This is a genomic window from Halorubrum marinum (genome assembly GCF_048381195.1).
GTDB lineage: Archaea > Halobacteriota > Halobacteria > Halobacteriales > Haloferacaceae > Halorubrum.
The window spans coordinates 222238-276246 of record NZ_JBLWMM010000006.1 but is presented as its reverse complement, the minus strand read 5'-3'; the positions used below and the strand labels follow the sequence as shown (position 1 = coordinate 276246).

Sequence of the window (54009 nt, the reverse complement as noted above, 5' to 3'; positions counted from 1 at the left end):
CGTCCGGGTCGAGATCGAGCGCGACGTCGGCGACGGCGACGCAGTCGGCGGGCGTTCCCTCGACCGCGTAGCCCTGATCGGTCTCGGCGTACTCGACCGTGGTCTCCCACCACGAGCGGGCGCCGCCGACGCCGGACTGGTTGCTGGCGGGCGCGACGACCGTCACGTCGTGCTCGCGCGAGAGCGCGTCCGCGAGCGCCCGGATCCCGACGGCGTCGATCCCGTCGTCGTTGGTGAGGAGGATCTGTTTCGTCATGGCTGCTACTGCGAGCGGGCGGGCCAAAACGTCGCCGGTCGCGGGGAGGAAACGAGCGGACGATGAGAGAAGCGACGGTGGGCGGGAACCAACGGGCGTCGGCTGCGTGGTACTCCGAGTGGTCGGCGCGGTCGGCGGACCGAGAGGGCGTCGCGCGAGGGCTCAGTCGGCCGCGACGTGGGGCGTGGCGTTCGCCAGCTCCAGCACCTCGTCGAAGAAGCCGAGCGAGTCGTGCGGGCCGGGGTTCGCCTCGGGGTGATACTGACGGGTGATGACGTCCAGTTCCTCGCTGTCGAGTCCTTCGACGGTGTCGTCGTTGACGTTTATCTGGGTGACTTCCAGCGGACCGGTGTCGTCGACGGTGTAGCCGTGGTTCTGCGTCGTCATGACGACCTTCCTGTTGCGGAGGTCCTTGACGGGTTGGTTGACGCCGCGATGGCCGAACGCCATCTTCTTCGTCGAGCCGCCGAGCGCGCTCGTGATCACCTGCTGGCCGAGACAGATACCGGCCATCGGCAGCTCGCCCGCGAAGGCGTCGACGACTTCCTGGGCGGCGACGAAGTTCTCCGGGTCACCGGGGCCGTTCGAGACGAAGAGCACGTCGGGGTCAATCGCGGCCACGTCTTCGGGCGTCGCGTCGTACGGGAGGACGTGCACGTCCGCGCCGCGTTCCGTGAGCGAGGAGATGATCGAGCCCTTCGCGCCGCAGTCGAGCAGCGCGACGTCGACGAGGCCGTCGCCCTCGTAGACCGTCGTCTCCGTCACCGAGACCTGCGCGCCGATGTCGGTGTGCTCGCTCATCGGCTTGCAGGCCTCCATCTCGGCGACCGCGTCCTCGGGCGTCGCGTCCGGACCGGCCGCGATCCCGCAGGCCATCGCGCCCTCCTCGCGGACGGCCGTGACGATCTCGCGGGTGTCGACGTGGTCGACCGCGGGCACGTCTTCGCTCTCGAGCCACTCGGCGACGTCGTCGGTCAGCTCGCGGGCGATCGCCGCGCGCGGCTGGACCGAGTCGGACTCGAACCGCTCGATTCGGACGCCGTAGTTCCCGATAAGGGGGTAGGAGAACGTGAGGATCTGTTCGGCGTAGGAGGGGTCGGTGAGCGACTCCTCGTAGCCGGTGTACGCGGTCGTAAACACCAGTTCGCCGCGGGTGCGCCCCGGCGAACGAGCGCGTGCTTCGAACACGCGTCCGTCAGCCAGCGCGATATAGGCGTCCGACATTACGAGAAACGTACGCGTATTGGCTAATAAATGCGTCGTTCGTAGCTGCGTTACGATATTCGTAACGAGTAAGTTACCGGAGGGAGAGGGTCGACTATGGACGACCTCGATCGCCGGATCCTCTCGATCCTGCGCCGGGACGCGCGAACCCCGTACACGGAGATCGCCGATCGGGTAGGTACCTCCGAGGGCACCGTGCGCAACCGCGTCGATCGCATGACTGAAGAGGGGATCATCGAGCGATTCACCGTGACGACCCGCACCGGTAACGTGAAGGCGATGATCGAGATATCGGTGGAGATGAACGTCAACACCGCCGCCGTCGGCGAGCGGATGGTGGAGTGGGAGGAGGTCGACTTCGTCTGGCAGGTCTCGGGCGAGGACGACATCGTGCTCGTCGTCGACGCCGTCGACACGGGCGCGGTCAACGAACTCATCTCCCAAGCGCGAGAGATGGACGAGGTCAAATCGACGAAGACGCGACTCATCCTCGACGAACGGTTAGGGTAGGTGAAGACGTTGAGCGGCGATGAACGGATAAGCGAGGCGCTCAGCTACGGTGGCGTCTCTACTCGGAGAATGTCGTATTATACTCCTTCAGTAATCGAACGAGCGGTTCCACCTCGGAGAACTTCGGTCCCGTAGAGACGGTCTCGGCCTCCTTGTCCCACGTGATGTATCCGGCATCGGCTAATTTGGGTAAGTGGCTATGGTACAGCGGTATTCGGGCGTTCTCGTGGGGTATCTCTCGTTCGAGGGTAGCAATACTGGTCTCGGTGGGTGCCCCTATCAGCGTCATGAGAACAACGCGCCTTGAGCGGCTTTTGAGAGCGTCCATCATCGAGTCGATCGCGTCCGAAGAAACGGCGCGTACCTCGATAGCATCGCTACGCGCCCCTCGAGTCGGTAGCTCATTCCAGAGGTCTAACGTGTACGCGACCCACTGGCCGTACATCTCGACGAGGGCTTTCTCCGTGTCCCTGATTGGTTCATCGCGGGTGGCGGTGCTCGCAAAACAGAGCGTTCCATAGAGGTCGTCGGCAACCGAGACCGTCGTCCCGAGGTAACTTCCCAACTCGAAGGCGTCATGTGCTGGATCATCCTCCCACCCCTCAGCGAGGGCATCGCTGACGGCCATCGTCCCCTCCGGATCGGCGATGGTTTTCCGACAATAGGTCTGTGAGAGCGGGACGGTCGCTCCCGGTTTCAGCATCTCGTGGGAGCCGTGGACGATCTCGAAGCGTTCCGTCTCCTCTTCGAGGTCGATGTGGGACAAAAACGCGTACTCCAGGTCGAAATCGGCGGTTTCGTGTTCGAACAGTTGTTCGAGGCTGGTTCTCGGATCGATATTGGGGGCTAACAACGTTCGCCACAGGCGCTGAAAATAGGCCAACTCTTCGCCCGCGTCCGCGGTACAGATACTGTGTGTCATGGAATGGGCCCCGTGGCCGTGGCAGGTGGCGTGCTCTCTCTGATAACTTGGGTGAAGAGATATGCACCGACGTGTCATATAATTACGGGTGAGAAGAAATGACATTTAACTGACAGTTAAACAGTCCGCTCTACGAGTGCTCTGTCTGGTAAATACCGCAGATAAATCGGTGGCCCGCGTCGGCTCTGAGCCGACGCCGTCGATGCGAGTTACGCGAGCTCGTCGATCTGTTCGACGACGGCGTCCGCGAACTCGCTCGTCGCGAGCTTCTCGCCGCCCTCGATCTGCCGGTGAAGGTCGTACGTGACCTTGCCCGAGGAAATCGTCTCTTCGACCGCCTCGCGCACGAGGTCCGCGGCGTCGGACCAGCCGAGGTAGTCGAGCATCTCGCGGCCCGAGAGGATCATCGCGGTGGGGTTCACCTTGTCCTGGCCGGCGTACTTGGGTGCGGAGCCGTGGACGGGTTCGGCGAGACAGCGACCGTGGCCGCGGTTGATGCCGGGCGCGATGCCGAGGCCGCCGATCTGCGCGCCAGCGGCGTCGGACATGTAGTCGCCGTTGAGGTTCATCGTCGCGATGACGGAGTAGTCGTCCGTGCGAGTCAGCAGCTGCTGGAGCATGTTGTCCGCGATGCGGTCCTTGACGACGAGGGTGCCCTCGGGCTGCTCGCCGTCGTGCTCGTCCCAGAGCTGGTCCTCGGTGATGACGTCCTCGCCGTACTCCTCCTCGGCGACCTCGTAGCCCCAGTCACGGAACGCGCCCTCGGTGAACTTCATGATGTTCCCCTTGTGGACGAGCGTGACCGAGTCGCGATCGTTGGCGAGCGCGTAGTCGACCGCCTCGCGGATGAGACGCTTCGAGCCGAACTCGGAGATGGGCTTGACGCCGATGCCGACGGGGCCGTCGTGGATGACGTCGGCGACGTCCATGTCCTGCTCCAGGAAGTCGCGTACCTGCTCGGACTCGTCGGTTCCGGCCTCCCACTCGATTCCGGCGTAGACGTCCTCGGTGTTCTCCCGGAAGGTGATCATGTCCATCTCCTCGGGATTCTTGACGGGCGAGGGGACGCCGTCGATGTAGTAGGTCGGGCGGACGTTCGCGTACAGGTCGAGCGTCTTTCGCAGCGCGACGTTCAGCGAGCGGAAGCCGGCACCGACGGGGGTCGTCAGCGGGCCCTTGATCGCGACGCGGTGGTCGCGGATGGCCGAGACCGTGTCCTCGGGGAGGTTCTCGCCGTACTTGTCTCGGGCGCTGCCGCCGGCGTAGACGCGCATCCACGCGATGGAGCGGCCGGTCGCCTCGGCGGCCGCGTCGAGTACCTGCTGTGCCGCCGGTCCGACGTCGGTCCCGATTCCGTCGCCGTGGATGATCGGGATAATCGGGTTATCGGGAACGTTCAGCTCGCCGGTCTCCTCGTCGGCGAGCGTGATCGCCTCGCCGTCGTCGGGGACATCGACTTTATCGTAGCTCATGAACGTTCGTGCGTTGTTGGACCCACCTAAAGTGCCTGCCGTTTTGTCGCTAGGCCGTGTTCTCGGCAAAATCGAACGACGTGAGCGGGTCAGCGGTTGAGAAGCTCGGGCCGGCGGGACGGGTTGAGCGGTCGAGGCGCGTGAGCTGACACGACCGGATCGGGAGGCGCGGACGACGAAACCGCGGTACTCAGACGGGTAGCACCTCCACGTCGAACAGCGATCGCCACCGGTAGCGCCGACCGCCCCAAACGAACGTCCGGCGCGCGAGCGCGTACGCGATGAGGGCGGGCGAGACGAGCACCGAAGGCGCGGCGAGCAGAAACGTCGCGCGCCGGATCCCGAACCGGGCGTACACTGCCCCTGAGATCGCCGTGACTAGCACCGCGCCGATCACCGGAGCGAACAGCACGAGCGCGGTGAACCCGACTGAGAGGGCGACGTTGAGTGCGGCCGCGGCGGGCGCGTGGCGGCGGACGATCGCGAAGAAGCGGACGAACCGCTCCAGCGACCCGCGCAGCGACCCGCCGGCCGGGACGGTCCGCGTCCGGTCCGCGGCCGTCACCTCGACGTGTTCGGAGAGCGTTCCGTCGTCGCTGACGGTGCGACCGAGGTCGGCGAGAAACGCGCCCTCACCGTCCCGGAAGTCGTCCCGCTCAAAAACGACCGCGCCGCCCCACGCGATCCCGCCGACGGCGACCGCCGCGGTTCCGCCGAGCGCGTACGCGGGCTCAAGCAGCCGCGAGAGGGGATCGAGGCCGATAAACACCGGAACCTCAGTGGTCGGACCCTGCCGCTCGTAGTCGGTGTCGAGCGTCGCGAGCCAGTCGTCCGGGTGATGAAAGTCGTCGTCCGTCCAGACGATCCGATCGTTCTCCGCCGCCGCCATTCCCGCCGCGATCGCGTTCGCTTTCCCGGAGCAGCCCTCGGGCTCGCCGGCGAGAAGTATCCGAACCCCGTCGGGCGTCTCACCGCGTCGGTCCGCGACCGGATCGGCCGCCGTATCGCAGATCACGAGCAGCTCGTCGCCGCCCTGCAGCTGCGTCGCCACCTGGTCGCAGGCGTCGGTCCAGCGGACCGTCGGGAGGAGGACGGAGGTCGGCGCGGTCATACCGTCGCCGACGCACGCGATCCACTTAGGGGCCACCGGTCGTCGGCGAGCCCGGCTTCTTCCCCGACACTCACCCCGCCGCTTTCCGGACCCTTATGAGCGGGCCGCGGAACTCTCGCGTATGTCCGATCGGTCAACTGAGCGATCCACGCAACGGTCCACGCAGCGATCCACGCAGCGATCGCCGCGGATGCGCGTCATCGTCCACGGAGGAGCCGGCGGCGTCCCCGACGAACCGGAGCCGAGACAGGCGGTCCTCGATCAGGCGGCCGACCGCGGCGCGGCGAGCGAGACGCCCCTCGATGCGGTCGAGGCCGCCCTCGGTATCCTCGAATCGAGTCCCCGGTTCAACGCCGGTGTCGGCGGCGCGGTCCAGTCCGACGGCGTCGTCCGAACCGACGCCGGAGTGATGACCTCGGACCGCGAGATCGGCGCGGCCTGCTCGATGCCCGGGGTCGAACACGCCGCGAGCGTCGCGCGCGTCGTTCACTCCGAGACGCCGCACGTCTTCGTCTCCGGCGACCACGCCGTCGACCTCGCCGCGGAGTTCGGCGTCGAGACGGGCGTCGACCTGCTCACGGACGAGACGCGCGACCGATACGAGGCGGAGGACCCGCCGCGGGGCGGCCCCCGCGAGCACCTCGACTGGCTCGCGACGCGGTTCGGCTCCGGCGGCGATCGGGCCGGTGGGGGCTCCGAGAAAGGGGGCGAACCGGGCCGCGCCCCCGACCACGACACGGTCGGCGCGGTCGCCACCGACGGCGAGACGTTCGCGGCCGCGACGTCGACTGGCGGGCGCTCGTTCGCGCTCGCGGGCCGCGTCGGCGACGTGCCGCAGGTCGGCTCGGGCTTCTTCTGTACCGAGTCCGGCGGCGCGAGCGCGACGGGAGCAGGCGAGGATATCGCGCGCGTCACCCTCTCGCGGCTGGCCGTGGGACATCTCGAAGACGGAGTCGGTGCGCAGGCGGCGGCCGAGCGAGCGATCGACGAGTTCGAGGACCTGACGGGGTCGGGCGCGGGCGTCGTCGTTCTCGGCGACGAGGAAGCCGGGAGCGCGTTCAACACGGACGGGATGCAGACGAGTATCGCCCGTCGGTAGTCGCTGACGCGGCGACCGCTTTCGAGGCCTCGACTCGTCACGGAGCGGTCGATTCGGCCCTCTCCCTGGCGAACAGGTCGAGGACGACTTTCGCGCCGCCGAGGACGACGGGACCGACGAAGAGGCCGATCGCTCCGAACAGGACGACTCCCCCGAAAATGCCTAAGACGATGATCGCCACGTTGATCGTTCCGCTTCGACCGATGAGAGCCGGTCGGAGATACACGTCCGAGACGCTGACTAAGAGGCCGTAACCCACGAACAGTCCGCCTGCCAGGGGCCGCCCCGTCGCGAAGAGGTACCCCGAAACGGGAACCCACACGCCGAACGCGCCGACCAGCGGGAGCAGGGAGAGGATGAACGTCGCCACGATCAGAAAGACGACTCCGGGCATCCCGACGAGCACTAACCCGACTCCGAGCAGTATCGCTTGAATGCCCGCGACAGCGACGTTACCGACGACGGACGCCCACATGAGGGTATCGAGCTCTTCGAGCAGGTCTCGCTGTACCCGTTCGTCGACCGGAACGACCGTTCGCACCCACGCGATCAACCGCTCGCCCTCACGCAACAGCGCGAAGAGGACGAACACCGTTATCGTGAGCCCGATCAGCACGTCCGGGAGGCCGCTGACGGCGGTGAGTGTGGAGACGGCGACGCCCTGTAACCCCTCCCCGATCGGCTCCTGATACGTCGCGTACAGCAGTTCGATATCGATCACGAACCCGACGGTTTCGAGCCGATCCTGAATCATCTCCGGGCTGAAATCGCCCTCCCGGAGCGTGGTGAGGAGCTGTAGCCCCTGTTGAACTGCGATAGCGAGGATGTACGCGAGCGGGATGAAAATCACGAGTACCGAGGCGACGACGAGGGCGATCGCCGCCGTCATCGAGCTCACCCGTTCCTCGAGTTTCTGTTGTGCAGGCGCGAGGATGTACGCGAGCACCATCGCGAACAGAACGTACTGTAGATACGTGAAGATCAAGAGCGCGGCGAGAAGCGTGGCCACCGCCGCGAAGATGGTCAGTGCGTTGTCTTCCGACAGCCACCTCTCTCCGGACATAGCTCACGTACCGGACTCGTCCATATCGTTATACTGCGCTTTTCACACGCCCGATCCGGGGCGGGGCCACGGAGAACCGCGTCAGCCGCGGCGCCGAGCGCGCGGAGCGTGTCACTACCGCGGAACCGCGTGAACGGGAGGAACCGCTGGTCGATCACCGCTCGCGCCCGTAGCGGGACGCTCGGTGGGGCGTACCACCCGTGGGAGACCGGTTAAGCATCGTCGATCGCCGATAAACGTGCCCGTTACGGCCACGCCGGCGCCCGCGGAGCCGAGGATACAAATCCGCCCGCCGCGTTGCCCGCGTATGGTCACGTTCCTCGCCGGCGGCACGGGCACGCCGAAGCTCCTCGACGGCGCGACCCGCCTGTGGGACCCCGAGGCGATGACGGTGGTCGCCAACACGGGCGACGACGTCGAACTCGGCGGCCACCTCGTCTGCCCCGACGTCGACACCGTGTTGTTCGCGGGCGGCGGCGTCCTCGACCGGGAGACGTGGTGGGGGATCGCCGACGACACCACGGCGACGCACGCGGAGCTCCGGCGGCTCGCGGAGACGGTCGATCTCGGTACCGCGCCCCGCTACCTCGGCGCCGACGCGCAGACCGCGGGCCGCGAGATCGCCCGTTGGCGCCGCTTCTCGGGCGTCGGCGAGTTCATGGAGATCGGCGACCGCGACCGCGCCGTCCACGTCACTCGCACGAGCCTCCTCGACGAGGGGCGCACGCTCACCGAGGCGATCCGGACGCTCGCGGACGCGTTCGACCTCGACGTCGATCTCCTACCGATGTCTGACGACCCCGTCGCCACCCTGATCTACACCGAGGAGGGCGAGACGGTCCACTTCCAGGAGTACTGGGTCGCGCGCCGCGGCGAGCCGGGGGTCGCGGACGTGGAGTTCCGCGGCGCGGCCGACGCCACGCCGACCGACGCGGTCCGCGACGCCCTCGACGAACCGGTCGTGATCGGCCCCTCGAACCCCGTCACGAGCATCGGGCCGATGGTGGCTATCCCCGGAATCGAAGCTGCGCTCAGCGAGACGCCCGTCGTGGCCGTCTCGCCGTTCGTCGGCGACGAGGTCTTCTCCGGACCGGCCGCCGACCTCATGGCGGGCGTCGGCCGCGACCCCTCGACTGCGGGGGTCGTCGCGGCGTACCCGTTCGCGGACGCGTTCGTCCTCGACGACGCCGACGACACCGACGTCGCCGCCGTCGCGGACGAACACGACAGGGAGTCAGTCCCGCACGTGGAGCGAACCGACACGCGGATCGACGACGCCGACGACGCCGAGCGCGTCGCCCGCGCCTGCGAGCGGGCGCTTTCGGTCGTGAGCGGGGAGGGCCTTCGATGATCGAAGGCGACAGTCCCTTCCTCGTCGCCGCCAGCCTCAGCGGGGCGGCCGACGCCGAGTGGGCCCGAGCGGCGGCACCCCACGTCGAGAACGCGATCGTGGGGGGGATCGCGCTCGACCGGGCGAGCCGAGCGGCCGCGCGCGACCTCGTCGCCCGCGACCGCGACGAGTTCCTCCCCGACGACCCGCTCGCGTGGATCGACCGACAGCTGACCGCGCTCGGCGACGCGCCTCTCCGCCCCGGCGTCAACGTTCGGAGCGCGACCGTCGGGCCGGTTCGGGGGGCCGCCGCGATGTGTGCCGACCACGACGCGATCTGTGAGATCAACGCGCACTGCCGACAGCCGGAGCTACGTGCGGTGGGCTGCGGTGAATCGCTCCTCCGCGACCCAGACCGGCTCACCGAGTACGTCGCCGCCGCGACCGACGCGGGCGCGGCGACGAGCGTGAAGGTGCGCGCGGGGGTTCCCGGCGTCGACCTCGTCGCCGTCGCGGACGCGGTCGCCGAGGCGGGCGCGGACTGGCTCCACGTCGACGCGATGGACTCCGAGTCGGTCATCCGAGAGATCGCCGCGGTAGACGGGGGAGCCCCTCGCGCCGACCTCACCGTGATCGCGAACAACGAGGTTCGGGGCCGCGAGTCGGTCGCCGAGTACGCCGCCTACGGTGCCGACGCGGTCAGCGTCGGGCGGCCGAGCGAGAACCCCGCAGTCCTCTCCCGGATCGCCGAGGCGGTGTGCGCGTGGCGCGACGGGACGTTGGAAGGGGTCGAGGGGATGAGCCAGCGGGAGGTGTCCCCGTGACTGACGCCAAGAGTTCGGGAATCGCCGACCGCGACCCCGTCGACGACGCGACTCTCGCACTGCTGCTCGAGGTCGCCGGGACGCCCAAGCCCGGAAACGTCGACCGCCACCGAGACCTCGGCGACCTGCACTTCGAGTCGTTCCTCGGCGGTGCGATCGGGGCTCGCGCGGGCCTCGAACTGGCCGCGATCGCCGGGGACGCCGGGGACGCCGGGGACGCCAGCACCGGAGGCGGCGACGACTCACCTTCGCTCGGTCGCGCCTTCGAGCGCGGCGTCGCCGGGATGGCCGACCGCGCGGGGACGAACACCCAGTTCGGCTGCCTCCTGTCGCTCGTTCCCCTGCTTCGGGCGACCGCCGAAGGCGACCTCACCCCGCCTGGGCTCGACCGGGTGACCCGCGCGACGACCGTCGACGACGCGATCGCGTTCTACCGCGCGTTCGAGCACGTCGACGTCGCGGTCGCGGACCCGCCCGCAGACGCCGACGAGCTCGACGTGCGCCAGGGAGTCGACGCGGCACCGGCCCTCAGGGCCCGCGAGACGACCTTGCGGGACGTGATGGCGCTCTCGGCCGGCGTTGGCGACTCGGGTCCCGACGGCCCGGAACGGGTCCCCGATCGCAACGCTCAGGAGTGGGTCGAGGGGTTCCCGCGAACGTTCCGCGCGGCCGAGTGGATGCTACGCGACGAGGGACCGCTGACGGACCGAGCCGCCCGGGCGTTTCTCGGGCTGCTTGCAGCCGAGCCCGACACCCTCGTCGCGGCGAACCACGGCCCCGAAACGGCCCGCGAGACCAGCGAGCGGGCGGCCGCGCTGCTCGGTGGGGCGCACGCGGTAGATTCCGGTCCCGACGGAGTCGCCGACCCCAGCGATATCGACGCCGCCGCGGTCCACGACGCCGACCTCGACGCCGCCGAGGAGCTGGCGGCCGCGCTCGTCGAGGAGGGGATCAACCCCGGAACGACCGCCGACCTCGTCTGCGCGGCGCTCTACGTCGCGCTCCGGCGAGGAGCGGAGGTGTCGTCGTGAGCGAGCGGGACGACGAGGGCCCAGACGCGGTCACGCCCCCCGGCTGGCCGGTCGCTCTCCGGGGAGTCACCGAGTCGGTCGTGACGACGCTCGGGCCGAACGACCGTTGGAACGCCGCGGCGCTCGGGCTCCACGCGCCGGACGACCCGGACGGTCCCGTCACCGCGCGGACGTACGGACGCACGCGAACGTGGCGGAACTTCACCGAGCGGAGCGGTGGCGTCGTCCAGTTCACGACAGATCCGCGGACGTTCGTCGACGCCGCGCTCACGGTGTGGGAGGTCGACGACGCGGTGCTCCCGACGGCCGACGCCTGGGTCGAGGTCGAGGTCGAACAGGTCGCGAGCGAGACCGAGGGCGACACCGCGATCCGGACGTGGGCGCTCACGCCGGTCGACAGCGGCGTTCGACGGCGAACGGTCCCGACGATCAACCGCGGGTTCGGCGCGGTGATCGACGCCACCGTGGCCGCCTCGCGGCTCGACGTTCCGGGGTTCGACGCGGAGACGCTCCTCGGCCGCCTCCGGTACTTCGGCGACGTCGTCGAGCGCTGCGGCGGCCCCGCGGAGCGAGAGGCGTTCGCCCGGATCGACGAGGCGACCGGATGGCGGACGATCGAGGCGGACGAGGGCAGCGAGTGAAACCGGCTCGCGGCCGCTCGCGGCGGAACGAACCCTTTTAGTTCGGCCCGACGGTATCGCTCGGTATGGCCATCAAGCCCAAGTACATCAAGCAGCTCGGGAACGTCCTGCTGGAGGAGTACCCCGGCTCGTTCAACACCGATTTCGAGACGAACAAGGACAGCGTCACCGCGCTGACGACCGTCGAGTCGAAGGGCGTCCGCAACCGGATCGCCGGATACGTCACCCAGAAGAAGGCGCAGGCGGCCAAGGCCGCGTAATCGGCACCGAATTCTCGATCGTCTCTCCACATTCGACGAGCCGCGGCGTCGGCCGAGTCCAAACCGTCGACTCCACCGAATCCTTATCACCGAAGCCGCGGCCACCTCGCCGGGATGGACGCGTTGGTCCGCCCGGTGCTCGATCCGACGTTCGCAGCGGCCGCGCTCGCGTTTCTCAGTGGCGGAGTGGCGCTCGGCGCGCTGAGCGGACTCGTTCCGGGCCTCCACGCGAACAACTTCGCGCTGCTGCTTGCCGGGCTCGCCCCGTCGATTCCGGCGGATCCGTTACTCGTCGGCGTGGCGATGCTCGGCGCCGGCGTCGTCCACTCGTTTCTCGACATCGTACCCGCGCTCGCGCTCGGAGTGCCGGACGCCGCGACGGCGGTCGCCGCGCTTCCCGGGCACCGGCTCGTCGTCGCCGGCCGCGGCCGAGAAGCGATGCGGCTCTCGGCCGTCGGGTCCGGGATCGCGGTCGCACTGGCGGTCCCCCTCGCCGTGCCGATCACGTGGGCGATGGTTCGCGGGTATCCGACGGTCCGAGCGCACCTCCCGCTGCTGCTCGCGGGCGTCGTCGTCTTTCTCGTAGTTACAGAGTCGTCGAAGCGAGCCGCGGTCGGGGGGCTCGTCGCGTTCCTCGCGAGCGCCGCACTAGGCGTCCTCACGCTTGACGTCGACCCCGCCGCCCCCCTCGACGCTGGCGGAATTCTCGCACCGCTTTTCGCCGGACTGTTCGGCGCGCCGGTGCTCGTCGACGCCCTCGGCGGCGAGGGAGTGCCGCCGCAGTCGGACGCGCGGATCACGATGGGGAGCCGCGATCTCGGCGTGAGCGCGGGCGCCGGGTCGCTAGCGGGCGCGGTCGTCGGCTACGTGCCCGGCGTCTCGGCCGCCATCGCCGCGGTCGTCGCGCTGCCCGCAGTGCCACGGTCTGAGGCCGATCGGGGATTCATCGTCGCCACGAGCGGTGCGAACACGGCGAACACGATCTTCGCGCTGTTCGCGCTCGTGGCGCTCGGCACGCCGCGGACCGGCGTCACGGTCGCGCTCGACCGCGCCGAGGTCCCGTTCGCGCTCCCGATCCTGCTCGTCGCGGCCGCGACCGCTGCCGCCTGTGGGTTCGGACTCGTTCTGCTCGTCGGCGACGCGTACCTCCGTGTGATCGGAAGCGCCGATTACACGCGGCTCTCGATCAGCGTGTTGGCGCTGCTCGCGGGGTTGTCGTTCGCGTTCGCCGGGAGCTTCGGCGTCGGCGTCTTCGTCGTCGCGGGCCTGCTCGGGCTCGTCCCGCCGCGACTCGGTGCGCGGCGCGTGCACCTGATGGGCGTGTTGATCGGGCCGCTGATCCTCGGATGAGAATTGAAGACGGGTTGTGCGGCGATCGTGGGGACGAGATCCCTGTGAGAACGGAAGACACAGCGAACGAGCGCAAAGAACAACGGTTAAAAGTCGCGCGGTGGTGATTTAGTGTATGAGCGAGAGTAAAACGCAGGGCACTCGACAGTGTGTCTCCTGTGGTATCCAAGTGGCCGGGATGAACGCCGCGCGCTTCGCCTGTCCGGACTGTGGTGCAACGATTCACCGCTGCTCGAAGTGCCGGAAGCAGAGCAACCTCTACGAGTGCTCGGAGTGCGGTTTCCGGGGGCCCTGAGATGGGAGACGTCGCCGCGAAGATCAAGGTCATGCCGAACAGCCCCGAGATCGACCTCGACGAGCTCCAAGACAAGCTCGAGGAGTCGCTCCCGCAGGGCGCGAAGATCCGCGGCTTCGAGCGCGACGACGTCGCGTTCGGGCTCGTCGCCCTCCTCCCGACCGTCATCGTCCCCGACGGTGCCGGCGGCACCGAGGCCGTCGAAGAGGCGTTCGCCGCCGTCGACGACGTCGAGTCGGTCGCCGTCGAGAACGTCGGTCGCCTGTAACGCGATCGAACCGCTTTCTCTCGGAGTTCACACCTCGTCAGCGACGCGACTCGTCAGTCCGGTCCATCGCTGCGGCTGTCGTACCCGGGTGTGAACGCTCGGAAACGACCGAAAAAAGCGCCTTCGTCGATGGTGCGTCGTTTATCAGAACGGAACCGGCTCCGGGAGCGGGAGCATCGGAACGATGAACATCGCCGCGATCGTCGTCAGGCCGATCATGACCGGGAACGCGACGAGCGCCGGGTTCGTGGTCCCGAGGACGGCGGAGACGTCCGAGATCGTCTCACCCAGTGACGGCGTGTCGCTTCGCGAGAGGATAAGGAGTTCGAGACTGAACAGAATCACCGTCGCGGCCGCGGACACCATACAGAACGGGCAGATCGCACCGATGACTCCGATCTGCAGGTAGACGAAGTACGCCGAGAAGGCGACCCCGGTCGCCGTGACGGGCGTCAGGATCTTGATGACGAGGGGGTGCCGGGTGTCGAACCACCAGAGCGCCAGCGCGATGGTCGTCAGGTAGTAGAACGCGCCGAGCGTCGCCAGCGGGAAGCCGAAGACGTACGCCCACTGACTCGTAATGACTTGGATGCTCCCCGCGACCTCCGCACCGGCCGGGACTGCGGGGATCGCGAACATGTGGATGGCGGTCAACATCGTGCTCACCAGCCAGCCCATCACGGCCACGCCGGTGAACGCGGCGAAGAGCGTGGCGGTGCGCGGCGCGTACTCCCAGTCGTAGTCGAATCGATTCGGGGCCTCGGTTGGTACTGCCATATGCATTTGTGTGAACTGCACAATTTTAAGTATTGTGCTTTAATCCCACGACTGCTGACTACTATCGGTCGCCGTCGATTAGGGTACCGACGAGAGCGAACGGGGATGAAAATCAGAGGCAGGCTGTCGAGGGCAAACTCGAAGTGGGGGTGGCGAGTCGAACGCCGACGGCGCTGACTGCGGTGTCAGCGCTACGAGGATCAGGGCGTGTGCTCGTCGACCCACGCGGTGAGCTCGTCGCCCGGAATGAATCCGTCTGCGCGGCGCGCGACGGGTTCGCCGTCGACGAACAGCACGAACAGCGGGACGCTACGGACGTCGAATCGCTCGACGAGCGGCGGGTCGTCTCGGGGATTTATCAGGGCGACGTCGACGTCGAGCGATCGGGCGACGTTGCCGAGGACGGGCTCCATGCTCGCGCAGATCCCACAGCCGTTGGTGTAGAACTCGACGAGGGCGGCGTCGGCGTCGGTTATAAACGCGTCGAGCGCGGCCTCGTCGTCGAGCGCGTGTGGGCGGCCGCTGGCGTCAGAGGGCCCCTCTGAGGAGCCGTTGTCGATCTCAGTATTGGAACTCATACACAACATTGTCTCCGCGGCGGTATAAATCCTCGCCTCGGACGTTTCGAGTCGCGCGGGCCTCAGGAAGATGAGGAGAAACGCTCCGCCAGCGCAGACGGGAGGCGAGCGTACACGGCGGCGTTTCGCGTGAGCGCGGCGGTCGTCGTGTACTCGTCGACGGCGTGGACCGTGTCGGTGCCGAACCCGAACTCCACGGTCGGCACGCCGGCGTGTCTGAACGTCTTCGCGTCGCCGCCGCCGGTGGCGCTGCGACGGTAGATCCGCTCGCCGGAGACGTCGGCGGCGGTCGCCGCGACGGCCTCGACGAGCGGGCTGTCGACCGGTTCGTGGCTGCCGATCGACCAGCTCACGTCCGCGACGGAGACCGCCGGGAAGTCGGCGAGGCAGTCGCGGATGTCGGCGAGCACGTCCGCCGTCTCGACGCCGGCGGTGAACCTGGCGTCGAGCCGCGCGGTCGCCGCGTCCGGAACGGTGTTGATCGCCTCGCCGCCCTCGATGGTGCCGAGGTTCACCGTCGGGCGTTCGAAGAGGTCGCGGGCCGCGTCGGCGCCGAGCGTCGGCTCGTAGTACTCGATCGACTCCTCGACGATCGGTAGGATCGAGCCGTCGAGATCGAGATCGCGGGCGGTGAGCCGCGAGCGAAGCAGCGAGACGGCCTCCCAGAGGCGGTCGATCGCGTTGTCACCGAGCGACGGGCGTGAGCCGTGCGCGGCCCGTCCCTCCGCGCGGAGCGTGAGCCAGATGCTCCCGCGGTCCGCGACGGTGACCGAGTGGCGTCCGCGCGAGCACGTCGTCTCGCCGATCACGCAGGCGTCGGGCGCGAGCCGATCGATCGCGCCGCTCTCGACGACCGTGTCGACCCCGGCGTCGCCGCCGGTCTCCTCGTCGCTCACGACCGCGAACGCGACCGACACGGGAAGCGCGCCGTCGGTCGCGACGAGCGCCTCCGCGGCCGCGAGCATTCCCGCCAGCGGCCCCTTCATGTCCGTCGCGCCGCGGCCGTACAGCCGGTCTCCGTCACGCTCGCCGAGCGGGTCCCGACTCCACGCGTCGGCGTCGAACGGAACCGTGTCGACGTGGCCGTTGTACAGCACGGTGCGATCCGCCGCACCGGGCAGCGTCGCGAGCACGTTCGGCTTCGCGGGATCGGTGACGACGCGCTCGGTTTCGAAGCCGAGATCCGCGAGGAACGCCTCGACGTAGTCGATTATCTCCCGGACGTCGCCCGGCGGATTTCGGGTGTCGAAGCCGATCAGCCGTTCCGCAAGTTCGACGACGCGGTCGGCGGAGAGCCGGTCGTCGACGGCGGCCGAGTCGACGACTCCCGTCGAATCGGTGGTGTCGTGAGTCATGAGTGGTGCATCGAGTGGTGTGGGTATCAATCGGGCGGCGGTGCACGCACCGCGAGTCGACGGTCAGTCGTCGCTCGGGGCGGCCGCGGGAGCGTCGTCCGCGTCGCGACTCCGCCAGACGCCCTGCGCGTACGCGCCGATGAACATCCCGCCGATCGCGTAGAGGATCGGCCAGTTGCCGACGCCGAGACTGGCGTAGGCCGCTCCCGGGCAGATGCCGGAGAGGCCCCAGCCGACGCCGAAGATCGACCCGCCGATCAGGACGTTGCGGTCGAACGACTTGAGCCGACGACCGTACGGGCGTCCCGTCAGCGGAGCCGACTCGCGCAGCTTCGGGAGCGTCCAGAACGCGAGGCCGGCGACGATGGAGCCGCCGAACATCACGAACAGGAGTCCGAAGTCCTCGAACGTCAGGAAGTCGATGACGACCTCCGGCCGGGCCATGTGGCTGAACCCCAGCCCGAAGCCGAAGACGAGTCCCCCGAGGAGGACGAGCGGCATGAAGAGGGGATGACGGCTCACAGCCCCACCCCCAGCGCCGACACGAGGTTAGCGGTCACGATCGCGACGACGAGGAACGTCGCCACGCCGACGAGCGAGGTGCGGGAGACCGATCCGACGCCGCAGATCCCGTGTCCGGACGTGCACCCCTTCCCGATCCGGGTGCCGATCCCGACGAGGACGCCGCCGACGAACAGTCGCCACGCGGACACCTCAGTAGTCCAGCCGCTGCCGGCGATCGACCACGCCTCGCCCTGATAGATCAGCGCGTAGACCGCGGCACCGCCGACGATCCCGACCGTGAACACCACGCGCCAATCGCGCGACGGGCGGTACTGCTCGAATCGAGACTGCCCGGAGACGTACGACAGCGTCGACTCCAGGAACGTGCTCGCACCGGCCGTGATCCCCGTCCCGAGGTATATCAGGACGGTCCCGAGGCCGACCAAGAGCCCCCCGATCGCGTACCGCGAGACACCGTTCGGGAAGAGGGTCTCGACGGTCTGTGGTCCGAGCAGATCGGTGAAGACGGCGTCTATCACCGCGGATCACCCCGCGAAGAGGTGGTGTGGGCGGTCGTCGGTCGGCGGTCGCAGAACACGATCACGGTCGGATCAGTCGTCGCTCGTGAGCGCATCCTGGCTCGCGGCGCAGTTGTTCGGCCCGAGCTCGAGGGTGAACGCCTCGTCGTCGTCGACGGCGTTCTGGCCGAGGTTCGTCGCGATGATGTCCTGGTAGTTTGCCGGACGCGGCGGCATGTCGGCGAGGACGACCTCGACGAACTCGTCCTCGTCGACCGAGAGCGCGTCCATCCGCTCGCGGAGCTCGCCGATCGGTGCGGTGTACGTGCCGTCGGCGGCGGCCTCGGCCGCGTCGCTGAAGTGCGCACCGCCGATGAGCACGTCGTCGTCGAAGGCCAGCACGCGGTTCTGCAGCGAGTCGTAGAGCATCCGGGCGGCCTCGGGTGCGCCCTCGTCGCCCTCCTCGAGGTCGGGGCGGGCGACGCTCTCGATGAAGAGCCCGTCGCCCGTCGCGAGCAGGCTGTCGCCGAGCAGGTAGGAAGTCATCCCGGTCGTGTGACCGGGCGTGAACACCGTCTCGACGGTCGCGTCGCCCACGGCGAACTCGTCGCCGTCCTCGATCAGCGTCACGTCGTCGGCGTAGGTGACGCCGCGGTCGGCGGCGGCCGCGGGGAGCATCGCCTCGACGCCCTCGTCGGCGAGAGTACGAAGACCCGAGATGTGGTCGGCGTGCACGTGCGTGTCGAAGGCGTATGTCAGCTCGACGCCGAGCTCCTCGGCGTCATCGAGGTAGCGGCCGGTGAACGCGCGGAGGGGGTCGACGATCGCGGCCTCGCCGTCGTCGTACAGCAGGTAGCCGAGACAGCCGCTGGAGGGACGCTGGTACTGCAGCAGCGTTCCAGGGCCATCGTATTCGGTGACCTCGTGGGTCTCGTAGATCGACGCCCAACCGTTCATCCCCTCTTCCAGGTGATCGACGTCGTAGCCGCGGTCGGCGAGCGCGCCCGCGACGTACTCGCTGGCCCCGCCCTTCGCACAGAGCACGGTGACGTGTTCGTCGGCGGGAATCTGATCGAGGACGTCCTCGTCGATCTCCTCGTCGAGGAACTCGAAGTACGGCACGTTGATCGACGTGACGTTCTCGCCGTCGATCTTCCACTCCTCGTAATCGCTCGACATCCGGGCGTCGAGTAGGGTCACCGGCTCGCCGTCGTCGATGCGAGCTTTGAGCGTTTCGGGGGCGATCGAGGCAACGTCCGAGTCCGGTGTCGGAAAGTCCATCTCGTCTGCGTCCATGTACATCCATTCCTAACGGGGGGAGGAACTTAAGAGTTCGTATAGTAATTCACTATACACACAATATAGTTTGGCTGCAGAGTACAATTAGAAGTCTATGGGTGCGCGTATAGGCAGTCGATGCGGGCGTACCCCTCGCTTAATAATTCAGTTGTTCAAGTAAACCACAAGCATCGACACACTTATACCTCGGAGCCCAGTATTGTGTGATAACCCCAACACGGGGAACCAACCATGAGTACGGAAACCGCAGCCGAGACCCTGGACGTGAAAGGACAGAACTGCCCGATGCCGGTCGTCAAGACCCGCGGTGCGTTCGACGACATCGCCCCCGGAGAGGTGCTCGAAGTGATCGCCACCGACTCCGGCAGCATGAGCGACATCGCGGGCTGGGCGGAGTCGACCGACGACGCCGAGCTCGTCGACCAGACGGAAGCGACCGAGGGCGGCGAGGACGTGTACAAACACTACCTCCGGAAGACCGAGTGAAATGAGCGCTGACACACCGGCGTCGCCGGAGGGCGACCTCGATCCGGAAGCCGTCGCCGACCTACAGGCGCGCCTCGAAGCGCTCGAGACCGAGGTGTCGGACCTCCGAACCGAGGTCGACGACGACGGTCCCCAGAAGATGGTCATCATCGCGACGAAGGGGACCCTCGATATGGCGTATCCGCCGCTCATCCTCGCGAGCACCGCCGCCGCGTTCGGGTACGACGTCACCGTCTTCCACACGTTCTGGGGCCTCGAGATCCTCCACGAGGAGAACTCGAAGAACCTCCAGCTCAGCTCCGTGGGCAACCCGAACATGCCGGTGCCGAACGCGATCGGTGCGCTTCCCGGCATGGACCGCGTGACGACGCGGATGATGCAGAACAAGATCGCCGAAAACGACGTCGCGTCGATCGAGGAGCTGATCGAGACCTCGATCGCCAGCGGCGTGGACCTGCAGGCGTGCCAGATGACGATCGACCTCCTCGGCTACGACGAGGACGACTTCTACGACGGCGTCACGACCGGCGTCGGGGCGGCCTCCGCGTTCCAGGACATGGTCGACGCGGACATTCAGCTCCTCGTTTAGGTCGGCGAGAACGGCGGTCACACGCGCTTTCCTCCCGTTTCGATCGATGGTACCGAGAGCGGCCGCACCGGGGTGACCGTCCCGTCGAGGTCGGTTTCTTCTACCGGATATCCACCGCGTCGCCGCCGACTGCGCTCTCCGAGAGCGCGTCGATGACCCGCATGTTTTCGATCGCCGACGCCCCGTCGGTCAGAGGACTCCCGTGGGCGGCGACGCGCTCGGCGAAGTGACCGATCTGCAGCCGGTACTGATCCACCGGGTCGAACGTCTCGACGCCGCGTCGGCCGTCGATCTCGTAGGTCAGTTCCACCGGCTCGTCGGCGGGCGCGTCGAACGCCCGCTCGACGGCGATCCATCCGTTCGTGGCGTCGATCCGGTACCGCTGGACCAGCCGGGTGTCGAACCCGGACGCGATCCGCGCCGACCGACCGTCCTCGTACTCCAACACGCCCGCGAGCTCGGTGTCGACGCCGGCACCGCGGGTGTCGTTCATGTGTGCGTACGCCCGGTCTGGAGTCCCGAGCACGGCTCTGACGAGAGATACCGGATAACAGCCGACGTCCATCAGCGACCCGCCGGCGAGCTCGGGGTCGAGCCGTACGTCGTTCGGTCGGTCGTACAGCGGGAACCGAAACGCGGCGGTCACCGTGCGCACGTCGTCCAGCTCCCGGTCGACCAGTTCGAGAACGCGCTCGGTGCGCGGGTGGTACCGGTACATGAACGCCTCCATCAGGGTGACGCCGCGGTCTTCGCAGTGGTCGACGACCTCGCGCGCCTCCGTCGCGTCGCTCGCGAGCGGCTTCTCGCAGAGCACGTCGAGCCCGGCGTCCGCCGCGCGTTTCGTCCACTCGGCGTGGAGCCCGTTCGGGAGCGGGACGTACACGGCGTCGAGCTCGTCGTCCGAGAGGAGCGCCTCGTAGGAGCCGTAGCTCCGCGGGATCGACTGTTCCGCGGCGAACCGCTCCGCGCGGTCGCGGTCGCGGGAGGCCACCGCGCCGACCGCGTGGTCGCTCGCCGCGATCGCCGGGATCACCGCCTTGCGAGCGATTCCCGCGGTTCCGAGCACGCCGAACGTGAGCCGGTCGTCCTGTGGTGACATACACGGCTTCCGACAGTCCGAACGATAAAAAGGGCCGGTGTCACTCCTCGTCCGCAGCCGCCGCCCGCGACCGGCCGATCGCCTTCGAGACGGCGAGCACGTAGCCGAGCCCGTACTGGATCTCGGGGTCGCGGACGCTCCGCGCCAGCCCCAGCGCACCGACGGGTTCGGGGTCGCTCCGGTGGGCGGCGCCGACCCCGTCGAGCATCGTCTTCACGCCGTCGCGGGTGTCCTCGTCGGCCGCGGTGTCGGCGACCTCGCCGAGCGCCGAGCCGGTCCCCGCGAGCGACCGGACCATCTCGTCGTCGAGCGCGGCGGTCGCGAGCGAGCCGACCTGCGCCAACTCCGCCAGCTCGTCCAACGCGCCGCTCCGCTGGAGTTCTATCAACGTCTCCATCGCCTCGCGGAGTTCGCCGCCGTTCGAGCCGACCGCCGCCGCGAGCCCGACCGTCTCGTCGGTCGCGAGCCCGTCTGCGGACTCCGCGAGCGTCGAGGCCGTCCCAGCGAGTTCGACGACCATCTCGTCCGTGAGCGCGCTCTCGCCGAGCGAGACGACGTCGAGCAGTTCGTTGACCGCGTCGAGACGGTCGACGAACGCCGCGACGGCCTCCGGGTTCTCCGCGACGATAGATTCGAGGTCGTCGCGGTCGAGGTCCTCGCGATCGCTGTCGTCGCGGTCGGAGTCGGGCGCGGACTCCTCGGACAGCTCGGACATCTCAGAGCAACCCCCGTGCGGTGAGCCAGTACGACTCGTTGTACGCCAGCTTCGACCAGTGGAGCTTCTCCGATGGCGGCGCGGGCGACGGCGGCTTCTCGTAGTCGAACTCGACGAACGACGCCGAATCCATCCCGGTCTCGATGAAACACAGCGTCTTCCCGTCGTACGTCGCCGTCGCGGGGCGGTCGCGGATCTCGCTGGCGATCCGCTGGCTCACGATCCCCGCCTGATAGTGGGCGACGCTCCCGGCCTTCGGGACCCCGGTCGTCGCGGCGTCGCCGAGCGCGTACACGTCGGCGGCCGCCTCGGCCTCCAGGGTGTGTTTGTCCACGTCGACCCAGCCGCGGTCGCCGAGCCCGGCCTCCTCGACCACGTCGACGCCGCGGTGCGGCGGAATCGCGGCGAGGAGGTCGTACTCGATCTCGGTCCCCTCCATCGAGGAGACCGTCTTCGCGTCGGGGTCGACCGACTCGGCGTTGAAGAACGTCTCCACGTTGATGTCGCGCTCGTCCATGATCGGCTCCGCCCACTCGGCGATGTGCGGGTTCCCGTGGACGCGCTGGATCGGGTACGTGTAGGTGATCTCGACGTCATCTCGGAGCCCGCGCTCGCGGAACCAGTCGTCCGCCATGAAGACGAACTCCAGCGGCGCCGCCGGGCACATGTGCGGCGTGCCGATCACGCTCAACACCAGGTGACCCTCGGTCATCGAGAGCAGCTCGTCGCGCAGCGCCAGCGCGCCCGCCTCGGTGTAGTAGTCGTGGCCGCCCGCCGCGAGCCCCGGGATCTCCTCGTCGGCGAGCGTCGAGCCAGTCGCGACCACGAGGTAGTCGTAGCCGAGCGCGTCGCCGTCGCGGAGCGCCAGTGTCTTGGTCTCGGTGTCGATCTCGGTCACTCGGTCGACGGTGAGATCGATCCGATCGTCGATCAGGTCGCGGAGCGGGCGGCGCCCGTCGGCGGGCTCCCGCTGCCCGAAGGGAACGTACAGCCAGACCGGTTTATACACGTGGTCGGGACCGTCGTTGATCAGCGTGACCTCGACGTCACCGGCGTCGATCTCCGCGCCGAGTCGCTCTGCGAGATTGTTCGCGAGCACCGCGCCGCCGGTGCCGCCGCCGAGTATCGCGACGCGGGTCATCCTACGCGACCTCCACGTAGAAGCCGTACTCGTCGCCGGTCTCGTCGACGGCGAGCAGTTCGTTGTCGGTCTCGTCGACCCACTCGGAGACGTCGGTCACCGACTGGTCGTTGTCGCTTCGGAGCAAGACGACGTCGCCGGAGTCCGCCGACCGGACCTGTCCGATGAGGTCCATGAGCGGTCCGGGACACGCGGCCCCGCGCGAGTCGACGGTGTGGGTGGGTTCGATATCGGGTTCGGTCATGTACGTGCGATAGTTCGTCCCCCGCCGATATAGTATTGTATACAAATTCCAATTATGAGAAAAACTGTCCGAAGGTATATACGTCGTCGCGAAGATGACGAGAGAACAGTTCCGCGGCCGAGCGGGGCGAGTTGCTCAGGAGGCGACGGGTGGGTTCGCCGGTCGGATCGCCGGGCTACGGCTCCGATCGCTCGGGATCGACCAGCGGAGAGTCCTCGTTGACGCACTCCGGGCGTCCACAGACACCGGCGTCGGCACCGGCTCTTGACACCCCCGCCGCGATCGCTTCGATTTCCCACTCCGCGGCGTGCCCGGTGCTCGACTCGTGGTCGTCGAGCGCGGTTCGAGCGTCACGGAGGCGGTCGTAGGTCACCGAAAACGAACACTCCGTACACCGGACCGTGACGCGTGATCGAGTCATAGGTATGTATTGTATCGTTCACACATAATTCGCTCGGTGTCAGTGGATCGGAGCACGACGAGAGCGGAACCGGCCGCGACGGCACGAGACCGCGACGAGAACAGGACCGGCCGTAGCGGAGCGAAGGAGGGGAGAGGCTACGCCGGCTCTTCGTCGTCAGTCCGCCAGCCGCCTTTCAGGGTGATGACCCAGATAACGAGCCCGGCGAGCACGAACACGGCCGCCATATACGGGATGAGCGGGATTTCGACGCCCACGAAGTCCAGTACCGTCCGGAGTTCGTAGATGATCACGCCGAAGATAGCGAGCGCGACGAGGAGCCCGCCGCGGCTGATGTCGAGCGTCATCGGAGCACCTCGACGAGCGGTGCGAGCGCGTCGGACAGCGCGTCGACCGAAAGCATCGAGACGGACGCGAGCAGGTCGATCGCCGGCGTCAGCCACACCGGATACGTGCCGACGCCGGGACCGAGCAGTCCGCCGCGGCCGATGATGGCGGCGATCGGGAGCGCGTACGCGAGCACGACGAGGACGAGCGCGATGCCGACCCACAGCCGGAGGTTATCGAGCACCCGCGGCGCGTCGTCGGGCCCGGACAGCGCCGGCGGGAGCGTCTCCGCGAGCCCGGACACCTTCGGGTTCCCCATCGTCAACACCAGGTTTCCGAGGAACAGGATCGTGGAGACGAACAGCAGCGTGCCGCCGATAGCGATCTGGACGTTCAGCTCCTGGAAGCCGCCGAAGGAGGTCGCGTACTCGAATCCGGCGTACTCCGGCTCGGCGGTCCGCCGCGGAACGCCCAGCAGACCCTGCGCGTGCATCGCGTTGGACATCAGCGCCATACCGATGAACCAGAGAACGACCTGGAACAGCCCGATCGGGCGGCTGTAGATCGGCTTGTTGGATATCTGCGGCCAGATCCAGTACGTCGCCGCCATGAACGTGAGCGCGACGGCGGTGCCCACGGTGAGGTGGAAGTGCCCGGGCACCCAGATCGTGTTGTGGATCATGTAGTTGATGTTCATCCCGGCGTTCACCATCCCGGAGAACCCGCCTGCGGCGAACATCAGCCCGGCGAGCATCATACCGGTGAACTCCGGCTTCCGCCACGGGAGGTCGGTGAGCCAGCCGAGCAGTCCGGTCCCGCCGCGCTGGCGAGCGCCGTACTCCACGCTCGCGACGACGGTGAACGCGGTGAGCAGACTGGGCAACAGCAGGAACATCGTGTTCGTCATCGAGATGAACTTGAACCCCTCCGCGATACCGGGATCGAGGTACTGGTGATGGATCCCGACGGGCGTCGACAGCAGGAGGAACAGCACGAAGACGACCCGCGCGAGCGGGTCACTGAAGAGGCGCCCGCCGGCGATCTTCGGCAACACGGTGTACCACAGCAGGTACGCCGGCATGAGCCAGAAGTAGACGACCGGGTGACCGAAGAACCAGAACAGCGTCCGCGTCAGCGTCGGGTTCACCTGATCGATGAAGCCGAGCGACCACGGGAGCAGGAAGATCAACACGGAGGCAGCGACCGCCGACGACGCGATGTACCACATCGCCATCGTCGTCAGCACCATGAACGTCTGCAGGGGAATCCGCTCGTCGGGGTTGTCGCGCTTCCACGCGAGCCACGTGCGGAACCAGTCGGCTCCCGCGATCCACGAGCCGACGATGAACACGGCGAGCCCGGCGTAAAACAGCGGGTGCGCCTGCAGGGGAGCGTAGAACGTGAACAGGACGTCCGCGCTCATGTCGATGGCGTCGGTGAAGCCGGCGAGGATGGAGACGCCGGTCATCGTCATCCCGATCGCCATCAGCGCGTACCACGTCCACGTGATCTTGATGTTCACGAGCGGACGATCGAGGCTCCGAACCACCGCCCAGGTGAACAGCCCGACGAGGAAGAACGTCGTGAAGCTGAGCGCCAAGAACACGCCGTGTGCGGTCAACGACGTGTAGTACTCGGCGGAGGTGATGAGTCCTCGGAAGAGGTCGGTTCGGTGGAGCGTCTGCACGATCCCGAATACCGCACCGAGGAACAGCGCGAGGAACGCGCTGAGGAGGGCCGCGCGGACGATTCGCGCCTCTTCGGGGAACTTGTCGACGAACGTCGGTTCGGACTCGATGGCGGCGCTCATTCGCCGTCACCTCCCGTTCGCTCCTCGTACTCGGCCTGACTGACGACTTCCAGTTTCCCTTCCATGACGTGGTGGCCGGCGCCGCAGTACTCGTTACAGACGATTCCGTACTCGTTCGGCTCGTCGACCTCGACGGTTATCTCGGCGACTTCGCCGGGGACGACCATCGTGTTCGCGTTCGTGCCGGCGACTTGGAAGCCGTGGATCACGTCCCGCGAGGTGACGTAAAACGTCACGCGGCTGTTCTCGGGGACGACGATCGGATCAGGGTCGAAGCCGAACTGATACGCGACGACGTACGCCTCGTACTCGTTCTCGCCGACCCGTTCGACGCGCGGCTCGGAGAACCGGTCGTCTTCGCCGAGTCCGCCGGCGTCGATCGCCGGTTCCGAATCGCTCACCATCGCAATGCCGGGGCCGACCGCCCCGTAAGTGACGGACCCGATGAGGAGCAGGATCAGCAGAAGCGATGCCGCAAGCCAGAGCTTCTCATACGCGTGAATGTGCATGTGTGTGTTCACCCGATGACGACCAGATCGCGGCCGAGGAACTCGATGTAGTAGACGTACACCCACGAGAGCAACAGAATTGCGAAGTATATCCCGATAAGTGTGAGCGTTCCGATCGGATCGAACTCCTCGTCGCCGCCCGCGTCGTCGACCGACGCGTGTGCGGCCTCATTTTGCCCCATGGGTCGGGTTATCCGTAGGCGAATATATACGATCGACTCGTTCTCACGTTGTGGGAACTTTGCCGTTATCTATGACGGCAGGGCTCTGTATCGGCGTATGGACTTCTCTCTTCAGCAGGCGGTCCTTCTCGTGCTGGGTGGACTCGTTCCCGCGGTGGTGTTCATCGCCAACCGCGCCGATTTCGTCGTCGCGGTGACGCTCGTGAACGTGCTTCTCATCTGGGGGAGCCTCCGAATCGCCACCGGTGGCGGCGTCCCGTTCGTCGCGAGCGGCGGCGAGCCGGAAGAGGCGTAACGGAGCAACGCAAACAGGCGAACTGCGTAGATGGGCCGTTTGCGGGACCGTCTAGCGAACGATGGACAAACCGATGACGAACTGCACGCTCTGTGATCTGCCGACGGGCGAAGACCCTCACACGGCGCCCGACGTCGACGGCGAGTTCTGCTGTCGCGGGTGTCTCGCGGTCGCCCGGTCGCTCGACGACGTCGACGACCTCGACGACCTCGACGAGCGGCGCCCCGACGCGGAGCCGGCCCCCGAGTTCGACGGCGAGACGACGTTCCTCCACGTCGACGGGATGCACTGTGCGACCTGCGAGTCCTTCCTGGAGCTGACCGCCGGAAAACAGGAGGGCGTCGCCGCGGCGGAGGCGAGCTACGCCACCGACACGATCCGCGTCGACTACGACCCGGACGCCGTGAGCGCCGAGGCTCTCCCCGATCGCCTGTCGGTCGCGGGGTACACCGCGAGCGACCGTGCGAACCCGGAACCCGACGGCGACGACGTGGCCGTCGTGCGCTTCCTGATCGGCGGCGGCTTCTTCGGAATGATGGCGATGCTGTGGTACGTCCTGTTCTTGTACCCGACCTACTTCGGTTACGACCCGATCCTCGAGTTGGGCGGCGTCTCCGGCGTGTACCTCTTCACGCAGATCTGGGTGTTCACCTCCGTCGTCCTCTTTTATACGGGGTATCCGATCCTCCGCGGGGCGTACGTGAGCCTCCGAGCGCGACAGCCGAACATGGATCTCTTGGTGTCGCTCGCGGCCGTCAGTTCGTACGCCTACAGCACGCTCGCGATGGCCCTCGGACAGACCGATATGTACTTCGACGTGACGATCGCCGTGATTCTGGTCGTCACCGCCGGCAACCACTACGAGTCGCGTATCAAGCGGCGGGCGACCGGCATGCTCTCGGAGCTGACGACGGCGACCGACCGCGAGGTCCGGACCGAGGCGGGCGAGACGGTCGCCGCCGACGCCGTCGACCCCGGCGACCGCCTCCTCGTGCGCCCCGGCGAGCGGGTCCCGTTCGACGGCGAGGTCGTCGAGGGGACCGCCGCCGTCGACGAGGCGCTCATTACGGGCGAGTCGCTGCCAGCGACGAAACGCGAGGGCGACGCGGTCCGCGGCGGGACCGTCGTCACGGACGCGCCCGTCGTCGTCGAGGTGGGCGAGGACGCCGCGAGCACCCTCGACACCCTCGTTCGGTTGCTGTGGGAGATCCAGAGCTCGCGCTCGGGGATCCAGCGGCTCGTCGACAGGCTCGCGACGATATTCGTGCCACTCGTCGTCGCCGTCGCCGTCCTCGCCGCGGCCGTCACCCTCGTGTTCGGCGGCGCGCCGACGGACGCCGCGCTCGTCGGGCTCACGGTGCTCATCGTCTCGTGTCCGTGCGCGCTCGGACTCGCGACGCCGCTCGCGATCGCGGCCGGGATCCGCGACGCCGCCCGCCGCGGGATCGTGATCGTCTCCGACGCCGTCTTCGAGGACGCCGCCGACATCGACACCGTGGTGCTCGATAAGACGGGAACGCTCACCGACGGCGAGATGCGACTGCTCGACACCGTTACGGACGGGGCGTCTGCCGACGCCGAAGGGGCGTCCGCCGACGCCGTTCGTCGGCGGGCGGCCGCGGTCGAGCGTGCCTCGGTCCACCCGATTGCGAAGGCGATCGTGGAGGGGGTCACTGCCGATCGGGCCACCGGCGGGTCGGAACGTGACGCGACCGCGACGGGCGGCACGGCTGCGACCGACGGCGGGACGGCGGTCGGTCCCTCCGGGGCCGACGTCGAGGACGGCCCGGTCGCCGACGCCGTCTCGACCGCCGACGTGACCGTCACCGACCGGGGCGTCTCGGGGACCGTCGACGGCGACGAGGTCGTCGTCGGCCATCGCTCCCTGTTCGATGGCGATCGTGACGGAAACGGCGACGACAGCGAGGGCGACAAAGACGAATGGACGGTTCCAGAGCGGCTCCGCGAGGCCGGTGCGGCGGCTCGCGACGCGGGAAACGTCCCGGTGTACGTCGGCTGGGACGGCGTCGTTCGGGGGATCCTCGTCGTGGGCGACGAGGTTCGTGAGGGGTGGGAGGACGTGGTGAGCGACCTCGCCGCGGACGGTCGGCGCGTCGTCGTCCTTACCGGCGACTCCCCCGCGGCGGCGCGGCAGTTCGGGGATCACCCGGCGATCGACGAGGTCTTCGCCGAGGTGCCGCCCGAGGCGAAAGCCGAGACGGTTCGTCGGCTCGCCGCGACCGAGCGCGTCGCGATGGTCGGTGACGGGAGCAACGACGCGCCCGCACTCGCGGCGGCGGATCTAGGCGTCTCGATCGCGAGCGGAACCGACCTCGCCGCCGACGCCGCCGACGCTGTGCTGTTGGAGGACCGCCTCCCCGCCATACCCGAGCTGTTCGCGGTCACGCGCGGGACGAACCGGCGACTCAAACAGAATCTCGGGTGGGCGTTCGTCTACAACGCGGTGGCGATTCCGATGGCCGTCGCCGGGGTGCTCAACCCCCTGCTCGCGGCGCTCGCGATGGCGACGAGCAGCGTCCTCGTCGTGTCGAACTCGGCGCGAACGGTGTACTCGGACTCGACAGAGGAGTGAGACGGCCGCCGGGCGATTTCCCTTACGCGGTCGCGCCGACGTACGGCTTGACGGCGCGAACGATGGCGTCGACGTCGTACTCGTCTTCGGTCTTGTCGAAGACGACCTCGTCGTTCGCCCGGACGACGAACACGCCGGCGTCGCCGGTCACCAGCGCGACCTCGTCGAGCTCCTCGCCGAACTGTCGGAGCAGGGCTCCCGACACGTCCTGCGCGCGGTTCAACATGCCACACGGTACGCAGTACTCGACTTCGACTCGTGTCATACGAGCCAGTACTGTGTTGAGCGTATTAAACGCGGGGTGCACCCGCGTCCCACGTCCCGATTCACACTGCTCACTGCTCGCTCCCCGGTTCACACTGCTCACTGCTCGCTCCCCGGTTCACACTGCTCACTTCCCACGTCTTCCTTCACACTGCTCGCTGCTCGCTGCTCTACTCCAGCCGGTCAACGCCGCTGACCTCGAATCGGGCCCCACCGCTGTCCCCTTCACTGATCTGGAGCTCCCACCCGTGCGCGTCGACGATCTGGTCGACGATCGCGAGCCCGAACCCGGTTCCGTCGCGAGACGACGTGAATCCGGCTTCACACACCCGATCGAGCTGGTCGGCCGGGATCCCGGGCCCGTCGTCCTCGACGAAGAAGCCGTCCGTCCCGTCGAGCGTACCCACGCGAACGGTCACGTCGTGGCCTCCGTGTTCGACCGAGTTCCGAAAGAGGTTCTCGAAGACGTGCAACAGTCGGTCGTGATCGGCTCGTATCGCCCCCAGCTCATCCACGCGGAACGTCGCGTCCGCCGTACCCGCGCGTGACCAGCAGTCGTGAGCGCACTCGTCGAGGTCGACGTCGTCGAGCTCGGAGACGCGTTTCCCCTCGCGAGCGAGCACGAGCGTCTCCCCGATTATGTCGTTCATCCGATCGAGCGCGGGCCCGACGACTTGCAGGTGCTCGTCCTCTGGATGTGCCTGCTTGGCGAGGTCGACGCGCCCGTGAACGACGTTGAGTGGGTTCCGGAGATCGTGTGAGACGATGCTCGCAAACTCTTCGAGTCGGTCGCGCTCACGGCGGAGTTCGGCCTGCTTGACTCGACTCCGCTCCGCCGCGACCTCGCGTTCGATCGCTCTCGCCTCGAACAGCCCGATAAGCAGTCCGATTCCGCCGCCGAAGCCGATCGCCCAGCGGATCCAGCCGAACACCTGAAACGCCGTCTCGGTCGGGAGCGTCGCCATAAATCCAAGGTTAATAAGGAGAAACCCCGCCGCGCCCGCGAGCCACCAGCGATTGAGCCGCGGGTACCGCGCGGTCGAGAGGCTTGCGCTTGGGATCCGGTAGACGACGTACGCGATCCCTGACACGACCAGTACTGAAGAGAGGTACCCTACCCAGTGACATCCTCCTCGCCGTAAACGGAGAGGGATCAGAGATCCCTCAGGCAGTCGGGCAGAGCCCGACGACGGCGAGGCTTCCCGTGCCGCAGGTGGGATATTTGCTGGTCTACGACACGACTTGTTCTCTCGTGTGAAACGTCCCGCTCTCGCGGTCGAACAAGTGTGTCGATGGCTGTGCCACACAGCCGTTACTCCTATCCTCGCCGTGAGGACTCGGAGTTATCTTCTGACGCATATTCTCCGCCCCGTTACAATCCGCGTTGGCTACCAACTCACACGACGAGCAGACGTACAAACCACGTTCGACACGGTTCGATTTCGTGTCGCCTCCACATCGTGAACACGTTTTCGAGGTGTTCCACTCGTTCTCTTTCAGCACCTCAACACCCCGCATCTCGCCTTTGTATTCGAGGTACTGGTGGATGCGGTCGAACGCCCACGTGTGCAGCTTCTTATTCCCGGTTTTACCCCAGTCTGACGCTCGCACGTCTTCAGGCCAACTCACCGCGAGCGTTCCGACACCGCGTTTGATACACTCCGTGATGATGGCGTCCGTCAGCGTGTGGTAGAAGTGTGTCTCACGTTCGGAGAGTTTCCGACGCGCCCACATCGACTCCCCTGACGGGCCACTCTCCCCCTCGGTGTCGTACTCAGCACGTGTGAAGTAGTGTTTGTCTTCTTTGAGCGAGTTGCCGGGGTATAACACGTATTCGTCGGGGAATGCGACCGTGGCGATGTTTGTGATTCCGAGGTCGATTCCGGCCACGCCGTCGCCTGCTGAGTCGGTCGTTTCGAGTTCGACTTTGCAGACGAAATGTAATTCCCATTCGTCACCGTTCCAGACGACACGAACATTCTGGACTGCGTTGACTTCCGAGAGGTCAACGTCTGGTCGGGTCTGGTATTCGCAGAGCAGGAAGTCCGAGAAGTATTCTTTGAGGTTCGAGCCTTTCGAGAGTCTGACGCGGTTGTTTTCAGGGTCGTGTTTGAACCCGTCTTCTTTGAACGTCACCGTGCTCTTTGGTCGAGTGTCGCCGTGTTTGCGGTAGCCGGGGGGATTCGCTTCTCTGGACTTGTGCCGCAGATCGAACCATGACTGGAAAGCGTCAGAAAGTTCTTCAATGACTTTCTGACTGGATTGTGCGTTCAAGTCTTTCCAGCACGACTGGTTCTTCATATACGATTTCAGCACACTACCGTCCGGGATTTCGCCGGTTGCATCCCAGATGCGGTCAGCTGTCCATCGTGCGACGTTCCATATCTTGGAGGCAGAGTCTCCGAGCGAATCAAGACCATCACAGACCTGTTGGTGGTTCCTGACGGAACCAACGTAGGTGCGAGTGGTCTTAATCGCCATACATAGTCTATGTAATCAAATCTACTTAATGGTGGGGATAAGCGTTGAATATCCGGCCTGCCATCGACGGTGGGTCGTAGAAGAGTTGTCGGATTCACTCCCGCGCTGAAGCGCGAGATTCTCTCCTCGAAAAAAGATAGCCGTCGGGAGCCGAAACCATTCCGAGCGAAACGATCACTAGTTCGACGACGAGCGAGACAGAAAGTACAGATCCGAGGCCCCAGACGGGCCACAGCGAGCTGACCGCTCCTCTCGACGAGTCATTCATTCGATTGGGACGTATTTCTCGAGGGAGTATATAAACCACAAGCGTCCAGATGTCACGACTGATACCGTCTAAAGACCTCCGTCTGCGTTCAGATCACGAGGGCGTCGAACACCACGGCGAAAAGCAGGAGCCCGAGGTAGGCGTTCGAGGCGTGGAACGCGCGGAACGCGGCCGCCTCCGTCTGCTCGTAGTGGAGCCGAACGACCATCCAGAGGAACACACCGCCGAGTGCGACGCCGACGGCCGCGTACAGCCCGCCGAGCGGCTCGGCGACTACCGCCAGCGCGGCCGCGGCCACGAGCGTCGCCCCGAGGTACCAGACGATGTGGCGGCGGGTCGCCGTCTCCCCGCGAACGACGGGCATCATCGGGAAGCCGCCGCGCTCGTAGTCGTCCTTGTACGCCAGTGCGAGGTTGTAGAAGTGCGCGGGCGTCCAGAGGAAGATGACCAGCGCGAGCAGCAGGCCGCCGGCGCCGATGCTACCGGTGACCGCCGCCCAGCCGATGAGTGCCGGAAGGGCACCGGCGGCACCGCCGATAACCGTGTTCTGGACCGTGTTCGGCTTGAGAATGAGCGTGTAGACGACGCTGTAGAACACGATCGCGATCAGACCGAGCACCGCCGTCAGCGGGTTCACCGTCCAGAAGAGGCCGACCGAGGCGATCGTCAGCAGGCCGCCGAACGCGAGCGCGTGCGAGACGGGCACCAGATCCGTCGCGAGGGGTCGGTCGCTGGTTCGCTGCATCCGCTTGTCCACGTCGCGTTCGAGGACGTGGTTGAACGTTCCCGAGGCGCCGATAGAGAGGGCGCCGCCGGTGAGCGTCGCTGCCACGACGTACGGGGTGAATCCGACCCCACCGGCGAGCGCCATCGCCGCCGCGGCGACGAGACAGAGCAGCCACATCAGCCGCGGCTTCATCAGCCGGAAGTACGCCGCCGCCGTCGTTTTCAGTCGGGGAAGCGTCGCCGTGGGAATCTCCGGCTCCGGTACGGAGTCGACGGGCGGCAGGTCGTCAGTTCCGGGCGTGAAGTCGACAGGAGTGTCGTCGATGTCGCCGGTCTCCGCCTCCAGCCACCAGGCGAGCCCGGCGAGCACCGATCCGAAGATAACGACGCCGAGCAGGAGGTGTACGGAGCCGAGTGCGGCCGGGAGCCCGCCGACCGCGACGAGCGCGCCGACGCCCGCCTGCGCCGGGAAGAGGACAACGGCAAGCGCGAGCGCGAGGCGGACGCGACGGCTCGCGTCGTCCCGCCACGCGAGCGCCGCCGAGAGGGCGACGAGGAGGCCGACGACGACGGCGATCGCGCGGTGTCCGAGCGCGACCCACCCGGCGGTCTCGGTGGGAAGGGCGGTCCCGTCGCCGCAGGCGGGCCAGCCCGTACAGGCCGCCGCCGCCTCGGTGAGCGAGGTGGTGGCGCCGACGACGAGCAGGAGGTAGACGCCCATCGCCGTCGCGGCGAGCACGGCGGGGAATCGGTCGGGTATCGTCACTTGACTGCGTTTGGGAACCGATCCATATAGGTCCCGCGCTTCCGCGGAGATCGCCTGACGACCGCGTTATCGGTCACCGTCGCCGCGTCGCCGTAGAATGCGGTCGACGATATCGCCGCTGGAGAGGAGCTCGTCCTCGAATCGGGGCTCGCGCCCCGAGGCCCGCTCGACGCGACAGTCGATCCCGCGGTCGGCGAGCGCGTCGGCGATGTCGCTCTCGTCGTGGTGCTGGTCGAATCCCAACACGATCACGTCGGGGTCGAGCCGCTCGATCGGAACGAACACGTCGTCCGGGTCACCGAGGTGCGCCTCGTCGACGGCGGCGAGCGCGCCGACCATGTCCCGACGCTGCCGGGCACAGAGTATCGGGGCGGGCTTGTGCGTGACGTTGGAGCGACGCGCGACGATCGCGTGAAGCTCGTCGCCGTACGTCGCTGCGTCTTCGAGGTAGTGGACGTGACCCGGGTGGAGGAGGTCGAAGGTCCCCTGTGCGACGACTCGCGTCGCCTGCGTCATTTGAACCACGAGAGGAAGCCGCCCTCGTTGCGCTTCTCGTCGCTGATTTCGCGGTCGATGTCTTCCTGCGTGAAATCGAAGAAGTGCTCGTCGGGCACGTCGACGTCGAGCACGTCGAGGGTCGTCTGGTTCCCCTCGTTGTCGAACGCCTTCCAGTTGCCCCAGCCGTACGGGGCGCCGACGATGATGTGGACCTGTCCCTGCCCGAACGTCGCGAGGTCGGCCGAGCTCGGTCTGAGCGCGCCGTTCGGATGCGAGTGGACGGAGCCGACGGAGCGCATGTCGTTCGGCTTCATGTGCGTGCGGACGCTCGCGCTGACCGGGTTCGACTCGGTGCCGGGAATGACGAGCACGTCGGTTATCACCTGGCCGTCGCGGTCGAGATCGAGCTTCCGGGCGTCGTCCGCGCGGAGGAACCCCATGTACTCGTCGGGGTGGCTCTCCTCGCTCGCCTCGAGGACGAACTCCAACGTCTCTCGGGCGATCCCGAGGAGTTCGTCCGAGCGGAACAGTCGCATACGTGAGGGAAGTCGCCGTCGCCTCATAGGGGTTCCGGACCAAGCGGCCCGGACCGCGAGTCACCGCCGAGTGGGCGGTCTCGTGAACGCCGCGGGCACGTCACAGCGACGGGTGGAGACGGGTCGACGGCTCGGGAGGAGACCCAAGAGAACAGGCTTAACATCGGCGGTTCCCGAGGTACGTCCATGAGCGAAAAACCCGCCGGGGATTCCGGCACGCGAGGCGATTCGAGCCTCGAACCCGACGCCGCGACGGCGAAGGGGGCGGCCGACGACCGGCCGACCGTCTACGATCTAGCGCCTGACTGCACGCTCGAAGACGCCGAGGTCGATGCGCTGTACCACGCCGAGGTCAACGGCGTCGTCGACTACGGTATCTTCGTCGACGTCTCGGACGCCGTGAGCGGACTCGTCCACGAGTCGAACCTCACCGACGAGTACGCCGTCGGCGACCGGCTCGTCGTGCGGCTGACAGAGGTGAAGGAGAACGGCGACGTCGCGTTCGACCACGAGCCGGTCGACGACTACCGAACAGAGGCGGTCGCACACGAGCCGACCATCTCACGGGTCCGCGGGCTCGCCCCCGGCGACGAGGTGACCGTCGAGGGCGAGGTCGTGCAGGCGAAACAGACGGGCGGTCCGACGATCTTCGCCGTCTCCGACGCCTCGGGCGTCGTCTCCTGTGCGGCGTTCGAGGAGGCGGGCGTCCGGGCGTACCCCGAAGTCGCTGTCGGCGACATGGTCCACGTCAGCGGGGCAGTCGAGACCCGCGAGAACGCCCTCCAGCTGGAGGTCGATTCGCTGAAGCAGCTCTCCGACGAGCGCGCCGCCGACGCCAGAGCGCGGTTCGAGGAAGCGCTCGACGAGCGGGCCGAACCCGCCGACGTCGATCCGCTCATCGAGTGGGGAGCGTTCGAGTCGATCCACGACGATCTCCGCGATCTGGCTCGGCTCCTTCGGCGAACCGTCCTCTCCGGGCGACCGATCCGCGTCCGACACCACGCCGACGGCGACGGCATGTGCGCCGCGATCCCGGTCCAGCTCGCCATGGAGAATTTCATCGCCGAGGTCCACGAGGACCGCGACGCCGCCCAGCACCTGTTCAAGCGGCTCCCGAGCAAGGCCCCGTACTACGAGATGGAAGACGTGACCCGCGACCTCAACTTCGCGCTGGAGGGGCGAGCCCGACACGGTCAGAAGCTCCCGTTCCTGCTCATGCTCGATAACGGGTCGACCGAGGAGGACGTCCCGGCGTACGAGAATCTCACCCACTACGACATCCCGATCGCGGCCGTCGACCACCACCACCCCGATCCCGAGGCCGTCGAGCCGCTACTCGACGCTCACATCAACCCGTATCTCCACGGCGAGGACTACCGAGTCACGACGGGGATGATGTGCGTCGAGCTCGCGCGCCTGATCGATCCGTCGCTCACCGAGGATCTCGAACACGTCCCGGCGGTCGCCGGGCTCGCCGACCGCTCGAAGGCGGAAGCGATGGACGACTACGTCGCACTCGCGGAGGCGGCAGGCTACGACGAGTCCGATCTGCTCGACATCGGCGAGGCGCTCGATTACGCCGCCCACTGGCTGCGCTACTCCGAGGGGAAGACCCTCGTCAACGACGCGCTGAACGTGGGCTGTGACGACCCCGAGCGCCACGCCGAGCTCGTCGAGTTCCTCTCGGAGCGGGCCGACCGCGACGTGGACCGCCAGCTCGCCGCGCTCGACGGGCACGTCGAACACGAGCGACTCGCCTCGGGCGCGCACCTCTACCGGATCGACTTGGACGAGTACGCCCACCGGTTCACCTATCCCGCGCCCGGGAAGACGACCGGGAAGCTCCACGACACCCGCGTCCGGGAGACCGGTGACCCGGTCATCACGATCGGCTACGGACCCGACTTCTGCGTGCTCCGGTCCGACGGCGTCCGACTCGACATCCCGAACATGGTGACCGAGCTGAACGACGAGCTCCCCGAGGCGGGCGTCTCGGGCGGCGGCCACCTCGTGGTCGGATCGATCAAGTTCGTGAAGGGCCGGCGGAGCGCCGTCATCGAGACGCTGGTCGAGAAGATGGCCGAAGCGGAGATCGACGAGGCGCTCTCCTCGACGGCCTCGTTCGACGGCTGACGCGGCTTCCCTCTGCTCGGTCGGCGCCTCTGAGTGCGACCCGTACTTTCGCTTGACGTGGCCGACCGCTACGCGAACGCCACCTCACGGTGAGCGAGGACGCCGCCGCCAGCGACCGCGACGCCGAGCCCGCCGAGCAGCCCCACCGGGAGGTGGACCCCGCCACCGCGCCAGTCGGCGGCGAAAGCGCGGGCGTAGAACGCGGCCACCGACGCGTCTTCGACGGCGAGTAACACCTCTCTGTTTTCGGTCGCCGCGACCCGGTTCCAGTTCAGGCTGCCGACGATCGCCGTGTCGTCGACGACGAGGCCCTTGGCGTGGAGCGTCCCGTACCGGCCGCGCGGCTCCGCGACGGCGACGTCGATCGGCTCACCGGCGAGCGCGTCGGCCAGGTCTCGGTTCGCCTCGCGGTCGTACCACGTCCCCGACACCAACAGGTGGACGTCGACCCCGCGCTCGGCGGCTCGGCGGAGCGCACGCACGATCCGGTCGTCTGAGCCGCCGGTCCGCGGCACCACGGCGAGCACGCGCTCGTCGGCGGCGTCGATCCGCGCGACCAGCCGGTCGGCCGCGTTACCGGGGGCGGTGAGGAGTTCGACGTCCGCCGCGGTCGGCGCTGGCGGGCCGAACCGCGCGGGGTACGACCCGTTCGCGCGACCGGAGTCGTGGAACGCGGCGTCCGCGCGGAACGACTCCCACGAGCGCGCGTCGTGCGCCCGAAAGTCGTCGCGGAACACCGCGGCGAGGTCGTCGGCAGTCGTCGTGACGGTGGGATCCGCGGCCGAGTCTCCCGGCGTGTCATTCCCGGGGGCTTGCGGCTCGGTGACGAGGCCCCAGCCGCGACTCGATCGCCCGCCGGTGCCGGAGGCCTTCCAGTTCTCAGTGAGGACGACCGCGCGGTCGTCGGCGACGGCGTACTTCGCGTGGTGGAACCTGAATCGGTCGGGCTCGCCGTCGAGGACGCGAACCTCGACGCCAGCGGCGACGAGCCGATCGAGAAGCTCGGCGCTCCGAACGGAGAACCCGCCGACCGGCGAGCCTTCGATGAGCACGCGGACGGTGACGCCGCGGTCGACGGCGTCGGCGAGCAGATCGGCGACCCGCGACGATTCGAGGGTGTACCCGGCGAGCAACAGGCGGTCGTCAGCGTCGCGCAGCGGTTCGACGGGAAGATGAGGTGCGTCCGGCAGAACGAACGGTCGGACGGTCGCGTTCGCGGTCCGTGCCGGGGCTCGGGGCTCGTAGCCGCGGGGTCGCCACTCGTTCCACTCTGCGCGCCAGCGATACCCCTCGCGAACCCGTCCGTACTCGACGGCGTCGACGGCGCGCCCGTCGCGACGGAGCTCGATGCGATCGCCGGACGCCGCGAGCGGAAAGTGGCCGTCGAGCGCTCGGACGGTCGTCGGTCCGCGAGCGTCGCGCGCCGACGTCTCCGCAAGCAAGGCCGCCGTCGATTCGGGTGCCATCGACAGCGCAACCGTGCCGCTCGCGTTTCGCGGGAGCCGAGTCTCGTGATAGCCGTCCGAAATCGACCAGTTCCCGCGTTCGGGCAGTCGAACGACGAGGTACTCACCGCGGTTTCCCTCCGTCGTCGGGTTCGGGTACAGTTCGACGATTCGAGGATCGGCGTTAGTGGGGACCGACTCGTTGGTCTGCTGGGGAGTTGGCGCGCCAGCGGCGGTGCTTCCGACACCGGCTGCGGGGCTCTCGACGCCGGACGCTGCTTCCGCGGAGACCGGAACCGCGAGACAACCGACGGCGAGAACGACGAGGACGGCGACGGCGACGCGGACGGCGAGACCGACGAGATTGACGACTGTCGACCGGAATCGGAGGCTCGGCGGGGCAGTGGGGGTCGAAGAGGCGTTTAGCGGGCGCACGGGAGGTGTGGCCGCGGTATGGAATAAAAGGGTTCACCCGGGGCGGGCGCGTGTGCTAGTATCGGCGCAGCGGGACAACCGACAAGATGAAGCGGGTCGTACGACGGCTGACGCGACGAACGCGTTACGCGGCTGTGGAGGCAGCGTCGAGAGCGCGCTGTGCCTTGTCGGCTTCGGTCGACACGATGAAGGCGTGCTCGTCGCCGTATTCGGCGACGGTTTCGAGGGCCTCCTGCGTGCCGATCTGTCGAAGTGCCCAACCCGCCGCGGCGCGCACGTCGGTGGAGGGGTCCTCGTCGAGCGCGTCGGCGAGCGGGTCGATCGCGCGGGTGTCGCCGATAAGCCCGAGCGCTCGCGCGGCGTGGGGGCGCACGAGGTCCGCGGTGTCGCCTTCGGGGTCGAGCCGGTTCGCGAGCGGCTGCACCGCCTCTCCGGCACCGATCTCGCCGAGCGCCTTGAACGTCGCCTTCTGGAGCCCGGGGTTCGAGTCCTCCTCGACGTACTCCACGAGCGTCTCGGTCGCCTCTTCGGCGGCCATCTTGCCGAGGATGCGGATGGCGAACTGATCGCGCTTTCCGGCGCGCCCGAGGAGCTCCTCGACGGACGCCTCGGTCTTCCCGCGTTTGCCCATTCGCTCGAAGGCTTCGAGACAGTGCCGCTCCATGAAGTCGGAGGTCAGCGAATCGAGCGCGAGCAGTATCATGTCGACGTTGCCGCGCTTCTCGTGTTCTTTCAGCGCAGACCACTCGACCGGGAAGTCCTTGTAGTGACCGAGCACGTCGTAGAACCCCTGCGCGCGGAGCTTCTCGTGGGTCTCGAGGTCGTCCCACTCCTCGGCGTCGTCGAGACCGGCGTCGAGGTCGTCGGTCGCGTCGAGGAGGGCGGCGATCGTCTCTGCGTCCGCGTCCGCGTCGAGGTCGGCGTCCGCCACCGCCTCGGCGACGGCGTCGAGCGCGGCGATCTGGTCGTCGATCCCCTCGTGATCGGGGAAGGCGTCGATATCGACCGACCCGCTCGCCGCGTCGAGGAACGCGTCGACCGCGTCGCTGACATCCTCGCGGCCAGCGGTCGTCCACTCGGTGTCCTCGATGGTCGCGGCCGCGGCCTCGATCGCGTCGACGACATCCTCGCCGTACGGCCCGCGGGCCGCCTCGGCATCGTCTCGGAGATCGGCGATGCGGTCTTCGATGTCGCCGCGCGGGTCGTCCGCGTCCTCGTCGTCGTCGTCATCTTCGTCCTCGTCTATTTCGGGCAGGTCCGACTCGGCAAGCCCGTCCTCGGCGTCGTCGAGGAGCGCGTCGACATCGTCGAGATCCGCCTCCGTCTCGGCGTCGTCGAGCAGGGCCTCGATCTCGTCGAGGTACTCGTTCAGGGACTCCTCGGTCGCTTCGTCCGGGAGGGTCGGCGCGGCGGCCGTGTCCGTCGACTCGCCGGCGTCCTCCGCGTCGTCCGCGGCGTCGGCCCCCTCGGAGGCGTCCGCCGGGTCGTCGTCGCCGTTGCTCATACACCACGAACTGCGCGCGTAGTCCATTAAGACGTTTCCCTTCGCGGGCGACGCGCCGTTCGTTTCCGGCGCCTGCTATCGCAGGCGGATCGTCAGAGCGGTCGCCAGTGAGTGTGATAAATCGGAAAAATAAGTTTCTACTAGTAAAAATCTCATTTGTTTAGTGTGAACAGTTAAGTGGATCGCGCGTGTATGTAGAAGCACGATGAGTACGCAAAAACAGGCCCGTCAACGATACGGTGACGTCCACGAGAGCGAAGCCCTCCGCATCCCCGAGGAGAAGGCCGAGCAGCTCGTCGACGCCCTGAACACGGACCTCGCGGCGACGTACGTGCTGTATCACCAGGTCAAAAAGCACCACTGGCTCGTCGAGGGTGCAGAGTTCCGCGATATCCACGTGTACCTCGGTGAGGTCGCGGCCGACCTCGAAGAGGGCGCCGACGTGATCGCCGAGCGCGCGCAGGCCCTCGGTGGCGTGCCGCTGTCGGGCGGCGCGAACTACGAGGAGCACGCGCCGGTGAGCCCCGAGGACGCCGACGCGTACGACATTCGGACCTCGCTGGAGAACGACCTGGAGATGTTCGGCGACATCACCGAGATGCTGCGCGAGCACATCCAGCTCGCCAACAACCTCGGCGACTACAACACCGAGGAACAGCTCCGCGACATCTTACGGGACGTCGAGGAGCACGGCCACCACATCGAGCACTACCTGGAAGACGACACGCTCGTCACGCAGGGCACGCTCGAGTAGGCTCCGGCGCAGAGCGAGGCACGGCGGTCGACGCGGACCAACCGCGAATCTCCTGTTTGTTTTCGACCGGCGAGCGATAGCGCGAGGCGGTAGCAGCAGGCGTCGCGCGCTGACAACTCGCGACGCGGTACGGATCGCACTGCCGGACCGCTTATGACCCCGATTTCCGGACTGCTTCTCGGTCCGATCGCCGGACCGTCTACCGGCCCGACTGATAGAACTCCTCGCGATACACCCGACCGAAGGCGTTCCGGCGGAGGGTGCTGGCGGCCGCGTCGGGCTCGTTCTGGTACGTCGCCGCGATGACGGTGTCCGCGAAGGGTATCGGGTGCCACACCGCGTTGTCGACGTTGTCACCGCCGATCCGGACGACGTCCTCGTCGCCGAATTCGCTGTCGGCGAGCCACGCGTCGAACTCCCCGCTCTCACCGATGTGAACCACGAGCTGTTCGGCGAAGACGGCGTCGCGGGCCGTGCGGATCACCTCGGGCGTGACCCGCTCGTCGTACTCGTCGGCGTCGAACGACATCGCCTTCGTCGCCTCGCGAACGACGACCTGCGCGACCGGACCGACCGCCTCGTAGTGTTCGAGCGCGTCGGCGCGGGTCTCCGGGGCGAACGTCCCTCTGGTCTCCATACCCCGAGGTTCGGCGGCGACTGAAAAGGGCGTTCCGTTATGCCGACGGCTCGTCGCCCTCGCTCTCGTCGCCCTCGCCCTTCTCCTCGCTCCCGTCGCTCTCGCCCTTCTCCTCGTGCATCTGCCGCGTGAGCTCTCGCGCCTCGCGGAGCGCGGCGGCCACTTCCGGGTCGGTCGCTCCCGACTCGTGGACCGGACCGGTCGGGTTCGTGTGGCTGCCGTGAGCGTGCCCGTGATCTCCGCGGCTGTGTTCCTGACCGCCGTGAGCGTGTGATCCGACGTCGACGTCCGGTCGTCCGCGGTCGACCGTGTCCTCGAACACCTCGTGGTACTCGGCGTCCGCCGCGTGCGGCGTGACCGCGTCGGCGAGACCCGCGGGGTCGCGGTCGGCCCAGTCGGGCACGTGTTCGTCGAGCCACGACTCGTGGTCGTCGCCGTGGAGCATCGCCGTGAACGCGAGGTGATGAGCGAGGTGTTCCCCGTCCCGCTGGGGGGTCGAACACACCGGACAGGCGTATCCCATGACGAGACAGCGTACGGCCGTGAAGCGTAAAGCGGCGTCGGACGGGACCTACAGATGATGTCGGACGGGACCTACAGATGATGTCGGACGGGACCTACAGATGATGTCAGACGGAACTACGGGGTCGACCGTTCGCGACCGATCTGCGGTCTCGCTCGCGGGTGCACGACAGCACTATAACAGCAACTTTATCACTCGCACGGAGCGAAATTCGGGTAAGACTACTCCGTTAGGAGGTCCAACAGTGACTAAAGCCAACACACAACCGGAGGTGAACATCGGTCTCGTCGGTCACGTCGACCACGGGAAGACGACGCTCGTGCAGGCGTTGTCCGGCTCGTGGACCGACCAGCACAGCGAGGAAATGAAGCGCGGTATCTCGATCCGGCTGGGATACGCGGACGCGACGTTCCGGCGCTGCCCCGGGGTCGACGCGCCCGAGTGTTACACGGTCGACGAGGAGTGCGAAGACGGCTCCGAGAGCGAACCGGTCCGAACGGTGTCGTTCGTCGACGCGCCGGGCCACGAGACGCTGATGGCGACGATGCTCTCCGGCGCCTCGATCATGGACGGGGCGGTTCTCGTCGTGAGCGCGACGGAGGACGTCCCGCAGGCGCAGACGGAGGAGCACCTGATGGCGCTCGATCTCATCGGAATCGAGAACATCGTCATCGCACAGAACAAGGTCGATTTGGTCGACCGCGACCGCGCCGTCGACAACTACCGACAGATTCAGGAGTTCGTCGAGGGCACCGTCGCCGAAGACGCGCCGATCGTCCCCGTCTCGGCACAGCAGGAGGTCAACATGGACCTCCTCATCGACGCGATCGAGACGGAGATTCCCACTCCCGAGCGCGACCCCGGCGAGAGCGCTCGCATGTACGCGGCCCGCTCGTTCGACATCAACCGCCCGGGCGCGACCGCGGCGGAGCTCAAGGGCGGCGTCGTGGGCGGCTCGCTGGTCAGCGGTGAGCTCTCCGTCGGCGACGGGCTGGAGATCCGGCCGGGCCGCGAGGTCGACGAGGAGGGGCAGACGGAGTGGCGCCCCCTCGAAACGACGGTTCGATCGCTGCAGGCGGGGAGCCAAGACGTCGACACCGCCCGGCCGGGCGGCCTCCTCGGCGTCGGCACGGGACTCGATCCGAGCCTGACGAAGGGCGACGCGCTCGCGGGACAGGTCGCCGGCGAGCCCGGCACGCTACCGCCGACGCGTAACGAGTTCGAGATGGAGGTCGACCTCCTCGACCGCGTCGTCGGGAAGGAGGACGACGAGAGCGGCGAGAGCGACATCGAAGCGATCACCACCGGCGAGCCGCTGATGCTCACCGTCGGAACCGCGACGACGGTCGGCGCGGTGACGAGCGCGCGCGACGGCGAGTGCGAGGTGAGCCTCAAACGACCCGTCTGTGCCGACGAGGGCGCACAGATCGCGATCAACCGACGCGTCGGCGCACGCTGGCGTCTCATCGGCGTCGGAACCCTCTCGTAACGTGACCGAAGCCGCCCGCGGAGACGGCCTCAAAACGGGGAAGTCCGCGGGCGCGGACGGCGACGCACCTGTCGTCGCGCTCGACGCGAGCGCCCTGATGGCTCCCGTCGAAGCGAACCTGCGGCTGTTCGAGGAGCTGGATCGGCTCCTCGGCACCTATGAGGCCGTCGTGCCCGCGGCGGTGCTCGCGGAGCTCGACGGGCTTCAAGCGGGGAACGGCGCGGAGGCGACCGCGGCGAGCGTGGGTGCGGACTTGGCGGCGCGGGCGGAGACGGTTGAAACGAACGAATCGTACGCCGACGACGCGCTGGTCGAGCTGGTCACCGAGGGCCGGGCCGACGGCGTCGTCACCAACGATCGACCGCTGGCGAACCGGGTGCTGGAGGCGGGCGCACCAGTAATCGGTTTAAGGGGTCGGAACACACTGGCAATAACGGAACCCTAGCGGACGCGGACAATCAAGAACATGTACAAACGAGTTCGACTCAAGGATACGGTCGAGGTACCGCCGAAACACCTGGCGGACGTCACCGACAAGCGGGTGAAAGCCCTGCTGCAGGACAAACTGGAAGGACGAATGGACGAGGACGTCGGCAGCGTCGTGAGCGTCATCGAAGTCCACGAGATCGGCGACGGCGCGGTGTTGCACAACCGCCCCGGCGTCTACTACGAGGCGGAGTTCGACGCGCTGACCTACGACCCCGACATGCAGGAAGTGGCCGACGGCACCGTCGTCGAGACGGTCGAGTTCGGCGCCTTCGTCGGGATCGGCCCGGTCGACGGCCTGCTCCACGTCTCGCAGATCACCGACGAATACCTCACGTTCGACAGCGCGAACCAGCAGCTCGCCTCCTCCGATTCGGACAAGACGCTCGGCGTCGACGACGCCGTCCGCGTCCGGGTCGTGACGAAGAGCATCGACGAGCGCAACCCGCGGGACTCGAAGATCGGACTCACGGCGAAACAGCCCGGTCTCGGGAAACACGAGTGGCTGGAGGGCCAACGGCTTCACCGCGAGCAGACCGGTGAGGAGGCCGACTGATGGCCGAGGACCGCCTCGCGTGTCGGGAGTGCCACCACGTCAACGACCCCGACTCACAGACGTGCGAGCACTGCGGGTCGTCGTCGCTTACGGAGGACTGGGCGGGGTACGTCATCATCACGAAGCCCGAGGAGAGCCAGATAGCCGAGGAGATGAACGTCACGAAGGCCGGATCGTACGCGCTGAAGGTCCGATAGCGACGCCGAATCACCGCTCGTGCAGTTCGATACACACTAATGCTCACCCTTCCCGACTCGCTCCGTGACGCGTTTAAAGAGCCGCTCGGTCCCGTGACGACCGACACCGAGGAACTACTCGCGGCGGCGGCCGAGACCCGCGGGAGCCGTGCAGCGCGAGACGCACCCGTCGTCGCCGTCGGCGACGTGGTCACGTACCACCTCCGGGAAGCGGGCCGCGTCCCTGACGTGGCTCTCATCGACGGAAAGACGGAGCGGGAGGCCGTTCGCTCGGAGATCGAGTCCGCCCTCGCGACGGCGGACGTCCGCCGGATCGCGGTCGAGAGCCCTCCGGCGTCTCTGTCGGCCGATCTCCTGCGTGCGATCGGGTCGGCGCTCTCCGCGAGCGAGCCGGTCATGATCGTGGTCGACGGCGAGGAGGACCTGGCCGCGCTCCCCGCCATCGTCGCCGCGCCCGACGGCGCGACCGTCGTCTACGGTCAGCCCGGCGAGGGGATGGTCCGGGTCGCGGTCACGCCCGAGTCGCGCGCCGAGGCGAGGGAACTGTTCGAGGCGCTCGACGGCGACGTCGACGGGGCGTACGAACTGCTCGGAACCCCTGCGGACGACGATAGCTAGCGCATTCGTCGCGCTCGGCGACTGTTCGTCGGGCCTGTTCTCCGACTTCGTCGGGCCTGTTCTCCGACCGCCGCAGCGATTTCGCCGACCGCTACGGAGATATTCGTTGACCGACGCGACGACGACAGCGGATCACTCGCGCCGACGCTCGACGACGACGCTCGACGCGATCGAACCGATACCGACGAGGAGCGCGCCGATCGCGGTGAGACGCGGCGTGGCGGGCACGGCGTCGAAGACGAGGTACGGATCGATACCGGACGCGATCAGTCGATCGACCGCGTCTGGGCCCCAGTGGCCGCTCGCGAGGATGATGCCGCCGGAGAGGACGCCGAGCGCGCCGGTGATAAAGCCGATTCCGGAAAACGCGTCTTCGGCACCGATCAGGAGCCACAGCCGCGATTCGGGGGGATCGGGGGTACGCTCGACGGACACGGCGACGGCCGTGAGTCCGGCGGCGGCGATCGCCACGGCGACGACGCCGATGAGGACGACCGCGGCCGCCCCGAGCGGTGTCGTGGTCGGGTTCCCGGCGAAGTGGTCCGCTCGCACGGCGGTCGGAAGCGTTGCGACGACGGGACCGATAAGCGCCGCGAGCAGCGCAATGTAGCCGCACCACCGGAGCTTCCGCGGGACGGACAGCGGTACCGTGACGTGTTTCGACCGCATCAGCTCGTACCGCGAGTTCGACGCGAGATCGACGACCGGCTCGCTGCCGTTGGACATTCGATCGGAGGTTGGTGTCGGACGAACAAAGTCGTGTTCCCGCCGGCGACGCCGCGCTGTGTTGCGGGACTGTGTCGCGGGACCGTGACGCAAGGGCGTCCCGCACGCGGCGTGACCCCCGCTTCGAAATCCTTTTACAGCTTTCGGGGGGATATACGCCTAACTGAACCATGGACGTCGATATCATCTCCGAAGAGGAGAACCCGATGTTGCACCGCACGGACATCCGTTTCGAGACGACCCACGAGGAGGCGACGCCCTCCCGTCTCTCGGTCCGCGACTCGCTGGCGGCCAAGTTGGACAAGGCCTCCGAGGAGGTCGTCGTCCACGAGCTCGACACGAAGTTCGGCATGCGCAAGACGGTCGGCTACGCGAAGGTGTACGACACGGCCGAAGACGCGCTCGACGTCGAGCAGGAATACATGCTCGAACGCAACAAGATCGGCGGCGAGGGCGACGTAGACGCCGAAGAAGCCTAACGCCCGCCGAATGCGCGTTCTCGGCATCGAAGGGACCGCGTGGTGTGCGAGCGCCGCGCTGTACGACGCCGAGGCCGACACCGTTTGTATCGAATCGGACCCGTACGAGCCGGATAGCGGCGGCATTCATCCGCGCGAGGCCGCCGAACACATGTCCGAGGCGATCCCGACGGTTATCGACACGGTGCTGACTGCGGCGGAGGACGAGTACGGCACGGACGCGATCGACGCCGTCGCCTTCTCGCGCGGACCGGGGCTCGGTCCGTGTCTCCGGACCGTCGGAACCGCCGCGCGCTCGCTCGCGGGCGCGCTCGACGTGCCGCTCGTCGGGGTCAACCACATGGTTGCACACCTCGAGATCGGGCGTCACCGGTCGGGCTTCGAGAACCCGGTGTGTCTGAACGCGTCCGGTGCGAACGCGCACCTGCTCGGCTACCACGACGGACGCTACCGCGTGCTCGGCGAGACGATGGACGCGGGCGTCGGCAACGCGATCGACAAGTTCACGCGCCACATCGGGTGGAATCACCCCGGTGGACCGAAGGTGGAGGCGGCGGCCGCCGACGCCGACCCGAACGCCCTCCTCGATCTTCCCTACGTCGTCAAGGGGATGGACTTCTCCTTTTCGGGGATCAGCTCCGCCGCCAACGACGCCGCCGACGACGACGTCCCCGTCGAGGAGATCTGCTTCGCCCTACAGGAACACGTGTTCGCGATGCTGACGGAGGTCTCGGAACGTGCCCTCTCGCTCACCGGGGCCGACGAGCTCGTCTTGGGCGGGGGCGTCGCGCAGAACGACCGGCTCCGCGAGATGCTGTCGACGATGTGTGCGGCCCGCGACGCCGACTTCTACGCGCCCGAGCCGCGGTTTCTCCGGGACAACGCGGGGATGATCGCCGTGCTCGGTGCCGAGATGGCTCGGGCGGGCGACACCGTCGCGATCCCGGACTCGGCGATCGATCCGAACTTCCGCCCGGATCAGGTGCCCGTGACGTGGCGCGACGGAGACGCGTCCGTCGCGCGGGGGCTGAGAGACGGGAGCGTCGAACCCGCCGAGGGCGGCGTCGCACTACGCGGCGCAGAGGCGACCGTCGAGATCGTGAGCGGCGAAGCGGCGGGCGACGATCGTCGAGTGATCAAGCGTCGCGTTCCGAAGACGTACCGGCATCCGGAACTGGACCGGACGCTCAGGCGAGACCGCACCGTCGCGGAGGCGCGGCTGACGAGCGAGGCGCGTCGCGCGGGCGTGTCGACGCCCCTGGTGTTCGACGTCGACGTACCGAACGCGACGCTGACGCTCCAGTACGCGGGCGAACGCGACCTCGCAGACGACCTCGACGCGGCGTGGACGGAGTCCGTCGGTCGACAGCTCGCGCGTCTCCACGACGCCGGAATGGTCCACGGCGATCCGACGACGCGGAACGTCCGCGTCGGGGAGCGCGAGAGCGATGCGGCGAGGACGGCGGGCGCTACCGACCCGACGACCCTCATCGACTTCGGACTCGCGTACCACACCGGTCACGTCGAGGACCACGCGATGGACCTCCACGTGTTCGAGGGGTCAGTCGAGGCGACCGCGACCGAACCGGGTCCGCTTATCCGGGCGTTCGAGGCGGGATACGCGGCGACCGGCGAAGCGCGCGTCCTCGATCGGCTCCGAGAGGTCGAGGGGCGAGGCCGATATCAGTAGGCGACGACCGGTCGTCTCACTCGCGGGGCGGGCCGCGGTCGCACGGGAACAGCGCTCGGCGGTTGCGCCACGATTTATATCCCCAGCCACCAACGTACGGATATGGCAGAGAAATCGTCATCGGGAGAGATCCTCGGGATCCCGTACAACTTCGAGCGCCCGAGCCTCGGTCGACTGCTCTCGTCGTACTGGCAGCCCGGCAAGGGGATGCTCGTGGAGAAGCCGTTCGGTATCGGCTACACGCTCAACCTCGCCAACTGGCGGTCGTGGGTCGTCCTCGTCGTCGCCGGTGGGCTCTACTACCAACAGCAGCAGTCGGCCGGAGTCGCGGGGAACGAGGTCGAGGACGAGGCCGCGGACGACGGCCCGGTCGAAGTGATCGTCGACGGCGACTGAACTACTCAGGCTGTCCCGACCGTCGAATCGGCGCGCGGTGGCGGCGCGACTCGCGCTGCTCGCGTTCTCAATGGCGATTCTGCGACGGATTCTTTTAAATATCAGAACGTCGTACGTCTGACAATGAGAGTGCAGTTCGAGTGCTCGTGTGCGGAGGAGATCTCCGAGTTCACTCGCGGGCAGACCAGCCGCGGCGTCCACGTCGAGTGCGGGAACTGCGGCGCCGTGTACGCGGTGACGATCACCGAGTTGGACTGACGCCTCGCGGTCGCGTCGTCCACTCTTTCGCTAGAGCCCGTTCCGCGACGGATCAGCGGTGTCGGCCGATTCGAACCGAAGTCGAACGGTCGTCCCGTCGTCCGTCGTCTCAAACCCGACCGTCCCGCCCTGCGTCTCGCACATCCACTTGACGAGCCACAGGCCGATGCTGCTCGCGTGCGACAGCGGCGTCTCCTCTTCGGCGCGTAACACCGCCCGTTCGTCGGCTGGGATACCGGGTCCGTTGTCGCTGACTTCGAGGCGGGTCGTCCTGCCGTTCGTGTCGATCCGCGCGTCGACCTCGCAGTTCGCGCCGTCGTGATGCGTGACCGCGTTCTCGAACACCTCGCGGATCGGATACTCGACCGAGCGGTCGGCGCGGATCCACGCCTCCGAGGGTCCGTCTATGGTAAGTGTGACCGTCGAGTCGTCGACGGTATCCGCGGCCTCTCGCACCGTCTCGACGAGGTCGGTCCGGCCCGCTGGGGGGTCGGGCGACGCGTCTTCGATGACGCGCAGTTTCTCGCTTATCGCGACGACGTCGTCCGTGGTCTGTCGAATCGTTTCCAGGCACTCTCGGCTGCGGTCGTCGTCGATGCGGTCCAACAAGAGATCGGTGTATCCCTGGATGACGTTGAGGTCGTTGCGAACGTTGTGACGGAACACGCGGCTCAACACCTGTAGCTGCTGATTCGACGTTTCGAGCTCGCGGCGAGCCGTCTCGGCGCGGCGACGGTGGTGAGTTGTGGATCCGTAGACGACGAGCGACGAGACGGCGACGACGGCCATCCCGTCGGCGATCCGGTAGAGGCCCCACGCGCCGAGACCGTCTACGGCCAGCAGGATCGCGAGGTCCACGAGCAGGACCAACGCCCCGCCGAGACAGAGGGTACCGACCGCGAGGGCCCGGGGCGATCGGTCGAAGAGGGCGGCCGGATACAGTTTCATCGTTTCATAACGGACGGTCACTATGCGCGACGTATAACGGACGACTCGACCGATGTGTATTAAATGTGACCGCCGTCGCGGTCGCCGCGGTTACCAGTCCTTGCAGTCGATACAGACGACTGCCCCGTCGTCGCGCCACAGGCGTTCGACGCGGTCGCCGCAGCGGTCGCAGTCCGCGCCGCCCGTGGTCCACGTTGCCGTCGAGACCGCGGGTTCGACTCCGTCTGTTTCAGAACCGCCAGTCGCGAGGGCGTCAGTCGGAGAGTCGTCGTCGGTGTCTTCGGTGTCCTCGGTGTCATCCGGCGCCGGATCGTCGTTCGCCGCCGCGAAATCGTCGAGCGAGCGGTCCTCCGTCATCTACGCCTCCCGTCGGAGCCGTGCCACGACGTACTCCCGCTCCAGTTCGCCGAGGAACTCGCCGAGCCGAGGCCCCTGCGTGTCGTCGAAGAAGAGCCGATAGCCGGCGGCGAAGAAGTCGCCGACTTCGACGTCGTGAGCGCGCGCCGTCTCGTACATCTCCGCCTGGATCGCCTCGCCGTCGTGTCCGGCGGCGACGAAGTCCGCCAAGTCGTCGAGCGCGGCCGCGACGTCGGCGTCGAAGTCCGTCTCCGGCAGCTCCGTCTGGAGTCGATAGTCGTACTCGTTTGCCGTCCGCTCGGCCCAGTTTCGCGCCTTCTCGACGCGCGCGAGCGCCTCGTCGACGACCGCGTCCGGGGCGTCCGCGGGGATGTGTCCCTCGTCGCGGGCGAGCCGCTCGCGGAACGCGGGATCGTCGACCATCCCGAGGACGGCCGCGAACGTGTACGGGAGCCGGACCGGCTTCTCCTCGGGCAGGTCGGCGGCGCGCCCGACGACGAACGGGTAGGCGCGCTTCGCGAAGGCCGTCAGGTCCTCGTCGTCGACGTCGCCGAAGTACGCGCGCTCGAAGCGGTCGAAGCGGTCGACGAGCTGATCGAGCCGCTCGATGTCGAGGTCGCGAGCCTTCTTCGGGTGGAGCGCGAAGAAGTACCGGAGCACCGCGGGTTCGAGCAGTTCGAGCAGCTCGGCGACGGTGACGATGTTGCCCGCGGACGACGAGAGCGGCTCCCCGTTGAGCGTGAACCACTCGTACACCATCGGCACCGGGGGTTCTATCCCGAACACGTTGCGGGCGACGTCGACGCCGGAGGGCCACGAGCCCTCCGCGTGGTCCTTACCGAACGGCTCGAAGTCGACGCCGAGGACGCCCCACTGCCCGGGCCACTCCAGCCGCCACGGGAGCTTCCCCTCGCGGAACGTCGCCGTTCCCTCGTGGCCGCACCCCGCGATCGTCTCGTCGCCGACCGTCATGTCGGAACAGGTGTACTCGACGGTCTCGGCGTCGAGGTCGACCGCCGTAACCGTCTCCGTGATCTTCCCGCACTCCGCACACACGGGATTGAACGGAACGTACGCGTCGTCGACCTTGTCCTGATACTGCGAGAGCACCTCGCGGACGCGGTCGAGGTCCGACAGTACCGTCCGGGTCACGTCGTCGAACGAGCCGTCCGCGTACAGATCGGTGTTCGACACCATCTCGACCGGGATCGACAGCCGATCGGCGTCGGCCTTCAACAGTGCCGCGAAGTGGGCGGCGTACGACTCGCGCTCGCCGAACGGGTCCGGAATCGACGTGTAGGGCTTCCCGAGGTTCCGGCCGAGCGCACCGGCGTCGACTTCGCCGAGACCGACGATCTCGCCGTCGGCGTTCGCGAGCTTCCGGGGGAGCTTGCGGAGCGGGTCCTTGTCGTCGGACGTGAACACCTGTCGCACCTCGTGGCCGCGGTCGCGGAGCACCTCGGCGACGAAGTAACCGCGCATGATCTCGTTGAAGTTGCCGAGGTGCGCGACCCCCGACGGTGAGACGCCGCCCTTGATCACGATCGGCTCCTCGGGGTCGCGCGCCTCGATCGCGTCCGCGACAGCGTCGGCCCAGAACGCGCGGAACTCGCCGCCCGCCGCGCCGGGAGCGCCGTCAGATCCGCCCTTGCGGGCCCGCGTCGAGAGGATGTGCGGGTCGTCGTCCGGCCCGGGATCGTCCGAGGCACTGCCCGCTCCAGTCTCCGCCCCGTCTTCGGTCATTCCGTCGACCCCGCCCAGTAGCTCGGCTCGTCGGCTCCCGTGGGGACCACGTCGGTTCCGGTGTGTTCGCCCCGCAGGACGGCGTCGACGACGGCGCTCGGGTCGGTGCCGTCGAGGACGACCGTCCGGATCCCGGCGCGGTCGATCAGCTTGGCCGCGAGCAGGTCGACGGGGGCCGAGGCGCCCGCGTTCCGGCTCATCGGGAGCACGATATCGACGAGCTTCGCGGGCGACAGCTCGGCGAACTGGGTCGCGTCGGGGTCGACGTTGGGATCGGCGTCGTACACGCCGTCGGCGCTCGTCGCGTACACGAGCAGATCCGCGTCGACCGACTCGGCGAAGGCGGCCGCGACCGCGTCCGTCGTCTGTCCGGGGGTGACGCCGCCCATGATCGACACCTCGCCGCGGCGGAGGGCCTCTGCGGCCTCGTCGTACCCCGTCGCCGGCGAGACGTTCGCGCGGTCTTCGAGCGCGGCGATCAGCAGCCGAGCGTTGAGCCGCGTCGTACCGATCCCGAGCTGGTCCAGTTCGACCTCGTTCGCCCCGAGCTCGCGCGCCGTCTCGATGTACTCGCGCGCGACGCCGCCGCCGCCGACGACGACGCCGACCTCACAGCCGTCAACGGCCAGTTGCTCGACTGCACCGGCATAGGCGGCCACCCGGTCGGGGTCGAGATCGGGCGCGAGCACGCTCCCGCCGATAGAAACGACGACTCTCATTACCGTCAAATATCGCTGTCGCGGTCTTAAGGATTATCAAGCCCGGACGGCGGCGGCCGGGCGCTAGTCGATACCTGGGCGCCGCCAACGCCCGGACGCTGCCGACACCCCTGTCGGTCGGAGGCAGCCGACGGCCACAGCGGGAAACGCCTAAGCCGCTTGCACCCCGCCCTCGGGTATGCAACCGATATCGATCGTGGGTCCGGGCGCCGCCGATCTCGCAGCCGCCCTCGCGGCCCGGCTCGACGGGCGGGTCGCGGTCGTCGACTGCGAGCGCGGATCGGACTCGGCGCTCGGCGACGGCGGTGTCGCGACGGGGGACGCGGCGGCGGAGACCCCCGCCGTCGTCACCACCGAAATCGCCCTCAATGCAGACGGCGAGTGGACGGGACGCGGAACCGTCGGCGGACTCGACGACCTCCTCGACGGGCTCGCTCCCGATCACGACTACCTCGTCGCGGTCGGCCGCTCGCGGCTGCGCGTGCCGACGGTGGTCCTCGGGGGCGACGACCCCGACGCCGTCCCCGGATCTCCCCTCGTGTCCGCCGCGTCGGCGAGCGAGGTAGACCTCGATACGCTCGTCTCCGCGCTCGACGACGCGGAGCCGTGGATCACGCGGGAGACGCTCGTCCGGCGAGTCGAGGCCTCGGCGGACGCTGACCGGTCGGGAGCGATCGCCACGTTCACCGGCCGGGTTCGTGCGCGGGACGCGTCGGACGACGACCGAACGACCCACCTCGCGTTCGAGACGTACGAGGGGGTCGCTGCGGAACGCATGGAGGCGATAAGCGACGAACTCGCGGCGCGAGACGGCGTGTTCGACGTCCGGATGCACCACCGGACCGGCGTGATCGAGGCGGGCGAAGACATCGTGTTCGTCGTCGTCCTCGCCGGCCATCGCCGAGAGGCGTTCCGGACCGTGGAGGACGGAATCGACCGTTTGAAAGACGAGGTACCGATATTCAAAAAAGAGGCCACGGAGGCCGAGGAGTTCTGGGTGCACCGGCGGGAGTGAGCCGAACGTTCGACGCCGTATTCTGTCGGAGCAACTGGGTCCGAATCTAGCACGGAGCGCGCGGGCACGGATCCGAAACAGAATGTAGAGGCAGCTGTTGCTGGTTAAGCCCTGAAAACCGAGCGCGTTCGAGCCGGTCGGCCGACGTCAGTACAGATCGATATAAGCTCTTCTAAAACGCCGATAAAATATCTAAACGGTTTTGAAACCGTTATGAAGGGTTCGTCAGACACGTTTTAGGAGCGAACGATTTCTGAAACGCCC

62 protein-coding genes (1 of these 62 only partly in view) are annotated in these 54009 nt (G+C 67.6%); 26 read left to right on the top strand and 36 right to left on the bottom strand.

Going from position 1 to position 54009, the window contains the following annotated elements:
* Positions 1–256 carry the start of a 5'/3'-nucleotidase SurE gene (gene surE / locus ACNSN4_RS10800; protein ID WP_418285820.1) on the bottom strand. It extends 593 nt beyond the left edge of the window, so only the first 256 of its 849 coding nucleotides appear in the window; its start codon is at positions 254–256; the stop codon falls past the left edge of the window.
* A 162-nt stretch (positions 257–418) separates the two neighbouring features.
* On the bottom strand, positions 419–1480 hold the full coding sequence (carA, locus tag ACNSN4_RS10795; protein WP_418285819.1) for a glutamine-hydrolyzing carbamoyl-phosphate synthase small subunit: 1062 nt from the start codon (positions 1478–1480) through the stop codon (positions 419–421).
* A gap of 96 nt (positions 1481–1576) precedes the next feature.
* Between carA and ACNSN4_RS10790 the strand changes: the two genes are divergently transcribed.
* Entirely contained in the window at positions 1577–1990 is a 414-nt protein-coding gene (locus tag ACNSN4_RS10790) for an Lrp/AsnC family transcriptional regulator (protein ID WP_418285818.1), read from the top strand.
* 58 nt (positions 1991–2048) lie between these two features.
* On the opposite strand, the gene ACNSN4_RS10785 is transcribed toward ACNSN4_RS10790, so the two are convergent.
* The 3 genes from ACNSN4_RS10785 to ACNSN4_RS10775 all read right to left on the bottom strand — a co-directional run bounded on the left by ACNSN4_RS10785 (position 2049) and on the right by ACNSN4_RS10775 (position 5495).
* The gene (locus ACNSN4_RS10785) at positions 2049–2912 is read right to left on the bottom strand and encodes a DUF7344 domain-containing protein (protein WP_418285817.1); all 864 of its coding nucleotides are present in this window, start codon (positions 2910–2912) and stop codon (positions 2049–2051) included.
* 209 nt (positions 2913–3121) lie between these two features.
* The gene (gene icd, locus ACNSN4_RS10780; protein ID WP_418285816.1) at positions 3122–4384 is read right to left on the bottom strand and encodes an isocitrate dehydrogenase (NADP(+)); all 1263 of its coding nucleotides are present in this window, start codon (positions 4382–4384) and stop codon (positions 3122–3124) included.
* A gap of 190 nt (positions 4385–4574) precedes the next feature.
* On the bottom strand, positions 4575–5495 hold the full coding sequence (locus ACNSN4_RS10775) for a glycosyltransferase family 2 protein (protein WP_418285815.1): 921 nt from the start codon (positions 5493–5495) through the stop codon (positions 4575–4577).
* Positions 5496–5685: 190 nt separating this feature from the next.
* Here ACNSN4_RS10775 and ACNSN4_RS10770 point away from each other — a divergent pair, with 190 nt between their 5' ends.
* Positions 5686–6594, top strand: coding sequence for an isoaspartyl peptidase/L-asparaginase (locus ACNSN4_RS10770; RefSeq protein WP_418286363.1), 909 nt, complete (start codon positions 5686–5688; stop codon positions 6592–6594).
* Positions 6595–6631: 37 nt separating this feature from the next.
* Here ACNSN4_RS10770 and ACNSN4_RS10765 read toward each other — a convergent pair whose 3' ends face one another.
* Positions 6632–7657, bottom strand: a complete 1026-nt coding sequence (locus tag ACNSN4_RS10765) for an AI-2E family transporter (RefSeq protein ID WP_418285814.1) — start codon at positions 7655–7657, stop codon at positions 6632–6634.
* A 307-nt stretch (positions 7658–7964) separates the two neighbouring features.
* Here ACNSN4_RS10765 and cofD point away from each other — a divergent pair, with 307 nt between their 5' ends.
* The 8 genes from cofD to ACNSN4_RS10725 all read left to right on the top strand — a co-directional run bounded on the left by cofD (position 7965) and on the right by ACNSN4_RS10725 (position 13656).
* Complete coding sequence (gene cofD, locus ACNSN4_RS10760) at positions 7965–9008, top strand: 2-phospho-L-lactate transferase (RefSeq protein WP_418285813.1); 1044 nt, start codon at positions 7965–7967, stop codon at positions 9006–9008.
* Complete coding sequence (locus ACNSN4_RS10755; RefSeq protein WP_418285812.1) at positions 9005–9811, top strand: tRNA-dihydrouridine synthase; 807 nt, start codon at positions 9005–9007, stop codon at positions 9809–9811. Before cofD ends, ACNSN4_RS10755 begins: the two co-directional genes overlap by 4 nt.
* Positions 9808–10842, top strand: a complete 1035-nt coding sequence (locus ACNSN4_RS10750; RefSeq protein ID WP_418285811.1) for a triphosphoribosyl-dephospho-CoA synthase — start codon at positions 9808–9810, stop codon at positions 10840–10842. The genes ACNSN4_RS10755 and ACNSN4_RS10750 overlap by 4 nt, the downstream gene beginning before the upstream one ends.
* Positions 10839–11483 carry a DUF447 domain-containing protein gene (locus tag ACNSN4_RS10745; protein ID WP_418285810.1) on the top strand — a complete coding sequence of 215 codons (645 nt, stop codon included), beginning with the start codon at positions 10839–10841 and terminating at the stop codon, positions 11481–11483. The genes ACNSN4_RS10750 and ACNSN4_RS10745 overlap by 4 nt, the downstream gene beginning before the upstream one ends.
* 65 nt (positions 11484–11548) lie before the next feature.
* Positions 11549–11743, top strand: coding sequence for a 30S ribosomal protein S17e (locus tag ACNSN4_RS10740; protein WP_418285809.1), 195 nt, complete (start codon positions 11549–11551; stop codon positions 11741–11743).
* A gap of 114 nt (positions 11744–11857) precedes the next feature.
* Positions 11858–13093: a tripartite tricarboxylate transporter permease gene (locus ACNSN4_RS10735; RefSeq protein WP_418285808.1), complete on the top strand. Its 1236-nt coding sequence runs from the start codon at positions 11858–11860 to the stop codon at positions 13091–13093.
* Positions 13094–13208: 115 nt separating this feature from the next.
* Positions 13209–13388, top strand: a complete 180-nt coding sequence (locus ACNSN4_RS10730) for an HVO_2753 family zinc finger protein (RefSeq protein ID WP_418285807.1) — start codon at positions 13209–13211, stop codon at positions 13386–13388.
* A 1-nt stretch (position 13389) separates the two neighbouring features.
* Positions 13390–13656, top strand: a complete 267-nt coding sequence (locus ACNSN4_RS10725) for an elongation factor 1-beta (RefSeq protein ID WP_418285806.1) — start codon at positions 13390–13392, stop codon at positions 13654–13656.
* Positions 13657–13800: 144 nt separating this feature from the next.
* Here ACNSN4_RS10725 and ACNSN4_RS10720 read toward each other — a convergent pair whose 3' ends face one another.
* The 6 genes from ACNSN4_RS10720 to ACNSN4_RS10695 all read right to left on the bottom strand — a co-directional run bounded on the left by ACNSN4_RS10720 (position 13801) and on the right by ACNSN4_RS10695 (position 18684).
* Positions 13801–14433, bottom strand: a complete 633-nt coding sequence (locus ACNSN4_RS10720; protein ID WP_418285805.1) for a vitamin K epoxide reductase family protein — start codon at positions 14431–14433, stop codon at positions 13801–13803.
* Between the two features lie 200 nt (positions 14434–14633).
* A complete protein-coding gene (locus tag ACNSN4_RS10715) occupies positions 14634–15011 on the bottom strand; it encodes a thioredoxin family protein (protein WP_418285804.1) in 378 nt (125 codons plus the stop codon).
* Between the two features lie 62 nt (positions 15012–15073).
* Complete coding sequence (locus tag ACNSN4_RS10710; protein WP_418285803.1) at positions 15074–16366, bottom strand: M20 family metallopeptidase; 1293 nt, start codon at positions 16364–16366, stop codon at positions 15074–15076.
* Positions 16367–16429: 63 nt separating this feature from the next.
* Entirely contained in the window at positions 16430–16867 is a 438-nt protein-coding gene (locus ACNSN4_RS10705; protein ID WP_418286362.1) for a YeeE/YedE family protein, read from the bottom strand.
* A 17-nt stretch (positions 16868–16884) separates the two neighbouring features.
* A complete protein-coding gene (locus ACNSN4_RS10700; RefSeq protein WP_418285802.1) occupies positions 16885–17409 on the bottom strand; it encodes a YeeE/YedE family protein in 525 nt (174 codons plus the stop codon).
* A gap of 72 nt (positions 17410–17481) precedes the next feature.
* Positions 17482–18684: an MBL fold metallo-hydrolase gene (locus tag ACNSN4_RS10695; RefSeq protein ID WP_418285801.1), complete on the bottom strand. Its 1203-nt coding sequence runs from the start codon at positions 18682–18684 to the stop codon at positions 17482–17484.
* A 234-nt stretch (positions 18685–18918) separates the two neighbouring features.
* On the opposite strand from ACNSN4_RS10695, the gene ACNSN4_RS10690 reads away from it, so the two are divergent.
* Together ACNSN4_RS10690 and ACNSN4_RS10685 are read left to right on the top strand one after the other, a co-directional pair.
* A complete protein-coding gene (locus ACNSN4_RS10690; RefSeq protein WP_418285800.1) occupies positions 18919–19173 on the top strand; it encodes a sulfurtransferase TusA family protein in 255 nt (84 codons plus the stop codon).
* A 1-nt stretch (position 19174) separates the two neighbouring features.
* Positions 19175–19762 carry a DsrE/DsrF/DrsH-like family protein gene (locus ACNSN4_RS10685; protein WP_418285799.1) on the top strand — a complete coding sequence of 196 codons (588 nt, stop codon included), beginning with the start codon at positions 19175–19177 and terminating at the stop codon, positions 19760–19762.
* A gap of 100 nt (positions 19763–19862) precedes the next feature.
* On the opposite strand, the gene ACNSN4_RS10680 is transcribed toward ACNSN4_RS10685, so the two are convergent.
* The 9 genes from ACNSN4_RS10680 to ACNSN4_RS10640 all read right to left on the bottom strand — a co-directional run bounded on the left by ACNSN4_RS10680 (position 19863) and on the right by ACNSN4_RS10640 (position 26210).
* On the bottom strand, positions 19863–20861 hold the full coding sequence (locus tag ACNSN4_RS10680; RefSeq protein ID WP_418285798.1) for a Gfo/Idh/MocA family protein: 999 nt from the start codon (positions 20859–20861) through the stop codon (positions 19863–19865).
* A 40-nt stretch (positions 20862–20901) separates the two neighbouring features.
* Complete coding sequence (locus ACNSN4_RS10675) at positions 20902–21576, bottom strand: helical membrane plugin domain-containing protein (RefSeq protein ID WP_418285797.1); 675 nt, start codon at positions 21574–21576, stop codon at positions 20902–20904.
* Between the two features lies 1 nt (position 21577).
* Positions 21578–22717 carry an NAD(P)/FAD-dependent oxidoreductase gene (locus ACNSN4_RS10670; RefSeq protein WP_418285796.1) on the bottom strand — a complete coding sequence of 380 codons (1140 nt, stop codon included), beginning with the start codon at positions 22715–22717 and terminating at the stop codon, positions 21578–21580.
* A 1-nt stretch (position 22718) separates the two neighbouring features.
* Positions 22719–22961 (bottom strand): sulfurtransferase TusA family protein, encoded by a 243-nt coding sequence (locus ACNSN4_RS10665; RefSeq protein WP_418285795.1) that lies wholly within the window; start codon positions 22959–22961, stop codon positions 22719–22721.
* Positions 22962–23136: 175 nt separating this feature from the next.
* Positions 23137–23382, bottom strand: a complete 246-nt coding sequence (locus tag ACNSN4_RS10660) for a DUF7542 family protein (RefSeq protein ID WP_418285794.1) — start codon at positions 23380–23382, stop codon at positions 23137–23139.
* A gap of 137 nt (positions 23383–23519) precedes the next feature.
* Complete coding sequence (locus ACNSN4_RS10655) at positions 23520–23729, bottom strand: CbaC protein (RefSeq protein ID WP_418285793.1); 210 nt, start codon at positions 23727–23729, stop codon at positions 23520–23522.
* Positions 23726–25519, bottom strand: a complete 1794-nt coding sequence (locus tag ACNSN4_RS10650; RefSeq protein WP_418285792.1) for a b(o/a)3-type cytochrome-c oxidase subunit 1 — start codon at positions 25517–25519, stop codon at positions 23726–23728. Before ACNSN4_RS10650 ends, ACNSN4_RS10655 begins: the two co-directional genes overlap by 4 nt.
* Entirely contained in the window at positions 25516–26028 is a 513-nt protein-coding gene (locus ACNSN4_RS10645; protein ID WP_418285791.1) for a cytochrome c oxidase subunit II, read from the bottom strand. The genes ACNSN4_RS10650 and ACNSN4_RS10645 overlap by 4 nt, the downstream gene beginning before the upstream one ends.
* Positions 26029–26036: 8 nt before the next feature.
* On the bottom strand, positions 26037–26210 hold the full coding sequence (locus ACNSN4_RS10640; RefSeq protein ID WP_418285790.1) for a hypothetical protein: 174 nt from the start codon (positions 26208–26210) through the stop codon (positions 26037–26039).
* 97 nt (positions 26211–26307) lie between these two features.
* Here ACNSN4_RS10640 and ACNSN4_RS10635 point away from each other — a divergent pair, with 97 nt between their 5' ends.
* Positions 26308–26505 (top strand): DUF8131 family protein, encoded by a 198-nt coding sequence (locus ACNSN4_RS10635; protein WP_418285789.1) that lies wholly within the window; start codon positions 26308–26310, stop codon positions 26503–26505.
* 73 nt (positions 26506–26578) lie between these two features.
* A complete protein-coding gene (locus ACNSN4_RS10630) occupies positions 26579–29098 on the top strand; it encodes a heavy metal translocating P-type ATPase (RefSeq protein ID WP_418285788.1) in 2520 nt (839 codons plus the stop codon).
* A gap of 22 nt (positions 29099–29120) precedes the next feature.
* Here the strand turns inward: ACNSN4_RS10630 and ACNSN4_RS10625 are convergent, their stop codons facing one another.
* From ACNSN4_RS10625 to ACNSN4_RS10600, 6 genes are all read right to left on the bottom strand, one after another.
* The gene (locus ACNSN4_RS10625) at positions 29121–29363 is read right to left on the bottom strand and encodes an Rdx family protein (protein WP_418285787.1); all 243 of its coding nucleotides are present in this window, start codon (positions 29361–29363) and stop codon (positions 29121–29123) included.
* Positions 29364–29532: 169 nt separating this feature from the next.
* On the bottom strand, positions 29533–30453 hold the full coding sequence (locus tag ACNSN4_RS10620) for a sensor histidine kinase (RefSeq protein ID WP_418285786.1): 921 nt from the start codon (positions 30451–30453) through the stop codon (positions 29533–29535).
* 139 nt (positions 30454–30592) lie between these two features.
* On the bottom strand, positions 30593–31843 hold the full coding sequence (locus tag ACNSN4_RS10615; RefSeq protein ID WP_418285785.1) for an RNA-guided endonuclease InsQ/TnpB family protein: 1251 nt from the start codon (positions 31841–31843) through the stop codon (positions 30593–30595).
* A 356-nt stretch (positions 31844–32199) separates the two neighbouring features.
* Positions 32200–33603, bottom strand: a complete 1404-nt coding sequence (locus ACNSN4_RS10610) for a heme o synthase (RefSeq protein WP_418285784.1) — start codon at positions 33601–33603, stop codon at positions 32200–32202.
* 66 nt (positions 33604–33669) lie between these two features.
* Positions 33670–34119 carry an FAD synthase family protein gene (locus tag ACNSN4_RS10605; protein ID WP_418285783.1) on the bottom strand — a complete coding sequence of 150 codons (450 nt, stop codon included), beginning with the start codon at positions 34117–34119 and terminating at the stop codon, positions 33670–33672.
* Positions 34116–34637, bottom strand: a complete 522-nt coding sequence (locus ACNSN4_RS10600) for a JAB/MPN domain protein-containing protein (RefSeq protein ID WP_418285782.1) — start codon at positions 34635–34637, stop codon at positions 34116–34118. The genes ACNSN4_RS10605 and ACNSN4_RS10600 overlap by 4 nt, the downstream gene beginning before the upstream one ends.
* Positions 34638–34823: 186 nt before the next feature.
* On the opposite strand from ACNSN4_RS10600, the gene han reads away from it, so the two are divergent.
* Positions 34824–36770, top strand: coding sequence for a Hef-associated nuclease (gene han, locus ACNSN4_RS10595; RefSeq protein ID WP_418285781.1), 1947 nt, complete (start codon positions 34824–34826; stop codon positions 36768–36770).
* A 68-nt stretch (positions 36771–36838) separates the two neighbouring features.
* On the opposite strand, the gene ACNSN4_RS10590 is transcribed toward han, so the two are convergent.
* Complete coding sequence (locus ACNSN4_RS10590) at positions 36839–38650, bottom strand: phospholipase D-like domain-containing protein (protein WP_418285780.1); 1812 nt, start codon at positions 38648–38650, stop codon at positions 36839–36841.
* A gap of 124 nt (positions 38651–38774) precedes the next feature.
* Positions 38775–40154, bottom strand: coding sequence for a HEAT repeat domain-containing protein (locus ACNSN4_RS10585; RefSeq protein ID WP_418285779.1), 1380 nt, complete (start codon positions 40152–40154; stop codon positions 38775–38777).
* Between the two features lie 205 nt (positions 40155–40359).
* Between ACNSN4_RS10585 and dpsA the strand changes: the two genes are divergently transcribed.
* Entirely contained in the window at positions 40360–40908 is a 549-nt protein-coding gene (gene dpsA, locus ACNSN4_RS10580; RefSeq protein WP_418285778.1) for a DNA starvation/stationary phase protection protein DpsA, read from the top strand.
* A gap of 199 nt (positions 40909–41107) precedes the next feature.
* Here the strand turns inward: dpsA and ACNSN4_RS10575 are convergent, their stop codons facing one another.
* The gene (locus ACNSN4_RS10575; RefSeq protein ID WP_418285777.1) at positions 41108–41545 is read right to left on the bottom strand and encodes a DUF5809 family protein; all 438 of its coding nucleotides are present in this window, start codon (positions 41543–41545) and stop codon (positions 41108–41110) included.
* Positions 41546–41582: 37 nt separating this feature from the next.
* Positions 41583–42068 (bottom strand): DUF5810 domain-containing protein, encoded by a 486-nt coding sequence (locus tag ACNSN4_RS10570; RefSeq protein ID WP_418285776.1) that lies wholly within the window; start codon positions 42066–42068, stop codon positions 41583–41585.
* A 244-nt stretch (positions 42069–42312) separates the two neighbouring features.
* On the opposite strand from ACNSN4_RS10570, the gene ACNSN4_RS10565 reads away from it, so the two are divergent.
* From ACNSN4_RS10565 to ACNSN4_RS10545, 5 genes are all read left to right on the top strand, one after another.
* Positions 42313–43557 carry a translation initiation factor IF-2 subunit gamma gene (locus tag ACNSN4_RS10565; RefSeq protein ID WP_418285775.1) on the top strand — a complete coding sequence of 415 codons (1245 nt, stop codon included), beginning with the start codon at positions 42313–42315 and terminating at the stop codon, positions 43555–43557.
* Positions 43558–43654: 97 nt separating this feature from the next.
* A complete protein-coding gene (locus tag ACNSN4_RS10560) occupies positions 43655–44002 on the top strand; it encodes a type II toxin-antitoxin system VapC family toxin (protein ID WP_418286361.1) in 348 nt (115 codons plus the stop codon).
* Positions 44003–44023: 21 nt separating this feature from the next.
* Positions 44024–44599, top strand: coding sequence for a DNA-directed RNA polymerase (locus ACNSN4_RS10555; RefSeq protein WP_418285774.1), 576 nt, complete (start codon positions 44024–44026; stop codon positions 44597–44599).
* Complete coding sequence (gene spt4 / locus ACNSN4_RS10550; RefSeq protein WP_008001262.1) at positions 44599–44796, top strand: transcription elongation factor subunit Spt4; 198 nt, start codon at positions 44599–44601, stop codon at positions 44794–44796. Before ACNSN4_RS10555 ends, spt4 begins: the two co-directional genes overlap by 1 nt.
* A 39-nt stretch (positions 44797–44835) precedes the next feature.
* The gene (locus ACNSN4_RS10545; protein WP_418285773.1) at positions 44836–45414 is read left to right on the top strand and encodes a GTP-dependent dephospho-CoA kinase family protein; all 579 of its coding nucleotides are present in this window, start codon (positions 44836–44838) and stop codon (positions 45412–45414) included.
* Positions 45415–45546: 132 nt separating this feature from the next.
* On the opposite strand, the gene ACNSN4_RS10540 is transcribed toward ACNSN4_RS10545, so the two are convergent.
* A complete protein-coding gene (locus ACNSN4_RS10540) occupies positions 45547–46140 on the bottom strand; it encodes a hypothetical protein (RefSeq protein WP_418285772.1) in 594 nt (197 codons plus the stop codon).
* Between the two features lie 170 nt (positions 46141–46310).
* On the opposite strand from ACNSN4_RS10540, the gene ACNSN4_RS10535 reads away from it, so the two are divergent.
* From ACNSN4_RS10535 to ACNSN4_RS10520, 4 genes are all read left to right on the top strand, one after another.
* Positions 46311–46619, top strand: a complete 309-nt coding sequence (locus tag ACNSN4_RS10535) for a 30S ribosomal protein S24e (RefSeq protein WP_418285771.1) — start codon at positions 46311–46313, stop codon at positions 46617–46619.
* Between the two features lie 10 nt (positions 46620–46629).
* Positions 46630–48309 (top strand): bifunctional N(6)-L-threonylcarbamoyladenine synthase/serine/threonine protein kinase, encoded by a 1680-nt coding sequence (locus ACNSN4_RS10530; RefSeq protein ID WP_418285770.1) that lies wholly within the window; start codon positions 46630–46632, stop codon positions 48307–48309.
* 102 nt (positions 48310–48411) lie between these two features.
* Complete coding sequence (locus ACNSN4_RS10525; protein ID WP_418285769.1) at positions 48412–48705, top strand: DUF5808 domain-containing protein; 294 nt, start codon at positions 48412–48414, stop codon at positions 48703–48705.
* A 123-nt stretch (positions 48706–48828) separates the two neighbouring features.
* Positions 48829–48963 (top strand): hypothetical protein, encoded by a 135-nt coding sequence (locus ACNSN4_RS10520; protein WP_418285768.1) that lies wholly within the window; start codon positions 48829–48831, stop codon positions 48961–48963.
* Positions 48964–48993: 30 nt separating this feature from the next.
* Here the strand turns inward: ACNSN4_RS10520 and ACNSN4_RS10515 are convergent, their stop codons facing one another.
* The 4 genes from ACNSN4_RS10515 to pyrH all read right to left on the bottom strand — a co-directional run bounded on the left by ACNSN4_RS10515 (position 48994) and on the right by pyrH (position 52730).
* Complete coding sequence (locus ACNSN4_RS10515; RefSeq protein WP_418285767.1) at positions 48994–49911, bottom strand: sensor histidine kinase; 918 nt, start codon at positions 49909–49911, stop codon at positions 48994–48996.
* Positions 49912–50001: 90 nt separating this feature from the next.
* On the bottom strand, positions 50002–50268 hold the full coding sequence (locus ACNSN4_RS10510; protein WP_418285766.1) for a DUF7573 domain-containing protein: 267 nt from the start codon (positions 50266–50268) through the stop codon (positions 50002–50004).
* Positions 50269–52011, bottom strand: a complete 1743-nt coding sequence (gene lysS / locus ACNSN4_RS10505) for a lysine--tRNA ligase (RefSeq protein WP_418285765.1) — start codon at positions 52009–52011, stop codon at positions 50269–50271.
* Positions 52008–52730 carry a UMP kinase gene (gene pyrH, locus ACNSN4_RS10500; protein WP_418285764.1) on the bottom strand — a complete coding sequence of 241 codons (723 nt, stop codon included), beginning with the start codon at positions 52728–52730 and terminating at the stop codon, positions 52008–52010. The genes lysS and pyrH overlap by 4 nt, the downstream gene beginning before the upstream one ends.
* A 178-nt stretch (positions 52731–52908) precedes the next feature.
* Here pyrH and ACNSN4_RS10495 point away from each other — a divergent pair, with 178 nt between their 5' ends.
* Positions 52909–53745 carry a molybdopterin synthase gene (locus ACNSN4_RS10495; protein ID WP_418285763.1) on the top strand — a complete coding sequence of 279 codons (837 nt, stop codon included), beginning with the start codon at positions 52909–52911 and terminating at the stop codon, positions 53743–53745.
* The last annotated feature ends 264 nt before the right edge of the window (positions 53746–54009 follow it).

Excerpts from the sequence above, each read along its gene's own strand:
- carA (WP_418285819.1), bottom strand. The coding sequence starts at position 1,480 with ATGTCGGACGCCTATATCGCGCTGGCTGACGGACGCGTGTTCGAAGCA.
- ACNSN4_RS10790 (WP_418285818.1), top strand. The coding sequence starts at position 1,577 with ATGGACGACCTCGATCGCCGGATCCTCTCGATCCTGCGCCGGGACGCG.
- ACNSN4_RS10785 (WP_418285817.1), bottom strand. The coding sequence starts at position 2,912 with ATGACACACAGTATCTGTACCGCGGACGCGGGCGAAGAGTTGGCCTAT.
- icd (WP_418285816.1), bottom strand. The coding sequence starts at position 4,384 with ATGAGCTACGATAAAGTCGATGTCCCCGACGACGGCGAGGCGATCACG.
- ACNSN4_RS10775 (WP_418285815.1), bottom strand. The coding sequence starts at position 5,495 with ATGACCGCGCCGACCTCCGTCCTCCTCCCGACGGTCCGCTGGACCGAC.
- ACNSN4_RS10770 (WP_418286363.1), top strand. The coding sequence starts at position 5,686 with ATGCGCGTCATCGTCCACGGAGGAGCCGGCGGCGTCCCCGACGAACCG.
- ACNSN4_RS10765 (WP_418285814.1), bottom strand. The coding sequence starts at position 7,657 with ATGTCCGGAGAGAGGTGGCTGTCGGAAGACAACGCACTGACCATCTTC.
- cofD (WP_418285813.1), top strand. The coding sequence starts at position 7,965 with ATGGTCACGTTCCTCGCCGGCGGCACGGGCACGCCGAAGCTCCTCGAC.
- ACNSN4_RS10755 (WP_418285812.1), top strand. The coding sequence starts at position 9,005 with ATGATCGAAGGCGACAGTCCCTTCCTCGTCGCCGCCAGCCTCAGCGGG.
- ACNSN4_RS10740 (WP_418285809.1), top strand. The coding sequence starts at position 11,549 with ATGGCCATCAAGCCCAAGTACATCAAGCAGCTCGGGAACGTCCTGCTG.
- ACNSN4_RS10735 (WP_418285808.1), top strand. The coding sequence starts at position 11,858 with ATGGACGCGTTGGTCCGCCCGGTGCTCGATCCGACGTTCGCAGCGGCC.
- ACNSN4_RS10730 (WP_418285807.1), top strand. The coding sequence starts at position 13,209 with ATGAGCGAGAGTAAAACGCAGGGCACTCGACAGTGTGTCTCCTGTGGT.
- ACNSN4_RS10725 (WP_418285806.1), top strand. The coding sequence starts at position 13,390 with ATGGGAGACGTCGCCGCGAAGATCAAGGTCATGCCGAACAGCCCCGAG.
- ACNSN4_RS10720 (WP_418285805.1), bottom strand. The coding sequence starts at position 14,433 with ATGGCAGTACCAACCGAGGCCCCGAATCGATTCGACTACGACTGGGAG.
- ACNSN4_RS10715 (WP_418285804.1), bottom strand. The coding sequence starts at position 15,011 with ATGAGTTCCAATACTGAGATCGACAACGGCTCCTCAGAGGGGCCCTCT.
- ACNSN4_RS10710 (WP_418285803.1), bottom strand. The coding sequence starts at position 16,366 with ATGACTCACGACACCACCGATTCGACGGGAGTCGTCGACTCGGCCGCC.
- ACNSN4_RS10705 (WP_418286362.1), bottom strand. The coding sequence starts at position 16,867 with ATGCCGCTCGTCCTCCTCGGGGGACTCGTCTTCGGCTTCGGGCTGGGG.
- ACNSN4_RS10695 (WP_418285801.1), bottom strand. The coding sequence starts at position 18,684 with ATGGACGCAGACGAGATGGACTTTCCGACACCGGACTCGGACGTTGCC.
- ACNSN4_RS10690 (WP_418285800.1), top strand. The coding sequence starts at position 18,919 with ATGAGTACGGAAACCGCAGCCGAGACCCTGGACGTGAAAGGACAGAAC.
- ACNSN4_RS10685 (WP_418285799.1), top strand. The coding sequence starts at position 19,175 with ATGAGCGCTGACACACCGGCGTCGCCGGAGGGCGACCTCGATCCGGAA.
- ACNSN4_RS10680 (WP_418285798.1), bottom strand. The coding sequence starts at position 20,861 with ATGTCACCACAGGACGACCGGCTCACGTTCGGCGTGCTCGGAACCGCG.
- ACNSN4_RS10675 (WP_418285797.1), bottom strand. The coding sequence starts at position 21,576 with ATGTCCGAGCTGTCCGAGGAGTCCGCGCCCGACTCCGACCGCGACGAC.
- ACNSN4_RS10670 (WP_418285796.1), bottom strand. The coding sequence starts at position 22,717 with ATGACCCGCGTCGCGATACTCGGCGGCGGCACCGGCGGCGCGGTGCTC.
- ACNSN4_RS10665 (WP_418285795.1), bottom strand. The coding sequence starts at position 22,961 with ATGACCGAACCCGATATCGAACCCACCCACACCGTCGACTCGCGCGGG.
- ACNSN4_RS10660 (WP_418285794.1), bottom strand. The coding sequence starts at position 23,382 with ATGACTCGATCACGCGTCACGGTCCGGTGTACGGAGTGTTCGTTTTCG.
- ACNSN4_RS10655 (WP_418285793.1), bottom strand. The coding sequence starts at position 23,729 with ATGACGCTCGACATCAGCCGCGGCGGGCTCCTCGTCGCGCTCGCTATC.
- ACNSN4_RS10650 (WP_418285792.1), bottom strand. The coding sequence starts at position 25,519 with ATGAGCGCCGCCATCGAGTCCGAACCGACGTTCGTCGACAAGTTCCCC.
- ACNSN4_RS10645 (WP_418285791.1), bottom strand. The coding sequence starts at position 26,028 with ATGCACATTCACGCGTATGAGAAGCTCTGGCTTGCGGCATCGCTTCTG.
- ACNSN4_RS10640 (WP_418285790.1), bottom strand. The coding sequence starts at position 26,210 with ATGGGGCAAAATGAGGCCGCACACGCGTCGGTCGACGACGCGGGCGGC.
- ACNSN4_RS10635 (WP_418285789.1), top strand. The coding sequence starts at position 26,308 with ATGGACTTCTCTCTTCAGCAGGCGGTCCTTCTCGTGCTGGGTGGACTC.
- ACNSN4_RS10630 (WP_418285788.1), top strand. The coding sequence starts at position 26,579 with ATGACGAACTGCACGCTCTGTGATCTGCCGACGGGCGAAGACCCTCAC.
- ACNSN4_RS10625 (WP_418285787.1), bottom strand. The coding sequence starts at position 29,363 with ATGACACGAGTCGAAGTCGAGTACTGCGTACCGTGTGGCATGTTGAAC.
- ACNSN4_RS10615 (WP_418285785.1), bottom strand. The coding sequence starts at position 31,843 with ATGGCGATTAAGACCACTCGCACCTACGTTGGTTCCGTCAGGAACCAC.
- ACNSN4_RS10605 (WP_418285783.1), bottom strand. The coding sequence starts at position 34,119 with ATGACGCAGGCGACGCGAGTCGTCGCACAGGGGACCTTCGACCTCCTC.
- ACNSN4_RS10600 (WP_418285782.1), bottom strand. The coding sequence starts at position 34,637 with ATGCGACTGTTCCGCTCGGACGAACTCCTCGGGATCGCCCGAGAGACG.
- han (WP_418285781.1), top strand. The coding sequence starts at position 34,824 with ATGAGCGAAAAACCCGCCGGGGATTCCGGCACGCGAGGCGATTCGAGC.
- ACNSN4_RS10585 (WP_418285779.1), bottom strand. The coding sequence starts at position 40,154 with ATGAGCAACGGCGACGACGACCCGGCGGACGCCTCCGAGGGGGCCGAC.
- dpsA (WP_418285778.1), top strand. The coding sequence starts at position 40,360 with ATGAGTACGCAAAAACAGGCCCGTCAACGATACGGTGACGTCCACGAG.
- ACNSN4_RS10575 (WP_418285777.1), bottom strand. The coding sequence starts at position 41,545 with ATGGAGACCAGAGGGACGTTCGCCCCGGAGACCCGCGCCGACGCGCTC.
- ACNSN4_RS10570 (WP_418285776.1), bottom strand. The coding sequence starts at position 42,068 with ATGGGATACGCCTGTCCGGTGTGTTCGACCCCCCAGCGGGACGGGGAA.
- ACNSN4_RS10560 (WP_418286361.1), top strand. The coding sequence starts at position 43,655 with ATGGCTCCCGTCGAAGCGAACCTGCGGCTGTTCGAGGAGCTGGATCGG.
- ACNSN4_RS10555 (WP_418285774.1), top strand. The coding sequence starts at position 44,024 with ATGTACAAACGAGTTCGACTCAAGGATACGGTCGAGGTACCGCCGAAA.
- spt4 (WP_008001262.1), top strand. The coding sequence starts at position 44,599 with ATGGCCGAGGACCGCCTCGCGTGTCGGGAGTGCCACCACGTCAACGAC.
- ACNSN4_RS10545 (WP_418285773.1), top strand. The coding sequence starts at position 44,836 with ATGCTCACCCTTCCCGACTCGCTCCGTGACGCGTTTAAAGAGCCGCTC.
- ACNSN4_RS10540 (WP_418285772.1), bottom strand. The coding sequence starts at position 46,140 with ATGTCCAACGGCAGCGAGCCGGTCGTCGATCTCGCGTCGAACTCGCGG.
- ACNSN4_RS10535 (WP_418285771.1), top strand. The coding sequence starts at position 46,311 with ATGGACGTCGATATCATCTCCGAAGAGGAGAACCCGATGTTGCACCGC.
- ACNSN4_RS10530 (WP_418285770.1), top strand. The coding sequence starts at position 46,630 with ATGCGCGTTCTCGGCATCGAAGGGACCGCGTGGTGTGCGAGCGCCGCG.
- ACNSN4_RS10525 (WP_418285769.1), top strand. The coding sequence starts at position 48,412 with ATGGCAGAGAAATCGTCATCGGGAGAGATCCTCGGGATCCCGTACAAC.
- ACNSN4_RS10520 (WP_418285768.1), top strand. The coding sequence starts at position 48,829 with ATGAGAGTGCAGTTCGAGTGCTCGTGTGCGGAGGAGATCTCCGAGTTC.
- ACNSN4_RS10515 (WP_418285767.1), bottom strand. The coding sequence starts at position 49,911 with ATGAAACTGTATCCGGCCGCCCTCTTCGACCGATCGCCCCGGGCCCTC.
- ACNSN4_RS10510 (WP_418285766.1), bottom strand. The coding sequence starts at position 50,268 with ATGACGGAGGACCGCTCGCTCGACGATTTCGCGGCGGCGAACGACGAT.
- lysS (WP_418285765.1), bottom strand. The coding sequence starts at position 52,011 with ATGACCGAAGACGGGGCGGAGACTGGAGCGGGCAGTGCCTCGGACGAT.
- pyrH (WP_418285764.1), bottom strand. The coding sequence starts at position 52,730 with ATGAGAGTCGTCGTTTCTATCGGCGGGAGCGTGCTCGCGCCCGATCTC.
- ACNSN4_RS10495 (WP_418285763.1), top strand. The coding sequence starts at position 52,909 with ATGCAACCGATATCGATCGTGGGTCCGGGCGCCGCCGATCTCGCAGCC.